At 41.2% G+C, this 57,671-nt stretch carries 51 protein-coding genes and 2 other annotated features (1 of these 53 cut by a window edge); of the genes, 47 read left to right on the top strand and 4 right to left on the bottom strand.

Features of this window, described 5'->3' with window-relative positions; genetic code table 11:
* Positions 1–232: 232 nt before the first annotated feature.
* From JOD03_RS00375 to JOD03_RS00535, 33 genes are all read left to right on the top strand, one after another.
* Positions 233–907, top strand: a complete 675-nt coding sequence (locus JOD03_RS00375; RefSeq protein WP_204588840.1) for a response regulator transcription factor — start codon at positions 233–235, stop codon at positions 905–907.
* Between the two features lie 489 nt (positions 908–1,396).
* A complete protein-coding gene (locus JOD03_RS00380; RefSeq protein WP_338032411.1) occupies positions 1,397–1,990 on the top strand; it encodes a nuclear transport factor 2 family protein in 594 nt (197 codons plus the stop codon).
* Positions 1,991–2,115: 125 nt separating this feature from the next.
* The gene (locus JOD03_RS00385) at positions 2,116–3,441 is read left to right on the top strand and encodes an ATP-dependent helicase ComFA (protein ID WP_204588841.1); all 1,326 of its coding nucleotides are present in this window, start codon (positions 2,116–2,118) and stop codon (positions 3,439–3,441) included.
* Positions 3,442–3,530: 89 nt separating this feature from the next.
* The gene (locus JOD03_RS00390; RefSeq protein ID WP_204588842.1) at positions 3,531–4,049 is read left to right on the top strand and encodes a ComF family protein; all 519 of its coding nucleotides are present in this window, start codon (positions 3,531–3,533) and stop codon (positions 4,047–4,049) included.
* Positions 4,050–4,218: 169 nt separating this feature from the next.
* Entirely contained in the window at positions 4,219–5,886 is a 1,668-nt protein-coding gene (gene ilvD, locus JOD03_RS00395; protein ID WP_204588843.1) for a dihydroxy-acid dehydratase, read from the top strand.
* Positions 5,882–6,099, top strand: a binding site (T-box leader). (Overlaps the previous gene by 5 nt.)
* 61 nt (positions 6,100–6,160) lie before the next feature.
* Positions 6,161–7,870 (top strand): biosynthetic-type acetolactate synthase large subunit, encoded by a 1,710-nt coding sequence (gene ilvB / locus JOD03_RS00400; RefSeq protein ID WP_204588844.1) that lies wholly within the window; start codon positions 6,161–6,163, stop codon positions 7,868–7,870.
* The gene (gene ilvN, locus JOD03_RS00405; RefSeq protein WP_204588845.1) at positions 7,867–8,382 is read left to right on the top strand and encodes an acetolactate synthase small subunit; all 516 of its coding nucleotides are present in this window, start codon (positions 7,867–7,869) and stop codon (positions 8,380–8,382) included. The genes ilvB and ilvN overlap by 4 nt, the downstream gene beginning before the upstream one ends.
* Positions 8,383–8,394: 12 nt before the next feature.
* Positions 8,395–9,426 carry a ketol-acid reductoisomerase gene (ilvC, locus tag JOD03_RS00410; RefSeq protein ID WP_204588846.1) on the top strand — a complete coding sequence of 344 codons (1,032 nt, stop codon included), beginning with the start codon at positions 8,395–8,397 and terminating at the stop codon, positions 9,424–9,426.
* Positions 9,413–10,942, top strand: coding sequence for a 2-isopropylmalate synthase (locus JOD03_RS00415; protein WP_204588847.1), 1,530 nt, complete (start codon positions 9,413–9,415; stop codon positions 10,940–10,942). Before ilvC ends, JOD03_RS00415 begins: the two co-directional genes overlap by 14 nt.
* A gap of 17 nt (positions 10,943–10,959) precedes the next feature.
* Positions 10,960–12,060, top strand: coding sequence for a 3-isopropylmalate dehydrogenase (leuB, locus tag JOD03_RS00420; RefSeq protein WP_204588848.1), 1,101 nt, complete (start codon positions 10,960–10,962; stop codon positions 12,058–12,060).
* A gap of 15 nt (positions 12,061–12,075) precedes the next feature.
* Positions 12,076–13,482 carry a 3-isopropylmalate dehydratase large subunit gene (gene leuC / locus JOD03_RS00425; protein WP_204588849.1) on the top strand — a complete coding sequence of 469 codons (1,407 nt, stop codon included), beginning with the start codon at positions 12,076–12,078 and terminating at the stop codon, positions 13,480–13,482.
* A gap of 14 nt (positions 13,483–13,496) precedes the next feature.
* Positions 13,497–14,087 carry a 3-isopropylmalate dehydratase small subunit gene (gene leuD / locus JOD03_RS00430; protein ID WP_204588850.1) on the top strand — a complete coding sequence of 197 codons (591 nt, stop codon included), beginning with the start codon at positions 13,497–13,499 and terminating at the stop codon, positions 14,085–14,087.
* A 166-nt stretch (positions 14,088–14,253) separates the two neighbouring features.
* Entirely contained in the window at positions 14,254–14,811 is a 558-nt protein-coding gene (hpf, locus tag JOD03_RS00435; protein WP_204588851.1) for a ribosome hibernation-promoting factor, HPF/YfiA family, read from the top strand.
* Between the two features lie 118 nt (positions 14,812–14,929).
* The gene (gene secA / locus JOD03_RS00440; protein ID WP_204588852.1) at positions 14,930–17,440 is read left to right on the top strand and encodes a preprotein translocase subunit SecA; all 2,511 of its coding nucleotides are present in this window, start codon (positions 14,930–14,932) and stop codon (positions 17,438–17,440) included.
* Positions 17,441–17,460: 20 nt separating this feature from the next.
* Positions 17,461–18,562, top strand: a protein-coding gene (gene prfB / locus JOD03_RS00445) for a peptide chain release factor 2 (protein ID WP_204589357.1) whose coding sequence is annotated in 2 segments (ribosomal slippage) — positions 17,461–17,532 and positions 17,534–18,562 — 1,101 coding nt in all. Because the reading frame shifts where the segments join, the coding sequence is not laid out codon by codon here.
* An 89-nt stretch (positions 18,563–18,651) separates the two neighbouring features.
* Complete coding sequence (locus JOD03_RS00450; RefSeq protein WP_204588853.1) at positions 18,652–19,518, top strand: YitT family protein; 867 nt, start codon at positions 18,652–18,654, stop codon at positions 19,516–19,518.
* A 40-nt stretch (positions 19,519–19,558) separates the two neighbouring features.
* On the top strand, positions 19,559–19,888 hold the full coding sequence (gene cccB, locus JOD03_RS00455; RefSeq protein ID WP_204588854.1) for a cytochrome c551: 330 nt from the start codon (positions 19,559–19,561) through the stop codon (positions 19,886–19,888).
* A gap of 513 nt (positions 19,889–20,401) precedes the next feature.
* The gene (gene ftsE, locus JOD03_RS00460; RefSeq protein ID WP_204588855.1) at positions 20,402–21,088 is read left to right on the top strand and encodes a cell division ATP-binding protein FtsE; all 687 of its coding nucleotides are present in this window, start codon (positions 20,402–20,404) and stop codon (positions 21,086–21,088) included.
* Complete coding sequence (ftsX, locus tag JOD03_RS00465; RefSeq protein ID WP_204588856.1) at positions 21,078–21,965, top strand: permease-like cell division protein FtsX; 888 nt, start codon at positions 21,078–21,080, stop codon at positions 21,963–21,965. The genes ftsE and ftsX overlap by 11 nt, the downstream gene beginning before the upstream one ends.
* 38 nt (positions 21,966–22,003) lie before the next feature.
* Positions 22,004–23,347 (top strand): murein hydrolase activator EnvC family protein, encoded by a 1,344-nt coding sequence (locus JOD03_RS00470; protein WP_239584737.1) that lies wholly within the window; start codon positions 22,004–22,006, stop codon positions 23,345–23,347.
* A 66-nt stretch (positions 23,348–23,413) separates the two neighbouring features.
* Positions 23,414–24,019 carry a hypothetical protein gene (locus tag JOD03_RS00475; protein WP_204588857.1) on the top strand — a complete coding sequence of 202 codons (606 nt, stop codon included), beginning with the start codon at positions 23,414–23,416 and terminating at the stop codon, positions 24,017–24,019.
* Positions 24,016–24,582 (top strand): redoxin domain-containing protein, encoded by a 567-nt coding sequence (locus tag JOD03_RS00480; protein WP_204588858.1) that lies wholly within the window; start codon positions 24,016–24,018, stop codon positions 24,580–24,582. The genes JOD03_RS00475 and JOD03_RS00480 overlap by 4 nt, the downstream gene beginning before the upstream one ends.
* 49 nt (positions 24,583–24,631) lie before the next feature.
* The gene (locus tag JOD03_RS00485; protein WP_204588859.1) at positions 24,632–24,799 is read left to right on the top strand and encodes a lipoprotein; all 168 of its coding nucleotides are present in this window, start codon (positions 24,632–24,634) and stop codon (positions 24,797–24,799) included.
* A 115-nt stretch (positions 24,800–24,914) separates the two neighbouring features.
* Positions 24,915–26,090: a PDZ domain-containing protein gene (locus JOD03_RS00490; RefSeq protein WP_204588860.1), complete on the top strand. Its 1,176-nt coding sequence runs from the start codon at positions 24,915–24,917 to the stop codon at positions 26,088–26,090.
* A complete protein-coding gene (locus JOD03_RS00495; RefSeq protein ID WP_204588861.1) occupies positions 26,087–26,353 on the top strand; it encodes a CsbA family protein in 267 nt (88 codons plus the stop codon). Before JOD03_RS00490 ends, JOD03_RS00495 begins: the two co-directional genes overlap by 4 nt.
* Before the next feature lie 75 nt (positions 26,354–26,428).
* Positions 26,429–27,076: a TVP38/TMEM64 family protein gene (locus JOD03_RS00500; protein WP_204588862.1), complete on the top strand. Its 648-nt coding sequence runs from the start codon at positions 26,429–26,431 to the stop codon at positions 27,074–27,076.
* Positions 27,057–27,560 carry a signal peptidase I gene (gene lepB / locus JOD03_RS00505; RefSeq protein WP_204588863.1) on the top strand — a complete coding sequence of 168 codons (504 nt, stop codon included), beginning with the start codon at positions 27,057–27,059 and terminating at the stop codon, positions 27,558–27,560. Before JOD03_RS00500 ends, lepB begins: the two co-directional genes overlap by 20 nt.
* 55 nt (positions 27,561–27,615) lie before the next feature.
* The gene (addB, locus tag JOD03_RS00510; protein WP_204588864.1) at positions 27,616–31,077 is read left to right on the top strand and encodes a helicase-exonuclease AddAB subunit AddB; all 3,462 of its coding nucleotides are present in this window, start codon (positions 27,616–27,618) and stop codon (positions 31,075–31,077) included.
* On the top strand, positions 31,074–34,667 hold the full coding sequence (gene addA, locus JOD03_RS00515; protein ID WP_204588865.1) for a helicase-exonuclease AddAB subunit AddA: 3,594 nt from the start codon (positions 31,074–31,076) through the stop codon (positions 34,665–34,667). Before addB ends, addA begins: the two co-directional genes overlap by 4 nt.
* Before the next feature lie 5 nt (positions 34,668–34,672).
* Positions 34,673–35,839 (top strand): DUF418 domain-containing protein, encoded by a 1,167-nt coding sequence (locus JOD03_RS13870; RefSeq protein ID WP_204588866.1) that lies wholly within the window; start codon positions 34,673–34,675, stop codon positions 35,837–35,839.
* Between the two features lie 56 nt (positions 35,840–35,895).
* The gene (locus JOD03_RS00525; RefSeq protein WP_204588867.1) at positions 35,896–36,792 is read left to right on the top strand and encodes a fumarylacetoacetate hydrolase family protein; all 897 of its coding nucleotides are present in this window, start codon (positions 35,896–35,898) and stop codon (positions 36,790–36,792) included.
* Positions 36,793–36,806: 14 nt separating this feature from the next.
* Positions 36,807–37,181: a YisL family protein gene (locus JOD03_RS00530; RefSeq protein WP_204588868.1), complete on the top strand. Its 375-nt coding sequence runs from the start codon at positions 36,807–36,809 to the stop codon at positions 37,179–37,181.
* Between the two features lie 123 nt (positions 37,182–37,304).
* Positions 37,305–38,612 (top strand): alpha-amylase family glycosyl hydrolase, encoded by a 1,308-nt coding sequence (locus JOD03_RS00535; protein ID WP_204588869.1) that lies wholly within the window; start codon positions 37,305–37,307, stop codon positions 38,610–38,612.
* 34 nt (positions 38,613–38,646) lie between these two features.
* Here the strand turns inward: JOD03_RS00535 and JOD03_RS00540 are convergent, their stop codons facing one another.
* Together JOD03_RS00540 and JOD03_RS00545 are read right to left on the bottom strand one after the other, a co-directional pair.
* Complete coding sequence (locus JOD03_RS00540; protein WP_204588870.1) at positions 38,647–39,498, bottom strand: DegV family protein; 852 nt, start codon at positions 39,496–39,498, stop codon at positions 38,647–38,649.
* 10 nt (positions 39,499–39,508) lie between these two features.
* Positions 39,509–40,327: a Cof-type HAD-IIB family hydrolase gene (locus tag JOD03_RS00545; protein WP_204588871.1), complete on the bottom strand. Its 819-nt coding sequence runs from the start codon at positions 40,325–40,327 to the stop codon at positions 39,509–39,511.
* Between the two features lie 111 nt (positions 40,328–40,438).
* Here JOD03_RS00545 and JOD03_RS00550 point away from each other — a divergent pair, with 111 nt between their 5' ends.
* Both JOD03_RS00550 and JOD03_RS00555 read left to right on the top strand, forming a co-directional pair.
* Positions 40,439–40,747, top strand: coding sequence for a metal-sulfur cluster assembly factor (locus tag JOD03_RS00550; protein WP_204588872.1), 309 nt, complete (start codon positions 40,439–40,441; stop codon positions 40,745–40,747).
* A gap of 120 nt (positions 40,748–40,867) precedes the next feature.
* Complete coding sequence (locus JOD03_RS00555; protein WP_239584738.1) at positions 40,868–42,997, top strand: ATP-dependent Clp protease ATP-binding subunit; 2,130 nt, start codon at positions 40,868–40,870, stop codon at positions 42,995–42,997.
* 250 nt (positions 42,998–43,247) lie between these two features.
* Here JOD03_RS00555 and JOD03_RS00560 read toward each other — a convergent pair whose 3' ends face one another.
* Positions 43,248–43,433 (bottom strand): YjzD family protein, encoded by a 186-nt coding sequence (locus JOD03_RS00560; protein ID WP_204588873.1) that lies wholly within the window; start codon positions 43,431–43,433, stop codon positions 43,248–43,250.
* Between the two features lie 173 nt (positions 43,434–43,606).
* Between JOD03_RS00560 and JOD03_RS00565 the strand changes: the two genes are divergently transcribed.
* The 7 genes from JOD03_RS00565 to JOD03_RS00595 all read left to right on the top strand — a co-directional run bounded on the left by JOD03_RS00565 (position 43,607) and on the right by JOD03_RS00595 (position 51,910).
* Positions 43,607–44,542 (top strand): beta-ketoacyl-ACP synthase III, encoded by a 936-nt coding sequence (locus JOD03_RS00565; protein ID WP_204588874.1) that lies wholly within the window; start codon positions 43,607–43,609, stop codon positions 44,540–44,542.
* Between the two features lie 19 nt (positions 44,543–44,561).
* Complete coding sequence (fabF, locus tag JOD03_RS00570) at positions 44,562–45,794, top strand: beta-ketoacyl-ACP synthase II (protein ID WP_204588875.1); 1,233 nt, start codon at positions 44,562–44,564, stop codon at positions 45,792–45,794.
* Positions 45,795–46,164: 370 nt separating this feature from the next.
* On the top strand, positions 46,165–47,184 hold the full coding sequence (locus JOD03_RS00575) for an ABC transporter ATP-binding protein (protein WP_204588876.1): 1,020 nt from the start codon (positions 46,165–46,167) through the stop codon (positions 47,182–47,184).
* Positions 47,181–48,128: an ABC transporter ATP-binding protein gene (locus tag JOD03_RS00580; protein ID WP_204588877.1), complete on the top strand. Its 948-nt coding sequence runs from the start codon at positions 47,181–47,183 to the stop codon at positions 48,126–48,128. Before JOD03_RS00575 ends, JOD03_RS00580 begins: the two co-directional genes overlap by 4 nt.
* Before the next feature lie 2 nt (positions 48,129–48,130).
* Positions 48,131–49,093, top strand: a complete 963-nt coding sequence (gene opp4B, locus JOD03_RS00585; RefSeq protein WP_204588878.1) for an oligopeptide ABC transporter permease — start codon at positions 48,131–48,133, stop codon at positions 49,091–49,093.
* A gap of 30 nt (positions 49,094–49,123) precedes the next feature.
* Positions 49,124–50,032 (top strand): ABC transporter permease, encoded by a 909-nt coding sequence (locus tag JOD03_RS00590; RefSeq protein WP_204588879.1) that lies wholly within the window; start codon positions 49,124–49,126, stop codon positions 50,030–50,032.
* Between the two features lie 54 nt (positions 50,033–50,086).
* Complete coding sequence (locus JOD03_RS00595; protein ID WP_204588880.1) at positions 50,087–51,910, top strand: oligopeptide ABC transporter substrate-binding protein; 1,824 nt, start codon at positions 50,087–50,089, stop codon at positions 51,908–51,910.
* A gap of 242 nt (positions 51,911–52,152) precedes the next feature.
* Here the strand turns inward: JOD03_RS00595 and trpS are convergent, their stop codons facing one another.
* Positions 52,153–53,142, bottom strand: a complete 990-nt coding sequence (trpS, locus tag JOD03_RS00600; RefSeq protein ID WP_204588881.1) for a tryptophan--tRNA ligase — start codon at positions 53,140–53,142, stop codon at positions 52,153–52,155.
* A 47-nt stretch (positions 53,143–53,189) separates the two neighbouring features.
* Positions 53,190–53,392, bottom strand: a binding site (T-box leader).
* A gap of 107 nt (positions 53,393–53,499) precedes the next feature.
* Between trpS and JOD03_RS00605 the strand changes: the two genes are divergently transcribed.
* The 5 genes from JOD03_RS00605 to pepF form a co-directional block, all read left to right on the top strand.
* Positions 53,500–54,708: a putative glycoside hydrolase gene (locus tag JOD03_RS00605; RefSeq protein ID WP_239584739.1), complete on the top strand. Its 1,209-nt coding sequence runs from the start codon at positions 53,500–53,502 to the stop codon at positions 54,706–54,708.
* A 408-nt stretch (positions 54,709–55,116) separates the two neighbouring features.
* The gene (spxA, locus tag JOD03_RS00610; protein ID WP_133079788.1) at positions 55,117–55,512 is read left to right on the top strand and encodes a transcriptional regulator SpxA; all 396 of its coding nucleotides are present in this window, start codon (positions 55,117–55,119) and stop codon (positions 55,510–55,512) included.
* 143 nt (positions 55,513–55,655) lie between these two features.
* Positions 55,656–56,288 (top strand): adaptor protein MecA, encoded by a 633-nt coding sequence (gene mecA / locus JOD03_RS00615; protein ID WP_204588882.1) that lies wholly within the window; start codon positions 55,656–55,658, stop codon positions 56,286–56,288.
* Between the two features lie 69 nt (positions 56,289–56,357).
* Positions 56,358–57,470 carry a competence protein CoiA gene (locus tag JOD03_RS00620; protein ID WP_204588883.1) on the top strand — a complete coding sequence of 371 codons (1,113 nt, stop codon included), beginning with the start codon at positions 56,358–56,360 and terminating at the stop codon, positions 57,468–57,470.
* A gap of 35 nt (positions 57,471–57,505) precedes the next feature.
* Positions 57,506–57,671 carry the 5' end (the start) of an oligoendopeptidase F gene (gene pepF, locus JOD03_RS00625; RefSeq protein ID WP_204588884.1) on the top strand. Its footprint extends 1,646 nt past the window's final position, so only the first 166 of its 1,812 coding nucleotides appear in the window; the start codon lies at positions 57,506–57,508; its stop codon lies beyond the right edge, outside the window.

Genomic DNA, 57,671 nt, shown 5'->3' on the forward strand with positions numbered 1-57,671 from the left:
AAGTGCACATCCGAACTAGGAGTTGAAAACTAGAAGATAGAAGTGTATATCACGTACCTACAAAACTTCTAACTCGTGCAGGAGTTAGAAATAGGAACATTTTATGCGACAAGATCGTCTTATTATACGTGGTATTGGCTTACTTTGTAAAAGAAGTCGCATGAACGTTTAATGAGGCAATGAATGAGGAATAAGAATGATAAATGTATTGCTGGTATAGGAGGATATTCATATGACGAAAATTGTAATTATAGATGATCACCAATTATTCCGCGAAGGAGTAAAGCGAATTTTAGATTTTGAAGAAACGTTTGAGGTAGTAGCAGAAGGGGACGATGGTACAGATGCAGTGCGTCTATACGAGAACTACCGCCCTGATATTATTTTAATGGATATCAACATGCCGAATAAAAGCGGAATTGAAGCTACAGCTGAATTGATCAGTCACTACCCAGAGGCAAAGGTGATCATGCTGTCGATACATGATGATGAATCATTTGTTTCAACGGCTTTGAAAACGGGCGCTTCTGGCTATATGCTAAAAGAAATGGACGCTAATGCTATCGTTCAAGGGATTAAAGTTGTGGATAAGGGCGGGAATTACTTACACCCGAAAGTTACCAAAAACCTTGTGAATGAGTTTAAACGTTTAAGTGAACGTGAGAATAAAGGGAATTTCCATCAAACAGACATTCGCCGCCCATTCCACTTGTTAACGAAGCGTGAATGTGAAGTATTGCAATTGCTCACAGATGGTCAGAGCAATCGTACAATTGGAGAGACTTTATTTATTTCGGAGAAAACGGTGAAAAACCACGTATCGAGTATTCTCCAAAAAATGAATGTTAATGACCGTACACAAGCGGTTGTTACAGCAATTAAAAACGGCTGGGTAGAAGTACGCTAATTTCCAGGCACCCCTTTTAAAGGGGTGCTTTTTGTTTGTATTTGAACGAAAACACTCGGGCTGTGAGATAATTAGTTTCCATAATATGACTTCGGTAGAATAAATTTCGATTTGGGTAGAATAAATCGGGAGTAGGGTAGAATAAATTCTCTATTCGTCCGATGAACGCTCGCTCAGTTCCTTTAGTGGCGTTTCAAAGGTGAAATAAAGTTACTCTGAGCTGATTATAATTGGAAATCCCTCCACCCAGATCGCCACGCCCTCGAAAAGCAGCCCCGGAATGGAGCTAAACGTGTAATTCAACAAGATTTATATAGGGTTTATTTAAAAATGAGGAGAGAGAGGGAAGGAACCTTCCAAAACGAATCACGTCGTATAAAGTGTGTAGACGTTCCAACAAAAAGCGACAGTTTATTGACAATAGGAGATTCTGTTTGATTCCTAGTCAAAACTATGCCAAAATACGTCTAGCACAGGAGGAATGAACCCGTGAAAAAACTTGTAAAATTTGGTTTTCTCGCTCTCATAAGTTTTCTACTTTTAGCCGCTTGTTCATCACAGGATGAAGAAGTCAATTCAAGTTCAGCTGGCGACTTAGTGCCTCAAGGAGCAGGACAAATTGAAACACATTCTGCCACTGAGAATACTGAATCGACAGAAGGACAACAAACTGAAGTAGGATTTGAAATGTCTGGCGAATCTATAGAAGAAGCAGCAAATGTTCCGCAAGAAGAACAAGCAGCAATCTTAGAGGCATTTAGTACTTATATTGAAGCATTCAATGAAGAAGATATTGATACGTACATGTCTGTAATTTCGAGCGAACCAAAAGGTTTTAGCTATGAAACAGAGCATCAATTCGTGAAAGATACATTCGAACAATATGACACAGAGCGCATTGCAGAAGATGTTACCATCATCAACTATACAGAACAAGAAGCACAAGTTTACGCAAACATCGGAATCAACTTGGCTCAGAGTTCGACAGGTGGTAAAGCTTCTAGTTCAGGTCGACAAGTAACTGTCTTCGCTAAAGAGGACGGGAACTGGTTAGTGACAAGTGTCTATTTTATTCGTGATTAATCCAAACCGTATCCGCTACTTAAGCGGGTGCGGTTTTTGATGTTTTCACAGAATTTGCAAGTGAGTCAGAAGGATTGTTATGATACGAGTGAGAGAAGCCTCCAAGATGGAAAAAGGAGAGCTACATGAACTATCAAGCGTACTTCGAAGGGAAAATTCAAGACCGAAAAACGATTCATCTTCCGGACAACGAGATTCAACAGTTAGTAGAACAAGACCTCATCGTAAGTTATCCAGGTGTAATAGCGATAACCCCCTCTAGATTCTCTATGCTTAAATCCCCAATTTTTCAATGTATGCGTTGTCAATCTACTGATCCAAAAATGTTTGCGATCCACTATTGTTTATACTGCGCAAAAAATTGTACGTATTGTCGTCATTGTCTATCTATGGGCAAAGTCGCCCAGTGTACCCAACTTCTAAAGTGGAAGGGAACACTATCTTCTATCCAAGATACACCTTTGTTTACTTGGCAGGGGTCCTACTCAACTGACCAACGTCGAGCAGTAGACGAATGGATTGTAAGTTGTAATCAAGGGAAAAGTCATCTTGTGAATGCCGTCTGCGGAGCCGGAAAGACGGAAATTATGTTTGGAGCAATTCAGCATCTGCTCACGTTAAACAAACGTATTGCAGTTGCGTGCCCAAGAACAGATGTCATTCTAGAGCTCGAACCGCGATTTCAAGATGCATTTACAAATTGTCGAATCGACAGTTTGTATGGAGGGTCAGAAAAACCTTTAGGCCTGGGAACGATAACACTAGCTACCACACATCAACTTTATCGATTTCATGAAGCTTTCGATGTTGTGATTATCGATGAAGCGGATGCTTTCCCTTATTCAGCAGATCAGACACTTGTGAAAGCAGTAAAAAAATCATTGAAATCTGACGGTGTAATCCATATGATTTCGGCCACTCCAACGAAAAACCTTCTCTTTGATACTGAAACGGTATTGCCGAGACGATTTCACCAACATCCACTACCTGTCCCACGCTATGAGAAATTACTCACCTATGAAAAGAGTTTAAAAAACAAAAAAATCCCTCCAAAGTTAGCAAACTGGATTTCTAAACAAATCGAGTCGAATTGTCCATTTCTTGTATTTTTTCCAAGCGTCCGTATGCTAGAAGAATTTCCAGGAGACTTAAAACGTGTTCACGCTGAACATCCAATGAGAAAAAACTATGTACAACTATTACGTAATGGAAAGATACCTGGACTACTCACAACGACCATTCTGGAAAGAGGCATCACGATTCGGAATTTACAAGTAGCCGTTGTGGGGGCTGAACAAGCTATTTTTACGAAAGAAGCATTGATTCAAATTGCTGGAAGAGTAGGGCGAGCTGCTGATGCACCAACAGGAGATGTCGTATTCTTTCATAGAGGCGTAACGGAAGAAATGCACAGAGCGAAAAAAGAAATTGAAAAGTTGAATGCGCTATGAACTGTTTACTTTGTGGAACCACCTATCATGAAATCAGTTGGTATGCTCTTGTTACGGGAAAACAGCCGCCAACTTGCAAGGATTGCCACTTGAAATTTAATTATATTGAAAGTACACCCAGTCGTACCTACTTTCAAGGTACACCACTTGAAGATTGTTTAGACTCGGTCACCTGTCTCTATGAATACAATGAGTGGATGAAAGACTATTTTCATCAGTACAAGCGTCTTGGAGATCACGCTCTGAGCAGGGTTTTTAGTCATCATTTCACTCGGGGTCCCTATACGCCGATTCCTATTTATCATGCTACATCTCCCTCTAAAACTTTCCCACACGTCGAAGCATTTCTGCCCAAAAAATCAACGCAACATCTTCTAATGAAGGTAGATGCAACTAATCAATCCCAGCGGACATTATCTGAACGACTTGTATCTTCCAATCCATTTCGCTGGATTTCAACGGAACCCCCACCTAAAGAAATTTATTTAGTCGACGACATTTATACAACCGGCACAACACTTCATCAAGCGGCGTATATAGCCAAACAAAATGGTGTACAAATTGTGCGAGGGCTTTGTTTAGCAGAAACTTTTTTAAAAAAAGAATAAAAATAGGACCGCGCACTATGCAACAGTTGTAAGCGATTACACCAATTCAAAACTTTCATAAAAAACTGATAATTCTAGAAAAGGGCGTTGACACTGGCATTTGTGGATTGTATGATAATTGCAATATATTTCATATTGCAGGATATTACATACAAAGATGGTGATGCAGTTGAGAAGTGACATGATAAAAAAAGGAATCGACAGAGCGCCACACCGTAGTCTACTTTATGCGACTGGTGTGAAGACGAAAGATCTTCAAAAACCATTTATTGGAGTTTGTAACTCATACATTGATATTATTCCAGGACATAAACACCTGAACCAATTCGCTGAGATTGTTAAAGAAGCGATTTGGGAAGCAGGTGGCGTACCTTTTGAATTCAATACAATTGGGGTAGATGACGGAATTGCGATGGGACACATTGGGATGCGCTATTCTCTTCCAAGCAGGGAGCTAATTGCTGATTCAGCAGAGACCGTTATCAATGCTCACTGGTTTGATGGAGTATTTTACATCCCAAACTGCGACAAAATTACACCAGGCATGCTGATGGCAGCTGTGCGTACCAACGTTCCTTCAGTATTTGTAACAGGAGGGCCTATGGAGGCTGGGGAATCTGCAGACGGTAAACCTCTTTCATTGACGTCTGTTTTTGAAGGGGTAGGGGCGTATAAGTCAGGGAAGATGTCAGAGCAAGAGTTGCTCGATATTGAACAAAATGCTTGTCCAACATGTGGGTCGTGTTCAGGGATGTTCACAGCAAACTCGATGAATTCCTTAATGGAAATTTTAGGTGTGACACCCCCAGGCAATGCGACAATCGTAGCGACATCAAAAGAACGTCATCGTTTGATAAAAGAAGCCGTTGGACACCTTTTACGGATGATTGAAGACGATGTGAAACCGCGTGACCTTGTCACAAAAGATGCAATTGATGATGCGTTTGCACTTGATATGGCAATGGGTGGTTCGACAAATACTGTGCTGCATACACTTGCCATTGCGCATGAAGCAGAAATCCCATACGAGATGGAACAGATTAACGAGGTAGCAAAACGAATTCCGTATCTTGCAAAGATTATGCCAGCGAGCGATTATTCGATGCACGACGTTCACTTAGCAGGAGGATTATCAGCAATCATTAAAGAGCTTTGTGAAATTCCAGGTGGGATTCATGGAGACCGGTTAACAATCACAGGAAAATCTGTATTTGAAAACGTAAAGGATGCAAAAATCTTAAATCCTGCCGTTATTCGACCAAAAGACAATCCCTATAGTCCTGTAGGAGGCTTGTCTGTTCTATTCGGAAATCTAGCTCCGGATGGAGGAGTAATTAAAGTTGGGGCAGTGGATCCCTCCATTCAAACATTTGAAGGGAAGGCAATCGTCTTTAATTCCCAAGAAGATGCACAGCAAGCAATTGACGATGGACGTGTGCAAGAAGGGCATGTTGTTGTGATTCGGTATGAAGGACCAAAGGGTGGGCCAGGAATGCCAGAGATGCTTGCACCTACTTCGGCGATTCAAGGTCGTGGTTTAGGAACGAAGGTTGCTTTAATTACAGATGGTCGCTTTTCAGGCGCTTCGCGTGGAATCTCAATTGGACACATTTCTCCAGAAGCAGCAGAAGGAGGTCCTATTGCTTTAGTAGAGGATGGCGATACGATTGTGATCGACCTACCTAATCGCACGATACACCATGATGTAGATGAGAAAATTTTAGAAAAGCGCCAGCAACAATTACCAGTATTTGAACCAAAAATCAAAAAAGGTTATTTAGCTCGCTACTCCAAACTTGTAACTTCTGCAAGTACAGGTGGCGTTATGAAAATATAAAGCGTTGAAGAGGTAAAAGATCAAGTGTGGACTATTGCAGAGAGCCGGTGGTGCTGAAAACCGGTATAGCCCCTTGTATCGACATCCCCTCTGAGCGAAGGATGAACGTCATCGACTAGTAAGTCCTTCCGGATCACACCGTTAACTAGTGACACACGAGGCAGCGAAAGCTGTGAAGTAGGGTGGTACCATGAAGTCAAATTCATCCCTATGCGAGGAACATCTCTGTTCATTTGCATAGGGTTTTTTTTATACCTAAAAAGGAGTGATACCAATGGTCATGCAGGCGGATAAACAGCAACTCAAACAACTTTCAGGTGCAGACGTGCTGATTGAACTGCTACACGAACAACAGGTTGAAATGATTTTCGGATACCCAGGAGGAGCTGTACTGCCGATTTATGACGCATTGTATCGCAACCCAATTCCTCATATTTTAGCGCGTCATGAACAAGGTGCTATACACGCAGCAGAAGGATATGCACGCGTAACTGGAAAACCGGGGGTAGTCATTGCTACATCGGGTCCTGGTGCAACAAATCTAGTAACAGGGATTGCAGATGCAATGATGGATTCATTGCCTCTCGTTATCTTTACTGGACAAGTAGCCAGCACGGTAATCGGGACAGACGCTTTTCAAGAAGCAGACATCATTGGCATAACGCAACCGATCACCAAACATAATTATCAATTAAAAGATGCAAAAGATCTCCCACGAATTGTACGAGAAGCATTTCATATCGCTTCGACAGGACGACAGGGACCGGTATTAATTGATATCCCTAAAAATCTGGCAGCGAACGCGGCTCAGCAGCTCAACTGGCAAGTTGAACCGATTCATCTACCTGGATATCAACCGACGACTGAACCGAATTATTTACAAATTCAAAAAGTGGCTGAGGCGATCAATCAAGCGCAACGACCTTTGTTGTTGGTCGGAGCAGGAATTCTCGCTTCAAAAGCAACACAAGAAGTAGCGCAATTTCTCGAGCAAACAAAAATGCCAGTTGTTTCAACTTTACTAGGTTTGGGTGTAGTGGATGCCGACCATCCGCAGTTTCTAGGAATGGCTGGGATGCACGGCACGTACACAGCGAATATGGCGATACAAGAATGTGACTTGCTCATCAATATCGGTGCACGATTTGATGACCGTTTGACTGGCAACCTAGCAGAGTTTGCACCGAAAGCAACTGTAGTTCATGTAGATATCGATCCCGCTGAAATCGGCAAGAATGTACCTACGTCCATCCCAATTGTGGCGGATGCAAAAACGGCTCTATCGGAATTGATGCAATTTACGTACAACCCGACTACAAGCTTTGATTGGCAAGAAGCACAGCAAATCAGTAAGCAGCACTATCCACTTCACTACAGAGAGGATGGATTAAAAGCGCAACATATTTTGCAAATCGCACGAAATGTTACACGTGGGGAAGCAATTGTAGCAACGGATGTCGGGCAGCATCAGATGTGGGCAGCTCAGTATTATGGCTTTTCGGCACCACATAAATGGATCACATCAGGAGGGCTCGGCACGATGGGCTTTGGATTCCCAGCAGCAATCGGTGCACAGCTCGCATTTCCAGATGAGAAAGTACTTGCTGTTGTAGGAGACGCGGGTTTTCAAATGACCTTACAAGAGTTGTCGCTTCTTCAAGAAAAGAGATTGCCGGTCAAAATCCTTATCTTAAACAATCAAAGTCTCGGAATGGTAAGGCAGTGGCAAACGTCCTTTTATGAAGAAAGGTTTTCTCAGAGCTTGATGCCTGTCCAGCCAGACTTTGTGAAGCTCGCAAACGCCTATGACATTCAAGGTGTAAAGCTTGAGACGTTAGAAGAAGCCGAGCGATTGCTTCCAGAACTCTTGCTTTCGAATGAACCCGTATTAATTGATTGTAGAATCGAGCAACTAGAACCGGTGACTCCAATGGTAGCACCTGGAAAAGCATTGCATGAAATGATTGGAGTGAAGCCGTTTTGAGACGAATCATTACTGTCACTGTCCTGAATCAAAGCGGCGTATTGAACCGTGTGACAGGTTTGATGATGAAACGCCAATTCAATATTGAAAGTATGACAGTCGGCCATACTGAACAACCAACTATCTCGAAAATGACGTTTGTTGTCCATGTTGAAGATGCACAAAAACTTGAGCAGTTGTTGAAACAGCTGCAAAAACAAATTGATGTTTTAAAAGTACAGGATTTGACGGACCAAGTGCTGGTAGAACGCGAGCTCGCCTTGATCAAAGTCCAAGCAAGTGCCACCAAGCGACTAGAGCTCGCAACACTAATTGAACCTTTCCGAGCACAGATAATCGATGCTGGAAAACAAGTCGTAACGTATCAACTGACGGGACGCCCTGATAAGATTGATGCTTTTGTTGAACTTGTTAGGCCCTATGGAATTAAAGAATTAACACGAACAGGTGTGACGGCATTTACTCGTGAGCACCAAAAAGTACAGACACCAATTAAATTACTTACCTACTAGGAGGAATGGAAAATGACAAACATGTACTATAACCAAAGTATCAACGAACAGGTATTACAAGGAAAGACAGTGGCAATCATCGGATACGGATCACAAGGGCATGCACATGCGCGCAACCTTCAAGATAGTGGCTTCCAAGTAGTGGTGGGTGTTCGTCCTGGAAAGTCTTTTGATCAAGCAAAAGAAGATGGTCTGCAAGTCACAACAGTTGCACAAGCCGCTGAACAAGCGGATGTCATCATGGTCCTCCTTCCAGATGAGCGACAAAAAGCAGTATACGAGGCAGAAATTCAACCGCACCTAAAAGAAGGAAAAGCACTAGTTTTTGCACATGGGTTCAATGTTCACTTTGATCAAATTGTAGCTCCTGAAGGGGTAGATGTGTTCCTAGTGGCACCGAAAGGACCAGGCCACCTAGTGCGTAGAACCTATGAAGCAGGAGCAGGTGTTCCAGCACTGTTCGCAGTCCATCAAAACGCTACAGGGCAAGCGACAGAACTCGCACTGGCCTATGCAAAAGGAATTGGGAGTGCACGTGCAGGAGTGCTTGAAACGACGTTCAAAGAAGAAACGGAAACAGACCTTTTCGGGGAACAAGCCGTACTATGTGGGGGTCTAACTGCACTTGTAAAAGCTGGATTTGAAACACTTGTGGAAGCTGGGTATCAGCCAGAACTTGCTTATTTCGAAACAATGCATGAGTTAAAACTAATTGTAGACCTAATGTATGAAGGGGGTATGACAGGAATGCGCTACTCGATCTCAGACACGGCTGAGTGGGGAGATTTTGTATCGGGGCCTCGTGTAGTTGATGCAGATACAAAACAGCGTATGAAAGACATTTTGACAGATATCCAGCAAGGGAAATTTGCAAAAGAGTGGATTCAAGAAAATGAACAAAATCGACCGAATTATACACGAATCAAAGAAAGTGAAACTACACATCAGATCGAGGAGGTAGGTGCCAAGCTTCGTGAAATGATGCCGTTTGTGCAAGCAGCTAAACAACCGAAGAAGGAAGTGGTGACCAGTGGGCAAAATTGATATTTTCGACACAACATTACGAGATGGGGAGCAATCTGCTGGTATCAATCTAAACACGGCAGAAAAAGTAGAGATAGCACGTCAATTGGAGCGGTTTGGAGTCGCAGTCATTGAAGCAGGTTTTCCTGCTTCATCCCACGGGGACTTTGAAGCAGTGAAGCAAATTGCTCAAACTGTGAAAAACTCTACTGTTACAGGTTTAGCACGCGCAGTTCAATCCGATATTTTGACATCTTTTGAGGCGTTGAAGTACGGCGAGCAACCTCATCTACACACGTTTATCGCGACTTCACCAATCCATATGGAATACAAGTTGAAAAAAACGCCGGACCAAGTAGTTGAAATTGCAGTCGAGTCCGTAAAGCTTGCGAAAAAATATTTCCCGCTCGTACAGTGGTCAGCAGAAGATGCCACACGTTCGAATAAAGAATTTCTTGCACGCATCATCACCGAGGTTATAAAAGCTGGTGCAACAACGATTAATATACCGGATACAGTTGGCTATGCCACGCCTTCAGAATACGGGGCATTGTTCCACTACCTTCGTGAAACAGTTCCAGGAATCGAAAAGGTGAAACTGTCAGCCCATTGTCACGATGATTTGGGACTTGCAGTAGCGAATTCACTGGCTGCCATCGAGAACGGGGCAACTCAAATCGAAGGGACGATCAACGGAATCGGAGAACGCGCTGGAAATGCAGCACTTGAAGAAATTGCTGTGGCTCTAAAAATTCGCGGAGACTATTATCAAACGGAATCCGGAATTGTATTAAAAGAAACGAAACGCACGAGTCAGCTGGTGAGTCAATTGACAGGTGTAATTATCCAACCGAATAAAGCGGTTGTTGGAAAAAATGCATTTGCGCACGAATCTGGGATTCATCAAGATGGCATGCTGAAAAATCCAGAGACATACGAAATTATCACGCCTGCAATGATTGGGGAAGTATCTACAGAACTGGTTCTTGGCAAACATTCTGGCCGACATGCTTTCATCAGCAGAGCAAAACAAATGGGCTTTGAATTGACGAACGAAAATTATGCAAAAGCATTTGTCGCATTCAAAGATCTTGCAGATCGTAAAAAGGAAATAACTGAAGAGGATTTATTTGTACTCTTAACAGATCAACAAGTACAAGCAGAAGATGTACCTGTCTATGTGTTGGAAAGCGTTCAAGTGCAATACGGTACTTCTAATATTCCGACGGCAACAGCACGTGTAACGAGCCCGACTGGAGAAGTTGTAACGGTTTCTGATACTGGAGCAGGTTCTGTAGAAGCGATTTTCAATACACTTGAAAAAGTGGTTTCTGGGACCGTTCGCGTACTTGACTATCGTGTCACATCGGTGTCAAAAGGGCGAGATGCTCTGGGTGAAGCTGTCGTGAAACTATGTTTTGATGACAGAGACACCATTGGACGAAATGCTTCCCAAGATGTATTAGAAGCAAGTGCTAAAGCGTATTTAAATGCTATCAACCGTCAATTGCAACAAACATTAGTCGCCACAGTTTAACTATAGGAGGAATGAATATGAAGAAACGAATCGCTGTATTACCAGGGGACGGTATTGGTCCAGAAGTCACGCAAGCGGCTGTCGACGTAGTGAAGGCTACAGCCAAACGGTTTCATCATGAATTTGAATTCCACTATGCAGCAATTGGAGGAGCCGCTTATGATGCGGTAGGTGAGTCCCTTCCGGATCAGACGATTGAAGTATGTGCTGCATCAGATGCAGTACTTTTAGGGTCCGTAGGCGGTCCAAAGTGGGATCAGGTAGCTCCTGAAGTTCGACCGGAAAAAGGATTATTAGCCCTTCGTAAACAGTTTAATCTCTATGCAAACTTAAGACCTGTCAAAGCGCATGAAGCGCTTCAAGAAGCTTCTCCTTTAAAACCTGAAATTGTAGAGGGCACAGATTTTGTAATCGTTCGTGAACTGACTGGAGGGCTTTACTTCTCTGAACCTCGTAAAAAGACAAAAGACTCAGCGGTCGATACGCTCGTTTACACAAGAAAAGAGATTGAGAGGATTGTTGAGACAGCGTTTCAATTGGCACGTAGCCGTAACGGAAAATTGACATCTGTTGATAAAGCAAATGTACTCGCTTCAAGTAAGCTTTGGCGAGAAATAGTAGAAGAAATGCGCACAGGTTACCCGGACGTTACGGTCGAGCACATGTTAGTAGACGCCGCAGCGATGCAATTAATCAAAGAACCATCTTCATTTGATGTCATTGTGACTGAAAATCTGTTTGGTGATATTTTAAGTGATGAAGCTTCTATGATTACAGGCTCTCTCGGTATGCTTCCTTCCGCTAGTGTACGTGACGATTCCTTTGGTGTGTATGAGCCGATTCACGGTTCCGCACCAGATATTGCTGGACAAGGAAAAGCAAACCCTGCCGGAGCGATTCTATCTGCAGCGATGCTTTTGAAGCAGTCGTTTGGACTGACAGCAGAAGCTCAGGCGATTGAAGATGCTGTAGAACGTGTGTTGAAAGACGGATACACAACAGCGGATTTAAAAGGAGGAAGAGTTCTTTCAACAGAGCAATGGACAGCAAAAGTGATAGAAGAATTGGACAGTGAATCTGTCTCAGATAGCATTTGTTTTTCGTACATTTCAGGATAACTGGGGGCACTTTATATGGCAAAAACAATTATCGAAAAAATTTGGGACACCCATATCGTAGTCGAAGAGCAAGGAAAACCAGATCTTCTCTATATCGATTTGCACCTGATCCACGAAGTGACATCTCCTCAAGCGTTTGAGGGACTTCGTATGGCCGGAAGATCAGTTCGACGACCAGATCTCTGTTTTGCGACAATGGATCATAATGTGCCGACTATCAATCGTCAACAGATTACTGATGTAGTTGCTAAAAAACAAATGACAACGCTCGAGAAAAATTGCGAGGAATTTGGAATCCAACTGGCAAACATGGATCATCCCGATCAGGGAATTGTGCATATTATTGGTCCTGAACTCGGGTTGACACAACCGGGGAAAACCATTGTCTGTGGTGATTCTCATACATCTACTCATGGTGCGTTCGGCGCTCTTGCCTTTGGAATTGGAACGAGTGAAGTGGAGCACGTTTTATCCACTCAAACACTTTGGCAGGCAAAACCTAAAACGATGGAAGTGCGTGTCACAGGAGAACTTGGATTTGGTGTGACAGCAAAAGATGTGATTTTAGCGATTATCGCAAAGTTTGGTATCGATATGGGAACGGGCCATGTCATTGAATATACAGGTGAAGCAATTCGGAACATGACGATGGAAGAACGTATGACGATTTGCAATATGTCGATTGAAGCAGGAGCAAAAGCTGGTCTAATCTCACCTGATGCTACTACTATCGAATTCCTTCGTGGCAGACGGTATGCACCTCAAGAAAACTTTGAACAATTCGCTGCAGAATGGTTATCACTAGCTAGCGACAAAGAAGCAAGTTATGACACGGTACATGTGATTGACGCGAAAGAAATCTCGCCATTTGTAACGTGGGGAACCAATCCAGCGATGGGGGCGGGCATTCAACACACAATCCCAACACTTGCGGATTGTCCAACAGAAGCGGACAAAGTGGCGTTACAACAAGCTTTAAATTATATGGGCCTTGAACAAGGTCAAGCGCTTCAAGACATTGCCATTCAACATGTTTTCATTGGTTCATGCACCAATGCGCGTCTCAGTGATCTGGTGGAAGCGGCAAAAGTAGTGGAAGGACGACAAGTGGCGAAAGGTGTGAGAGCTCTAATTGTTCCGGGCTCCCAAACAACGAAAAAACAGGCCGAAGAGCTTGGCTTAGACAAGGTTTTCTTAGATGCAGGTTTTGAATGGCGAGAATCAGGATGCTCCATGTGTTTAGCAATGAATGATGACAGTGTACCTGCAGGTGAGCGATGTGCTTCTACAAGTAATCGAAACTTTGAAGGCAGGCAAGGTGCTGGGTCCCGCACACATTTAATGAGTCCAGCAATGGCTGCCGCTGCTGCCATCGAAGGAAAATTAACGGATGTCCGGAAGTATGAAATGGCATTTGTCTAAAAGGAGAGAGATGTATGAAGCCTATTCAATTAATCGCGAGTATCGTCACACCGCTAAATAAAAAGAATGTCGACACGGACCAAATCATCTCGAAAGAATTCTTAAAGCGAATCGAACGAACAGGATTTGGAAAGTACTTGTTTTATCACTGGCGGTATCAAGAAGATGGAGCAGAGAATCCAAGTTTTGTATTGAATGATCCAACATACAGTGATTCTAGAATTCTTGTTGCTCATGAGAATTTTGGTTGTGGGTCTTCACGAGAACATGCGCCATGGGCCATTGGTGATTATGGTTTCCGAGTCGTTATTGCGCCAAGCTTTGCAGATATTTTCTACAACAACTGTATGAAGAATGGTATTTTACCGATTCGTTTACCGGTAGCAGAAGTGGAAGAAATTTTAGCAAAACCGTATTACACTTTGACAGTCGATCTACCCAATCAACAATTGTTAGGGACAGATGGTGTCATGTATAATTTTTCAATCGATCCCTACCAAAAAAAGATGTTACTCAATGGCTGGGATGAGATTTCCCTCACTTTCCAGTACGAGAAGCAAATTAAGGAATACGAAGCGAAACACTTTAAGATGACTGCCATTTGATGGTAGTCATTTTTTCTTGAGTGAAACCTACAGAATTATTGGATAATTAGGCGGATTACGTGTACAATCTTCACAAGTCATCTTTTTTAATTCTTTCAAGAAAAAGAAGGAATTTTGAAGAAGATGTCGAAATAAGTAGTATAGCAATTATAAAGGAGGAGTTTTCATGCTAAACTTTAACATCCGTGGAGAAAATATCGAGGTAACTCCTGCAATTCGAGAATATGTGGAAACAAAAATCGAAAAAATTGATCGCTACTTTAATGAAGAGCTGAATTCTACAGCCAATGTAAACCTAAAAGTTTACAACGACAAACAGACGAAAGTGGAAGTCACAATTCCTATGAAAAATCTAACTCTTCGTGCGGAAGAGCGTCATACAGATATGTATGCAGCGATTGATTTAATTGTAGATAAATTAGAGCGCCAGATTCGCAAACACAAAACAAAAGTAAATCGTAAATTCCGTGAGCGTGAAGGTGTAGGCAGTTATTTTGCTACTACTGAGGGTGCTTTAGCTCCAGAACCTGAAACGGCAGAAGAAGACTACACAATCGTACGTACGAAAACGTTTGACTTAAAGCCGATGGATCAAGAAGAAGCAATCCTTCAAATGAACATGCTTGGTCACAACTTCTTTATCTTTACGGATGCAGAATCAAATGGCACAAATATTGTGTATAAACGTAAAGATGGGAAATACGGATTGATCGAGACAAACTAATTCAGTAAAGCTTCTGCCTCGGCAGGAGCTTTTTTTATGCAAACCGGTAGCTTCGCTTGATGAAGCTTTTCAAAAAGTGGTAAAATGAAAGATAAGTCTGAAATAGGAAGTGACCTTCATGTTAGGTGTATTGAATAAAGTGTTTGATCCAAACAAACGCGAAATTAAAAAACTTGAAAAAATTGCTGATTCTGTTGAAGCGCTAGCTTCTCAAATGGAATCGTTATCCGATGATCAATTAAAAGCCAAGACAACTGAATTTAAAGAGCGTTATACAAACGGCGAAACAATCGATAAATTATTGCCGGAAGCATTTGCAGTAGTTCGTGAAGCTTCTAGACGTGTGTTAAATATGTATCCATTCCGCGTACAAATCATGGGTGCTGCTGCTCTTAATGATGGCAACATTTCCGAAATGAAGACAGGGGAAGGGAAAACATTAACGTCTACAATGTCTGTTTACTTAAATGCTTTGACAGGCAAAGGTGTGCACGTTGTAACGGTCAATGAATATTTAGCAAGTCGTGATGCAGAAGAAATGGGTAAACTGTATAATTTCTTAGGGTTAACAGTTGGTTTAAATACAAATGCATTAACAAAAGCAGAAAAGCGTGAGGCTTATTTAGCAGACATCACGTACTCAACAAATAATGAATTAGGGTTCGACTACTTACGCGACAATATGGTCCTTTATAAAGAAGAGAAAGTACAGCGTCCGCTTCACTATGCTGTAATCGATGAAGTCGATTCTATTTTGATCGATGAAGCGCGTACACCACTTATCATTTCAGGACAAGCATCGAAAGCGGCCTTGCTGTACAAACAAGCCAATGCAGTCGTCCGCCTTCTTCGCAATGAAGAAGATTATAGTTATGATGAATCGACAAAGGGTGTAGTATTAACCGATACAGGTGTTGAAAAGGTCGAAAAATCTTTCGGGATCGACAATCTATTTGATTTGACGCATGTACGATTAAACCACGCTGTGAACCAGTCTCTAAAAGCGCATGTCTCTATGCATAAAGATGTGGATTACGTTGTTCAAGAAGACGAGGTTGTTATTGTTGACTCCTTCACCGGACGTTTGATGAAAGGTCGTCGTTACTCAGATGGTCTTCACCAAGCAATCGAAGCTAAAGAAGGCTTAGATATTCAAAATGAATCGATGACGATGGCAACAATCACGTTCCAGAACTTCTTCCGTATGTATGAGAAGCTATCAGGAATGACAGGTACAGCGAAAACAGAAGAAGAAGAGTTCCGTAACATTTACAATATGGACGTTGTTGTTATTCCTACAAATAAACCGATTATTCGTGACGATCGAGCGGATTTGATCTATGCGTCTACAAAAGGGAAGTTTGAAGCAGCTGCAGCAGATATTGCTGAAAAACACAAAAATGGCCAACCAGTTTTGATTGGTACAGTTGCAATTGAAACGTCAGAGATCATCTCTGCTCTTTTAACAAAACATAAAATTCCGCATAATATCTTGAATGCTAAAAACCATGAAAGTGAAGCGCAAATTATTGCCGATGCCGGTAAAAAAGGTGCAGTAACGATTGCTACGAACATGGCAGGTCGTGGTACGGATATTAAATTAGGTGAAGGTGTATTAGAAACTGGCGGTCTTGCAGTAATCGGAACGGAGCGTCATGAATCACGACGTATTGATAACCAATTACGTGGACGATCTGGTCGTCAAGGTGACCCTGGAGTTACACAATTCTACTTGTCATTAGAAGATGAATTGATGCGACGATTCGGTTCGGACAATATGAAATCAATGATGACTCGCTTAGGACTAGATGATACGCAACCTATTCAGTCAAAAATGGTATCGCGTGCAGTAGAATCCGCTCAAAAGCGTGTGGAAGGAAATAACTTCGATGCACGTAAGCGATTGTTACAATACGACGATGTCCTTCGTCAACAACGTGAAATCATTTACAAAGAGCGAAATGAAGTGCTCGAAACAGATAACATGCGTGCACTCGTTGAGAAAATGATTGAAGAAGTCATCGATCGTACTGTGGATGTGCACACGACTGCAGAACAGCCTGCAGAGTGGAACTTAAAAGCCATGACAGATTATATTAAAGCGACTTTATTACCTGAAGAATCTGAAGCAGAATTGAATTTTGAAGGAAAAGATCGCGAACAGATTCGTGAAGAGCTAAAACAGCTGATTACAGCAGAATACAATGGAAAAGAAGAACGCTTTACGGAAGAACGTATGCGTGAGTTCGAGAAAGTTATTTTACTTCGTTCGATTGATACAAAATGGATTGATCATATCGATGCGATGGATCAGTTGCGACAAGGGATTCATTTACGTGCTTATGGACAAACGGATCCGCTTCGTGAATACCAAAATGAAGGATTTGCCATGTTTGAAACGATGGTTGCCTCAGTTTCAGAAGATGTTGCGAAGTACGCAATGAAAGCAGAAATCCAACAAAATCTTGAGCGTGAAGAAGTAGCAAAAGGGCAAGCTGTTAATCCCAAAGATGATGGCAAGCCAGTCAAAAAACAACCCATCAAAAAAGACGCAGAAGTCGGACGTAACGAACCATGTCCATGTGGAAGCGGAAAAAAATATAAAAACTGTCACGGTGCAGTTAGCTAATTAGCGGAGGAATTACCATGATTGAATTATCAGCAGCACGCGCAGAGCTCGAACGCTCAACGCAAAAAATCCAAGACTTTAGGGGGTCTCTTTGACTTAGAAAACAAAGAGGCACGCATTCAAGAGCTGGATGAACTTATGACGTTCCCAGACTTCTGGGATGACGCACAAAATGCGCAAAAAACAATCAATGAATTGAATGGATTAAAAGCAATTGTTGACCAATACAATACGTTAGTAGACGATCAAGAAAATCTTGAAATGACAGTGGAACTGTTAAAAGAAGAACCGGACGAGGACTTGCATGCAGATCTTGAGAGTAGTTTAAAAGAGCATCAAACAGCACTTGCAAACTTTGAGCTCCAAATGCTACTTAGCGAAGAACATGATAAAAATAATGCGATTTTAGAACTTCACCCAGGAGCAGGTGGAACGGAGTCACAAGACTGGGGTTCTATGCTATTGCGCATGTATCAACGGTGGGCAGACAAACGAGGATTCAAAGTGGAGACACTTGATTATTTACCTGGAGACGAAGCGGGAATCAAGTCCGTAACTCTTCTCATTAAAGGACATAATGCTTATGGCTATTTAAAAGCGGAAAAAGGTGTACATCGTCTCGTGCGTATTTCACCCTTTGATTCTTCAGGTCGCCGTCATACCTCATTCGTTTCCGTAGATGTGATGCCAGAATTCAATGAAGAAATTGAAATCGACATTCGAACGGAAGATTTAAAAATTGATACGTACCGTGCAAGTGGAGCAGGTGGACAGCATATCAATACGACAGACTCGGCTGTTCGTATCACGCACTTACCAACAAACACAGTCGTTACATGCCAAACGGAGCGCTCCCAGATTAAAAACCGTGAACATGCAATGAAGATGTTGAAGTCGAAATTGTATCAATTGCGGATTGAAGAACAAGAAGCAGAACTTGCTGCTATCCGTGGTGAACAAAAAGAAATTGGATGGGGTTCTCAGATTCGCTCGTACGTATTCCATCCGTATTCAATGGTCAAAGATCACCGAACAAATGAAGAAAGTGGAAATGTTCATGCCGTTATAGATGGAGAACTGGACAACTTTATTCACGCATATCTTCGATCAAAAATCCAATAACGCATTCTCATCCACTATGGTATACTCTACCGTAGTGGATTTTTACGAGTTGAGAAGGATTAGCTGAGTGTGAAAGGCGAAGTGCTTATATGAAGGAAAGAAAACCTAGAAAAGAAGAAACGCCAATCGTCCGAGAAATCCGGGATTATATTTTTATTATTATTGGAGCAGCCATTGTAGCGGTTGGATTCAATGTATTTCTCTTACCAAACCAGATTGCATCGGGTGGGGTAAGTGGTATCAGTACGATTCTCTACTCTTTATTTGGATGGCAGCCAGGGATTGTACAATACGCATTCAACATTCCATTGTTTATTGCGGGTGTAATCATTCTTGGTAGAAACTTTGGAGTGAAATCATTTGTCGGGACTATCACTTTGCCAGCAGTGGTACTTGCTACTTCAAGTTGGGATGCTTGGACTATGAATCCTCTCCTTGGTGCCTTATTTGGTGGAATTGCTGTCGGTACAGGACTCGGCCTTGTCTTTAGAGGAAATGCTTCGACTGGTGGGACGGATTTGGCAGCTCAGATTATCACGAAATACACAGGCCTGTCGTTAGGTACCAGTGTCCTTCTCATTGATGGATTGATTGTTATTTCAGCAGCAGTGGTATTTGATATTGAACGGGCTCTTTATGCTCTGATTGGTCTTTTCACAACTACCAAAACAATTGATATTATACAACTCGGGTTCAGCCAATCGAAAATGGTGCATATCATAACGTCTGAAGAACAAGCTATGAAGGAAGCCATTTATCAACAAGTCAATCGTGGTGTCACAAAGATGACGGGGATTGGTGGTTATACGGAAGAACCACGTCCCATCTTAATGGTGGTTGTGTATCAAACAGAATTTACAAAGCTGAAACAAGTCGTAAGAACTGTAGATCCGAAAGCGTTTGTGATTGTTTCGGATGCATATGAAGTTCTTGGTGAGGGTTTTAAACGGTATTAACTTTGGTATACTATAGGAAAAGAGAAAAGGAGTGTTTTGGATGAAAAAATTGCTTCTTAGTTTAACAATTACTTCTGCATTTTTACTTGCTGCTTGTGGAGGAGATTCAACAGAAGAATCTGCACCTACGGATTCTGGGAATGTAGCAGATGTAGATGCTGAGGCTGTAGTGAATCAGCGTTGTATTAGTTGTCACGGTAACAATCTTGAAGGACAAGGAAACTCCCCAGCTCTTAATGATGTTGGATCACGATTAAGTGAAGCTGAAATTTTAACAGTTATTCTTGAAGGTAAAGGCGCGATGCCAGGTGGAATTATTGAAGGTGCTGAAGCGGAAGCAGTAGCAGCTTGGTTAGCGGAAATGAAATAGTATTAGATGTGGAGAACGCCACTCTAGAAACTCCGAGGAAATCAGACGTGCCCGTGAAGGCGTTTTTCAGCCTTTGCGGGTGCGGCTGATTCCGGAGCGTGTTTCTGGCGTTCGCAACTCGATTCCATTCGGAGGCGCAACTCGATTACTCTAGATGTGGAGAACGCCACGCTTGAAAAGTTGGGTTCCATTCCGGGGCTGCTTTCCGAAGGCGCGGCGTGAGCCTCCTCGTCGCAGGCTCCTGTGGGGTCTCACGTTCCGACTTGAATCCCACTGGAGTCAGCCCCTGCACTACACTCAACTTAATAGTAGATGCAGAAATTTTTGCAAAGCAATCTAAAAAATCTACTGAAGAGCTGAACTAAATCAGCTCTTTTTTTTCATGGTAAAAGATAAACCTCTTTCATCGCTTTTTTAGCAAAATGAAATATACCTGTAACATTAAAACTTTTTTTCGATGTTATAATGAACCTGTTGCGCTTAACGAAGTATACAAAATAGGTGGTTAGAAATATGATCCAAATGAAAGATGTCTATAAGAAGTATCCAAATGGTATCGTGGCAGCGAACGGGATTACAGTAGACATTAAACAAGGAGAGTTTGTATATGTAGTTGGACCAAGTGGCGCGGGAAAATCTACATTTATCAAAATGATGTACCGAGAGGAAAAGCCTACAAGTGGTGACATAATTATCAATGGCATCAACTTAGCAAAAATAAAGTCGAAGAAAGTGCCTCTTTTAAGGCGTCAGATTGGCGTCGTCTTCCAAGACTTTAAATTACTCCCTCGTATGAATGTGTATGAAAATGTTGCATTTGCATTAGAAGTAATAGAAGAAAGTCCAAAGGTGATTCGCAAACGAGTTATGGAAGTATTAGACCTCGTTGGACTTAAGCATAAAGCTAGAATGTTTCCTACTGAATTGTCAGGTGGAGAACAGCAACGGATTTCAATTGCGCGCTCCATCGTCAACAGGCCAAAGCTTGTCATTGCCGATGAGCCTACCGGAAACTTAGATCCGGATACATCCTGGGAGATTATGAATATCTTCAAAGAAATTAATTCTCGGGGAACGACCATTATTATGGCTACCCACAACAAAGAAATTGTAAACACACTCAAACACCGTGTCATTGCAGTTGAAGGCGGAATGATTGCCCGAGATGAAGCAGAAGGAGACTACGGGTATGAAATTTAGAACATTCGGCCGTCACGTGAAAGAAAGTTTTCGAAGCATTGCACGAAACGGATGGATGACATTTGCTTCTGTAAGCGCTGTAACCGTTACACTACTCCTAGTAGGTGTGTTCGTCGTTATCATGATGAACTTAAACAAACTAGCAGACGATCTAGAAAATGATGTTGAAATGAAAGTGTTTGTAGAACTTACAGCAGAAGATCAACAGATTACGGAACTAGAACAACAGATAGCTGATACATTAGGTGTTAAAGAAGTGGTTTACTCCACGAAAGAAGACGAGCTTGTAAAGCTTGCACAAGATTTCGGGAATGATCTTCAGTTGTTTGAACAAGACAATCCATTACATGATGTATTTTATGTGAAAGCAGCAACGCCAACCGAAACAGCAGCAGTAGCTACTCGAATTGAACGATTGGATCAAGTCTCACGAGTTGAGTTCGGTAAAGGAAAAATTGAACGATTATTTGCGGTACTAGACGTTAGTCGAAATGTTGGACTTGTATTAATTTTAGGGTTGCTATTTACAGCAATGTTCTTAATCTCGAATACGATCCGCATCACAATTGTTGCACGACGCCGTGATATTGAAATCATGAAATTAGTTGGAGCAACCAACTGGTTCATTCGCATTCCTTTTGTGTTCGAAGGGATGTGGCTAGGAATTATGGGAGCTTTGTTGCCGATGACACTTGTAACAACAGCCTACTACGCAATTTACAATGAGCTTCAACCAAGACTTGCGCAAAGTGAACTGATTACACTCCTTCCACCAATGCCATTTTTACTGCAAGTGAATGGCTTGATTCTTGTCATGGGAATTATGATTGGTATTTGGGGAAGCTTTATGTCTGTTCGTAAGTTTTTAAAAGTATAGAGAAAACGTACCAGTGAAAGAAAGGGGAAAATGAACGCATGTCGACAACGTCACGGAAAGTGAAAATGGCAACATGGCTTACAGCTGCCACCTTACTATTTACAAGTGGAACGGTTTCCGCTGCAAATTTAGATGAACTAAAAGAGCAACAACAAGAATTAGAGCAACAGAAAAATGAATTGAACTCTTCAATTGAACAGAAAAAGGGAGAGATTCAAGAAAAAGCGAGCGAAATTTCAACAATTGAGGACAAAGTCCAAAAGCTAAGTGATGAAATTGTAGAAACAGAAAAAAAGATTGAGGAAGTTCTCGCTGAAATTGAAGTGACACAAAACGAAATTGCAGACCTGCGAGCTTCTATCGTTGAACTTGAAAAGAAAATCGAAGAGCGTGATGCACTTCTGCGCGATCGAATTCGTGCGGTTCAATTGAGTGGGGGATCCGTAAATTACGTGGACGTTCTGCTTGGAGCAAATTCATTTATTGATTTCATCGACCGCTTCTCAGCAGTTAATACATTGATGGAAGCTGACCGACAAATCATTCGTGATCAAGCAGCTGATAAAAAACAACTAGAAGAAGAAAAAGCTTTGGTTGAACAAAAACTACAGCAGCAAGAAGATCAAAAAGCGGAATTGTTAAAACTGAAAGAATCTCTAGACGGTCAAAAAGCGCAAATGAACGATTTGTTAGACCAGCTTGAAGAAGAGCAAAACAAGCTAAAAAATGAGCAACAAGCTATGGAAACAGATTATGAAGAAATTGCGAATTTAAGTGAAGAAACAAAAAATAAAATTGTAGCCGAGCAGCAACGTATTGCAGAAATTGCTCGCCAACAAGCTGAAGAACAACGCCGTAAAGAAGCAGCTGAACGTAAAGCACGCGAAGAAGCTGCAGCACGTAATGCAAATTCAGGTGGTGGATCTAGTAACACAGCACCAGCAGTATCAGCGCCAGCAGTGTCAGCTGGAGCTTGGACGAAACCAGTAAATGGACGCCTTACATCTGGTTATGGATACCGAGTACATCCTATTTATGGCACTGGACGCATGCATTATGGTGTAGACTTTGCCAACAGCATCGGTACACCAGTTGTTTCAGCAGCTGCTGGAGTAGTCAGCTATGCAGCTCCATTTAGCACGTACGGAAATGTTGTAATGGTTACGCATAATATTGATGGCCAAACATTTACATCTTTATACGCTCACTTAGACTCTATTGGTGCATCCGTTGGACAATCTGTAGGAAAAGGTCAACAGATTGGTACTTTAGGGAACACTGGCAACTCAACGGGACCTCACTTGCACTTCGAAATTCATGTTGGTGGCTGGAATGGTATGGCTGCAAACTCAGTGAATCCACTTCGCTATATTCCAATGTGATGAAAAGCAGTTCACTTTACGTGAGCTGCTTTTTTCTTTACGATAAGTGTAGGTAGGAGGAATAGTGTGACTATTACAGATTGGTACATTATCTATTCATTGACGATGCCATCTTCATGGCTTGCTTTTTTCATCTCGATTGTCGCTGTGGCAATAACTCTTTATTTACGTTTTGATAAACAACTGACTAGTATTTTTATAGATGCGTCACTTGCTTTTATACTTGTATGGAAGCTGAGCGTTATTGTTACTGATTTCCAAACAGTACTCAATCAGCCACTAAGCATACTCTACTTTAATGGCGGATACGTAGGAGTGGGGATGGGGACTATCGCCGGATTATATGTACTTTTTAAAACGAACTATTTAGAACCAAAAAACTATCGTACATTTCCTTTACTGATGAGTAGTTATTATCTGTTCTTTATGGTGCTACTTAACGAAAATAATCCAGCACTTGAGATTTTTATACTTGCAACTGCACTTAGTGCACTGGTTCTCACATGGATAGGAAATCAAAGATTACTGCTAGGAGTAGCCGTCCTTCTTTTTTTTAGTACATTTTTCCAACCCCTAGGGGTATTTCAGCCGTATACATTTCTGTTAATTGGCGTAGGTATAGGAATAGAAGTCTTTATCCGATTTTCAACTAAAAAGGTGGTAGCAACGTGAAAAAAATCATTGCATTACTAGGGCTTGCTGTTTTGATTGGAATTGCAACTTATTCATTTGCACAAGAAAACGCAGATACAGTAGACTCATTAAATAATGAACAACTCGGGACGGATATGGCTACTAGTCCAAACTCTACATTACAAAAAGGGGATATACCTCCTCAGTTTACGCTACAGACACTTGACGAAAAACAAATCACATTAAGTGAGTTGAAGGGGAAAAAGGTAATTTTAAACTTCTGGGCGACATGGTGCCCACCTTGTAAGGCAGAGATGCCGCACATGCAAAAATTTCATGAACAGTATGGGGATGAAGTCGAAATAGTTGCGGTAAATCTTACTAGTAAAGACAGTGGTATTGATAAAATCGAGCAGTTTGTAAGAGATTACGAATTAACATTTTCTATACCACTAGATGAAACAGGTGATGTTGGCGATGCTTATGAAGCGATTACGATTCCGACCAGTTATATTATTGGAACAGATGGCCGGATACAACATAAAATTGTTGGGCCAATGGATGAAGCAATGATGGAACAGTTGATTAGTTCTACGCCATAAACGAATAATCAGAATCCTCCTCTCGTATAGTACGATGAGGAGGCTTTTTTTGAAACGGTTTCTACTAGTAATCAGTAGTGTAATCCTACTTACTGCTTGTGATGTAACCAATGACCAATCTGCCGTTCGCGATTCACCAACTCTCCTACAAGATGTTCGTGAGCTAATTAAACGTCACAGCCTTTATGATGTTTCAGATAATACAGCTACTTGCTGAAAACAATGATGAAGCAATTCGATTAGCACTTGATTACTTTTCTCAATCTCAATAAAAGTATACTTTTCTTATGGTTGCTTTGCTAAAATAGAAAGTAACCGCTGGGAGGGATACGATGGATCAACAATTAGTCATTGAAATACTGTGGAATATCGGACAATTCTTTGTTCATCCTGTTTTCTACTTAGCACTAGCAGCAGCCGTTGCCGCTGGATACTTCCGTGTGAAACGAGAGAGACGAGATTATCGAACACGATTAAGCCCAGGTTGGACAGAACTGAAAGGGATTTTCTCAGGCGCATGGCTTGGTATTTTAGCATCAGCACTATTATTTGCTGTCGGCGTTCTCTATTATCCTGAGTTTTTACTTCTACTTGCAGTTGTCGCACTTGTTGCACTGGTAAGTTTTCAATTTCAAGTGCTCTCTGCAGCTTACATAATTCCTGTAGCTGTTGTTATTTGGTTTATCATTTATCAACTATCTTATACATTATATGCGGGGCCATTTACGTTTTCTGCCTCAAACTTTTCCGTCGAGCAACTTTGGTCAATTGGTGTATTAGTCGGATTACTTCTAGTGATAGAAGGCATTGTGTTGAAGAAGCAAGGCTTAAAAATCATCTCACCACAAGCGGTACGTACAAAACGTGGTGGTTCAGCTGTGCAATACAAAACAAAACAAATCTGGTTAGTGCCTATGATTTTTTTAATTCCCGGTGACTGGTTTGGGACTTATCAAACATTTTGGCCGTTAGTCGAATTCGGTGAAACTTCATTTGCACTTGTGGCGTTCCCACTAGTGATTGGCTTTCAACAACTCACAAAATCTAGTTATGTTGCTGAATCTATTCCAAAACGAGCAAAAGAAATTCTGTATCTAGGAATCGGAATAGTCATCCTATCCATTTCGGGAATATTTGTAGCTTGGATTGGTGTGGTTGCACTGGTACTTGCTTTTGTTCTTCGTATGTATTTGGATAGTCGGAGCTATCATGCACAAAACACAGGGTACTACAAGGTAGCTCCAGTAGCTGAAGGCATTCAAATCGCAGGAGTTTTACAAGGGTCTCCAGCTGACAAGATGGGCCTCGAGATTGGAGAACGAATTATGAAAGTGAACGGACAACGTGTATTCAATGAACAACAACTTTATGAAGCAATACAAATTAATGCAGCACATTGCCGTCTTGAAGTTCTCGATCACAATAATGAACTTCGCTTGAAACAACATGTTTTGTTCAGGCATGATCATCATCGACTAGGTTTGATGATAGCAAGGCCGACATCATGAATGATTTAAGCCAAGGCACCCAGTTGTTGTTAGCACTGTTCGTACCTGGACTGTTGGTTGTTTTATTTACGCGCATAACTTTCAATAAGTGGGTAGCACTTGTAATTACGATTGCACTATTCACAGCATCTGTTATTGCAGGTTATACAAGAGAATGGATTCATTACATCGTGGATGCGGCATCTATGACAATCGGATTTTGGTACGCAACTCGTATGATGAAAAAACAAAATTCACAAGACGAAACGACTCTGTCTAAGTGACAGAGTCGTTTTTGTGAACAATGTTTTAGCAGTATCTGAAACGGCAATACTAGTCAAAAGAAGGTGATGCGGTTTATGAACGAATGGGCGAATTTAGAGACATTAGAAGAAATCATGAATACATATAAAACATTTGGACCGCTAATAGGGATTTTGTTACCGATGTTAGAAGCATTTTTGCCTTTCTTGCCATTGGTCGTATTCATAGTAGCAAATGTCACGGCATATGGTTTATTACTTGGTTTTATTTTATCTTGGGTGGGATCTGTTCTTGGTGCCTATATTGTATTTTTGTTTGTGCGTAGGTTCGGTAGAGCTCGTATTTTAAAATTTATTACGCGCCACAAACGGATTTCTCGTTTAATTCACTGGGTAGAACGCAACGGGTTTGGACCCCTGTTTTTATTGCTGTGCTTCCCATTTACTCCTTCAGCTCTCGTCAATGTCGTGGCAGGTCTATCTAATATTAGAAAATCCACATACTTGACGGCTGTTATTTTAGGGAAATTCATTATGATTTTCATTGTAAGTTTTATTGGCTCAGATATTCGTGCATTAGTTACTGAGCCCGTACGAACTGCAATTGTTGCTGTAGTCATCGTACTTCTATGGGGCGTGGGCAAGTATTTTGAAAAGCGTCTTGATAAAAAAGTGGAAGAGGACTTTCGTGAGATTGCCAAACAGAGAGCAGGTGAACGGGTTCATGAGAACGTGGAAAGATGAGCTCAAAGAGTGGGGTCTTGCACTTATCATAGGTGTGGCGCTCATTGTATTTATACGTTCGTTTGTCGTCACGACGTACCATATCGAAGGGGATTCCATGCTTCCGACACTTCACTCTAAAGATCAAGTGGTGGTCAGTCTTGTAACTCCCATCAATCGAGGAGATCTGGTAATTTTGAAAAATAGGGACGACCAAGAAATCGTTAAGCGAGTTGTGGGTATACCTACTGATACGATTGAATTTAAAAACAACCAACTTCTGATAAATGGAGAGAGACTAGTGGAGTCTTATATTTATGAGCAAGACTATGAAGTTGATGATTTTCAAGTGGAGCTCGACGACCAATCTTATTTTGTACTTGGAGATAACCGGAAGAGGAGCCTTGACAGTCGTGTATTAGGAGTATTTACAAAAGATGATATTGTAGGCGAAGTAAAACTTGTTTACTATCCAGTTTCACATTTATCATGGCTACATTATTAGAACCTTTGTTTCTTTGCTACAATAGAAACAAAGGTTCTTTTTAGGAGGTGCTTGTATGGGACTACGCTTTATTACAGGACGAACAGGTAGTGGCAAGACAACGACAATTATGAATGAGCTTGTTGCTAAGACAAAAACACAATCACTAGGAGACCCACTCTTTTACCTCGTGCCGGATCAGATGTCATTTACTGCAGAATGGCATTTAGCACGACATCTAGGGCAACGAGGATTGATTAGAAGCCAAGTTACAACCTTTAAACGACTGGCATGGCGTGTTTTGCAAGAAACAGGTGGAATCACCCGTGAGGAAGTAAATGGTGTTGGCTACCGCATGCTCATTAGGAGTTTGCTGCGAACACACAAAGACAAGTTCTTGCTTTTTTCACGCGCTGCAAGTAAGCGCGGGTTTACTGATCAAATGGAGACAATGCTAAAAGAAATCAGTAGATATACCATTACGCCTGAAACGTTAAATGCGAGTCTGAAAAGGTTGCAGGAACAAGGTGCGCCCGTTCCACTGCAACAAAAAGCACAAGACTTGATGACAATTACACAAGAGCTTGAAGCGCGTCTGGGAACTGAATACATCGATGGCGAAGGACACCTGCGCCTATTGATTGAACAAATTCCGAAATCATCTTTGATTGCAGAAAGTGAATTTTATATTGATTCATTTACTGCGTTTACACCAATTGAGCTTTCCATAGTAGAGAAGCTCATGTGCCATGCTAAAGAAGTACATATTGCTCTACCTCTGCATGCACGTCACGAAGCGCTAGACGAAGATAGTCTTTTTCATGCACCGGCGACTACCCTTGCGAAGATAGAGAAACTGGCTTTTGAACAAGATGTACCAGTGCATCCAGATCTTCATCTTATTAATCAGCACAGGCTACAAACGAATGGCCTTCGTCATGCAGAAGCGCAGTTTGATCAATTGCGACCTGCTACTAGTTCAGATACAGAAGGAATCACAGTAATTGAAGCTACCAACCCTCGAGTAGAGGTACACGCGGTAGCAGCAAAAATTCGTCATTTAGTATTTGAAAAAGGCTATCGCTACAAAGATATTGCCATCGTTCATAGAGATGCACAAACATACGAGCAACTGCTGAAGACCAGTTTGTCTCAAGTAGATATTCCACACTTTAGCAATGAAAAAAGACCGATGCTAGACCATCCGTTGATTGAACTTAGTAAAGCGTTATTTGCAATCCATCAGACCAATTTCTCGTATGAAGCGATGTTCCGCGCCATCAAAACGGGTCTTATAGTACCTAATGATGACACCTGGAGAACGCGTGTTTATCGTTTGGAAAACTTTGTTTTAGAAAGAGGCATCAGAGGAGACAGATGGTGGACGGATAGCTGGTGGCATGTCAAACGTATACGAGGAATGGAGTATTTTAAGTCGCCACAAACTGATGAAGAACGCGCAAGTGAACAAGAATTGAAAGCAACTCGAGACCGGATTCTTGCTGTCGTTCGTCCATTTGCAGAGACTTTAAATTCTTGTACATCTGCACTTGAGTTTGCGAATGCCTTAGTCACCGCCATTCAAACTGCTGCGGTCCCTCAAAAGCTGTCAGTTCTGCAACAACAAGCGGAGCAACAATCTTTGCAAGATGAAGCTGTAGAACACCGACAAGTATGGAAAGAATGGACGCATGTTCTCGAACAATTTGAATTGATGTTCCGCAATCAATCCATTACACCAGAAGATGCATCTGCGATTTTAGAGGAAGGCTTTGATCAATTATGCTTTTCTAAAATCCCACCGAGTATCGATCAAGTCATTATTGGTCAAGCAGACACAGCGAGATTTTTAGGAATCAAAGCACTGTTTGTATTAGGGATGAATGATGGAACGTTTCCTAAGAGAATCGATAACGAAGGCTTACTGACTGATGAGGACCGAAACTTTTTAGCATCAACAGGACTCGAACTTGCACCTACTACTAAAGAACAGTTATTAGAAGAAAATTATGTTCTTTATAAAGTACTTACAACAGCCAGCCATCACGTTTCAATCAGCTATGTGCTAGCGGATTCAGAAGGAAAAGCGTTGTTACCTTCTATCTATGTGAAGCGCTTAGCAAGCTTGTTCTCTGAATCACTAACACAAACAATAGCTTTAAAAGATTTTGATGGTGACACGCCTCATCTCATCAACCATCCACGTAGTGCATTAATAGGGTTCGGTTTAAAAAAATATGAACAGCACCAAGGTTTTCCACTTCCAATTTACTGGCAGGGTGTTGAACGTTTTTTGCTTGATGACCCTTATTGGCAATCGGTTGTCGAGCATATTGAAAAACCGCTCGAGCGAAATCCAGGAACAGAAAAAATTTCACGACAAGCAGCTACTAATTTGTATACTTCAACAATCAAGGGCAGTGTATCACGTGTTGAAACGTATTACAGTTGCCCATTCAAGCAATTTGCAGCGTATGGCCTAGAACTGAAGGGGCGAGATGTATTTAAATTAGAAGCCCCTGCCATGGGAGACCTTTTCCATGCAACGTTAAAATGGATATCCGATTATACAACCGAGCACTCGATTGCTTGGAGTGATTTAACACAAAAACAGTCTACAGAACTTGCTAGTAAAGCTATTGCTCATATCGTCCCTTTATTTTTCAATCAATTGCTACTCAGTACGAACCGGTATCAATACATCACGCGTAAGTTGACTCGAATCGTATCTTCTACATTAAATGCAATGCGTCAGCATGCTACGCGGTCGAAGTTTCATCCGGTTGCTATCGAGGTCGGTTTTGGACTTGGAGAACAGTTACCGCCATTGAAATTGCAACTCGCCAACAACTCAACAATGGAATTGCGAGGGCGAATTGATCGGATTGATGCAGCGACGATTCATGACCAAAACTACATTCGTGTCATTGATTACAAATCATCCAAAAAAGGACTTGATTTAAATGAAGTGTATCACGGTCTTTCTTTGCAGCTGCTCACGTATTTAGATGTCGCCACTCATTTTTCGTCCGAATGGTTAGACAGCCCTGCACAACCCGGGGGCGTCTTATATTTGCACTTGCATGAACCTACACACCAAACAAAAGAAGAGCTCCCTGAACAAAAAATTGAGGATTTGAAATTAAAATCCTACAAAATGGATGGCCTGTTGACGACAGAATGGGACGTACTCGAAGCGATGGATGATGAACTGAAAGGGCATTCCGATATTGTTCCAGTTCATGTGAAACGAGACGGCTCGTATGGCGTGACATCAAAAGTTGTGCCGCCTGAGGAGTTGAAAAAGACAGGCGAATTTATCCGAAAACGTCATCGGCAAGCAGGAGGAGGAATGCTTGCTGGGGATGCACGCGTACTGCCATATAAATTAAGAGACAAAATGCCATGTCAGTTTTGTGCATATCGCAGCGTCTGCCAAATCGATACTCAAAATCCACAGCAACCTATTCGTAAATTGGTCGTTGAAAAACCAGAGATACTACTCGATAAAATCAAGACAGAGGTGGAACCGACATGATACCTGAAAAACCACAGACGGAAACGTGGACAGATGCCCAGTGGCAAGCCATTTGGCAATACGGTTCCGATACACTCGTCTCTGCTGCTGCAGGATCCGGGAAAACAGCAGTACTTATTCGCCGTTTAATTGAAAAAATCATTCGAAAAAATGACCCAGTGAATGTCGATGAGCTGCTTGTTGTGACATTCACAAATGCAGCAGCTGCAGAAATGCGTCACCGATTAGGAGATGCCCTTGAAAAAGCATTATTAGAAGACCCGGATTCTAAACATTTGCGCAAACAACTGCATTTACTGAATAAAGCATCCATTTCGACACTGCATTCGTTTTGTTTACAAGTGATTCGTCAGCATGGGTACCTCCTCGATATCGATCCAGGATTTCGCTTAGCAAATGAAAATGAAGCAGCACTCCTTCAAGAAGATGCATTAGAAGAAATCATTGAAGAAGCATATGAAATGGACCAAGAGCGAATGTACCGCCTTGCGGATTCATTTTCATCAGACCGCTCAGATCTCGCGCTAGAGCATTTAATTCGACAACTCTATAAATACGCACGTGTTCACCCAAATCCAGATGACTGGTTAAGTCGAGTAACTGCTCAATATGCATTAACAAAAACAACGGCAGTAGATGACCTTCCGTATACGGAACAAGTAAAGAAATCGATTTTGTATCGGGTGCAAACTGCGCTTTCTCAAGTTCAATTAATGGAATCTCTCGCGCGTTCAGGTAGTGGTCTTGATGCACTCGAGCAGACTGCAGCACTCGACCGTCAGCTTCTCTCTGCAGCCGAAGAGTGTGTGACGAGTGGCACTTGGCAAGACTTATATGATTTCTTTTCACACTTCAAATGGCCAACAGCTAAAGCTGTTAGAGGGGACCATGATGAAGACGTCAAACAACAAGCACAAGCCATTCGTAATCAGTACAAGACGCAACTAGTGGACATTAAAGAAGATTATTTTATGCGGCGACCGGAAAGATTACTTGACGAGATTCGCTTCATGCATCCAATTATTGAAACATTGGTCTCACGTGTCAACGAGTTTTCCGCTCGGTACGAAGAGAAAAAAGCAGAGCGTAGCCTATTAGATTTCTCTGACCTCGAGCATAAAGCCTTTGCAATTCTGTCGGACGAGAGGGCACCTTCTGACATTGCACTGAGCTATCGCCGAAAGTTTAAAGAAGTACTTGTAGACGAGTATCAAGATATAAACCTCTTGCAAGAAAGTATCATTCAGCGCGTAAAAAGTGGGGATGATGCAACAGGAAACTTATTTATGGTGGGAGATGTGAAGCAATCTATTTATCGCTTCCGTCTAGCGGAACCTATGCTGTTCCTCGGAAAGTACCAAGACTATAAAACGACAACTCAAAGTGGAGAGGCAATCGATTTAAATGCTAACTTCCGCAGCCGCAAACAAGTACTGAGCGGAATCAACTATATCTTTGAACAAATCATGGGAGAAGATGTTGGAGAAATTGCTTATGATGAAGATGCTTCCCTAAAGCCTGGAGCTCCTTACCCTGACTCTGATGTAGCGATTGACGTCCACATTTTGCAAAAAGATGTAGAAGGTGAGGACCTGTCAAAAGCGCGAGCTGAGGCCGAATGGGTGGCCACGAAAATTCAGACACTTCTCGCATCAGGAGCTGAAGTGACCGACCCTTGGACAGGTAAAACAAGACTTGCCGAATACCGGGATTTTGTTGTATTGATGCGCTCGATGACGTGGACCGGTGACTTTAGTGACGTATTTAAGAAACACCACATTCCTCTTTACGTAGAGATGAAAACAGGGTTTTATGATGCCCTTGAGGTCATCTGGCTGATGGAACTGTTAAAAGTGATTGATAATCCTATGCAAGATATCCCCCTTGTTGCCGTACTCCGTTCTCCTATGATTGGGTTGAACGATGAGGAACTAGCAACACTTCGGACTTTTGATAAAAAATGTTCCTATTATGACTTGATTATGAATCGTCACGCTCTTCAAGGACTGCCACAAGCAACGCGAGAAAAAGTACAGCATTTCGTAGTGCTGCTGAATGCATGGCAAAAGAAAAGCCAATCAGGTCCACTAAGTGATTTGATCTGGTCGATTTATCAAGATGTTTATTTGCTTGAACAAGTGGCAACAATGCCAAACGGAAGTCAGCGTGTATCTAACCTCCATCTGTTCCTTGACCAAGCAGAGCAATTTGAAAAGACATCATACCGCGGTGTTTTTCGATTCCTTCGCTTTATCGAACGAATTCGAAGTCGTGGAGATGATGTGGGAGAGGCAAAGGCGATTAGTGATCGGGAGAATGTAGTTCGAATTATGACAATCCATGCCTCTAAAGGGTTAGAATTCCCATACGTGTTCTTACCTGGAATGGCACGTGGTTTCAACCGAATGGATTTCAATGAAAACTACTTATTCGATCAACACTATGGAATTGCTGTGAAAGCCATCGATCCTGATTTACGAATTGCCTACCATTCCTTGCCGTATAACGCATTAAAAGAAACGAAAGAATTACAGGCAAATGCGGAAGAAATGCGGATTTTGTATGTAGCAATGACACGTGCACGCGAGAAGCTTTTCATGGTATTGACTGTTCCAGATGTTGATGCAGCGGTTGAGAAGTGGGGCACTGCAAGTTACGTCCCTGCCACTGCACCTATCCCTCCATTCATGCGGAGTAATGCCAAGAGTTATTGGGACTGGTTAGGACCAGCTTGGATGCGACTTCCCGAGTTTCAACAGCTCCTCGGTCTCTTACCGAGTGCAATCAAGCCGTTGCCTGGAGTATTTCACTTCGAGCTCGAAATAATGGAAGAAAAAGAAGTTGCGGAATTTGAACAAGTGAAGCAATTTGATCAAATGAGTGTGCAAAATGCGTCTCTACCAAACTTCTATCTGGAACCTTATCCGTTTGAAGTAGCTACAAAAAAAGCGGCAAAACAGACAGTTAGTGAGTTAAAACGAGTGCAGCTCTATGAAGCAAGTAATGAAGACTTTTTTGCAAGTCCACCAAGTGCATTCCAAGAAGAAGAGTGGGAAGTTCCATCGTTTATGGAACGAGGATCTAGTATTTCTGCTACCTCTCGTGGAACGATTTATCATAGTGTTTTTCAACATATTCCGATTTCTCAGAGCGTAAACATTCCAAACTTCTTGAATGAACTTGTACAACGAGAAATCTTGACGGAAGAAGAAAAACAACTTGTACGAGTGAAAGATATTGATGCATTCTTGCAGAGTGAGTTGATGCAAGAGTTGCTGGCTGCCAAACAGTACTACCGAGAGCAACCGTTTACTTATGCCTACCAAGATGACGCGGGAAATCATCAAATCATCCAAGGGGTCATTGACCTGTTCTTCCAAGATAAAAATGACAACTGGCACTTGATTGATTTTAAAACGGATGCGCTAGTTGAACTGAGAAATCAACCAGACAATATCGCACAAGAACTTCGGAATCGTTACTCTGTGCAGATGACGATTTACGGCAATGCTTTAGAAGATATATTAGCAATCAAGCTAGCTTCTAAACGTATATACAGCGTCACATATAGAGAGATAGTCGACATTTAGGAGGAATGAGAATCGTGCAATTTCAACCGGTTACATCTAAAGAAAGATTTCGAGAAATCGATCAGTTACGGGGGTTTTCTTTATTGGGAATCCTCATCGTGAACATGTTATTCTTCCATTCACCCTATATCTATTTCGATCCATTTAACTGGTACACTGTGCCCCAAGATAAAGTGATGTATCAGTGGATTGATATATGGGTACAAGGCAGTTTTTATCCACTCTTTGCGATGTTGTTTGGGTTCGGTCTGGCTCTACAATTTGAGCGAATGCAAGACAAGTTTGTTTCATTCGGTTTAAAACGAATGGGCGTGCTCCTGTTATTTGGAATTCTTCATGTCCTCTTGTTATGGGCTGGGGATATATTAATTACGTATGCAGCAAGTGGTTTTGTTTTGTTATTTATGTTACGGCTGTCTGCAAAATGGTTGTTTGGATTAGCTCTATTGTTTTATATGATTCCGAACATCGCAATCACAGGTCTTTTGTTCTTAGTGACACGTCTTGATGCGAATGCACTAGCAATGTATAACTCGGTGCAAGGGATTGAGGCGTCCATTCTGGCTTATGGTTCAGGAAACTATGCAGAAGCTTTCTCGCAGCGCTTAGCGGACTGGATGTTTATGAATCAAGGTGGATTGTTCTTATTGTGGATGCTCTTTACGATTCTTCCGTTGATGATGCTTGGGGCTGCAGCAGCTAAAGGGAATCTGATAGGCTTTATTCGTGTCAATCCGGTGAGAAGTATCCTAATTGGGGTGAGTATTGCCACAGTAGGTACCGTTACGAAATGGGTGCCGTATTTTACAGAAGGCAATATCTTGACAGCAATGATTCAAGATTCATTTGGAGGACCCATACAAGCGATTGGATACGCATTTCTGTTTTTGGCACTGGCTGCTAAGTTCACATCATTTATAGCTTTCCGACCGTTTGAAACGGCGGGACGCATGTCTCTATCTATCTATATTTTAATGTCAATTCTTGCCACAACATTCTTCTATTCGTATGGGCTTGGTTTCTATGGACAGGTAGACGTAGTAGCAGGTACGTGGATTGCTCTTGGTATCTATGCACTCTGTGTGATTTTTGCAGAACTTTGGTTGTCACGTGCAAAACAAGGGCCGCTGGAGAAAATTTGGCGGACTTTGACGTACCCACGCAACAAATAGATGAAATTTTAGTCGAACTATAATAGACTGTAGTTAAAGGGAAAAGGAGCTGTCTTATGAAACTATTATCCTATCGCTATCAACAGCATGAGAAGTTTGGACCGAAAGTGAAAAAGCAAGAAGCCGTATGGGATGTTCAAAAGATCAATGAGCACTTTGGTAAATTTACAGATTTTCCTGCTACTCTTGCAGAGGGAACGGCAACGGGCATGGACTTCGTCGAGCAAATCAATAAGTTAGTAAAACTAGCTGAGATAAGTGACGAAGCAGGTACATTCAAGCATGAGTTTACGGATATTGAATGGTTGTCGCCGATTCCACGAACACCTAAAAACATTTTTGCTATCGGTAAAAACTATGCAGATCATGCAAAAGAAATGGGTGGAGAGGCGATTGATTTTGTAGTTTTCACAAAATCTCCAACAGCTATTGTCGGAGATGAGGCAACAATTTCTCTACACACTGACGTGACGAGTCAGTTAGATTATGAAGGGGAACTTGCCATTGTCATCGGAAAAGGTGGGAAGTCCATTCCAGAACGTATGGCCTTTGATGCAATCTTTGGTTATACAATCGGCAACGATATTACCGCACGTGACCTTCAAAAGAATCACCAACAATATTTCTTAGGGAAAAGTCTTGCAGGAAGCTGTCCACTGGGTCCTTACGTAGTGACAAAAGATGAACTTCCAAACCCACATGAACTGACAATTGTGACGAAAGTAAACGATGAAATTCGTCAAAATGGAAAAACATCGACTATGGTCTACTCGATTGAACAAATTGTTTCAAAATTGAGCGCGGTTGTGGAGCTCGAACCTGGAGATATTATTTTAACAGGAACTCCTGCAGGTGTTGGAAAAGGATTCGATCCACCAAAGTTTTTAGCGTCTGGTGATATGGTTAAAGTTTCCGTAGAAGGTATCGGTACGCTCGTCACACATATTGAATAATTAGGAGGAACGACATGGACTTTTTAGCATCAATTCATTTACACATCACGACTTGGGTGTTGGCAATTGCTCTTTTCTTCATCGCTTACCTCATGCCAGCAGCTGCAAAGAACACGAAAATCGTACATATGATTTTACGTGTAGATTATATTTTAGTAATTCTTACAGGACTTGCTCTTTTCATTGAGGGTATGGGCTTTGGAATGGGCATGCTGTACGGGTTTAAATTTTTAGCAGGCGTGTTGGTCATCGGTATGATGGAGATGGCGCTTGTGAAAAAGAAAAAGGGCCAGCCATCTACATTATTTGTTGTATTGATGCTTGTGTTCTTATTCGTAGCTCTATTCTTAGGATTCAAGCTTCCAATGGGATTCAATTTCTTAGCGTAATCCATTTCACCACTCGACTTCGGTCGGGTGGTTTTTTGTTGGTCACATAATCTTCAGATTGTAGCAGGTGAATTTCTCTTTTGCTCTGGTACAATAAAGAAAGATGAAGGAGGAAGTAGCCGAATGAAACGCATACCATTACTAGTAGTAGCCGTCTTACTGCTAAGCATACCTACACCTGCATTTGCTTCATTGCAACAGGAAAGTATCTATGACTTACTCGTTGACCGCTACTTTAACCAAACGTCTAACAACGACATAGACGTCAATACACAAGACCCGCAAGCGTTTGCGGGGGGAGATTTTCTCGGAATTCGTGATCGTCTCGCACACATTCAAGACATGGGATTTACCTACATATCTATAGGTCCCATCTTTGAAACCGAAAAGTATGATGGCTCTGAGATTAGTAGCTATTCTTCAATCGAGTCTCGATACGGAACAGAAGAAGAATTTGTAGATTTACTAGACGAATTACACGCAAAAGATATGAAGCTTATGATCGACTTACCCATTGGTGATGCAACGCCTGAAAACCTTCAAGAGATGCAAGCGTTTGTTGAAAGGTTCCCTATTGACGGGGTGAAACTGACAAACATCCCTGCAACCATCACACCGGAAGTTGAACAATTTGTCGCTGCAATCAATACAGATGAACGTGATGTCATCAGTTTAGAAGAAACTGATCTCGAACTCGATGCAAACTATTCATCTGATACGACTACTGCATTTCAACAAGCGTTCAAAACAGTCGACCAACCGATGAGTGGCCTGATCAATTTTACTGAATCAGACATACTAACATTGGATACTTTAGTAACGGAACGCTTTACTTACTTCAGTACTGAAGAAAACATGTTCCCCCCTACACGTATTATGGTAGCTATGGGATCGCTTCTTACATTGCCAGGAGTACCTGTAATGACATATGGAACAGAAATTGCCATGAACGGTGATTCACAAGAATCTAGTCACCAAATCATGAACTTCCGTGTTGATGAAGATATCATGCTATTTATCGAGGACTTACAAACCATTCGCAACCAATCGGAAGCCCTTCAGCGTGGTGATTTCGAATTGTTGCAAGAAGAGGATGGATACTTAGTTTTTAAGCGCTCTACAGAGAATGAGGCTTTTATCGTAGTCATCAATAATACGAGTGGCACGAAAACATTTGCTGCTTCAGAAGAAATTGTGGGAGTCGATAAGGAGTTGCGTGGTCTATTTGGGCGTGACGTGGTGCGTCAAGCAGATAATGGAGAGTATCGCTTGACGATTGACCGTGAATTAGTTGAACTCTACCATGTGAAAGAAAATTCAGGGTTAAATACGGCTTATATTATTGCTATGGCAATTGCTTATGCTTTGTTCTTAGGTTTTATTTACCTTGTTTGGAGAAAAGGGAAGCAAAAACGTGCACAACAGAACTAAAAAACCGGAGAGCCACTTTGGCCCTCCGGTTTTTTTACGTCAATTTATTGTAGAAGAATACAGATAAAGCACCCGGTCCAACATGGGCACCGATAGCGGAGCCAATCATCTGAATCTCAAAATCTTTTACTCCGTATGTTTCTTCAAGCAGTGATTTTAATTCATTGGCAGCAGTTTCATCGTCACCGTGTGAGATATGCACGGTTTGCTTTGCTAACTCACTTCCGTTTTCACCGACTAACTCCCCGAGTCGTTTGATTACTTTTTTGCGACCGCGAATCTTCTCAATCGGAATCAACTTTCCATCTTCGACATGTAGGACAGGCTTGATGTTTAATAGCCCCCCTACAAATGCGCTCGTCTTAGAAACGCGTCCTCCACGTGCCATATAATCTAAATCTTCTACTGTAAAGAAGTGCTCGATTGTTGAAATTGTGTCAAGAAGTTGCTGTTCGATTTCTGAAACAGAAAGCCCTCTTTCACGAAGAGTGACAGCTTTTTTAACAAGCATTCCATAGCCAAGTGAAGCACATTTTGAATCGACAACAGCAAATTGGAAGTCAGGATAACTCTCTTGCACTTGATCACGCATCATTACCGCAGTATTATACGTTCCAGATAGTTCAGATGAGAATGCAACATAGACTCCTTGTTCTCCACGCTTTGCTAACGATTCAAACTCTTGTAAAAACGTTTCAGGGGACACTTGAGAGGTTTTAGGTTGGTGGCCCTCACGAATTTTGTCATACACTTCTTTTGCTTGGATTCCTAGGATATCTTCATAATCGTTTCCTTCGATATGTACACGGAGTGGGAACAAGTCCACGTCCGCTTGTTGGAAGTAGGCTAAAGGAAGATCAGTAGCACTATCCGCGTAAATTTTCATTGTATTCCTCCTATACATGTAGTTTTAAACTCAAACGCTCTTCTAAATAAATCCCGATACCATCTTCATTGTTTGTGCCGATGATTTCATTTGCAATTGATTTTAAAGGATTGATGGCATTGCCCATTGCAACACCAGTTCCAGCGTACTCAATCATTTCCAAATCATTGTCTTCATCTCCAAAAGCAATAATACGGCTCTTTGGAATATTTAAGTGTTCAGCCACAGGTTGAATGCCTACAGCCTTATTCAACCCACTTTTGACGATTTCAATAACATGCCAAGGTGCGCCCCAGCGTCTGTGGTCGATCACTTCTGCATGAACGTCACGAAGGTGTTTTCGAATCGATTCAACATGTTGCTCATCTGCATGAATCAGCATACTTGTTGGATCTTGCGTCAGGTATTTACGTAGGTCACCCGTCGTAAACTTCGGGTCTCCCCATGCAAATGCATTCATGATTTTTTCATCATGTTGATGCAAATACACATCATCTAATACTTCTGCTAGCAAGTTTTTCACTTCGTAATCCTCAACCGCATCAACGACCTCTTTGACAACTTTTAAATTGATTGGTTCGTGTCGTGTTTGCCAGCTAGAAGATAGTGGGTGATGGACATACGCTCCGTTGAAGTTTACAACCGGTGTAGTCAAACCAAGCTCTTTATAATACATACCTGTTGCACGGAATGGGCGCCCCGTCGCAATCATAATTTCGTGCCCAGCTTCTTTTGCTTTTCTAAGTGTTTCTTTTGTGCGTGGTGAAATCACTTTCTCATCTGTTAATAGTGTTCCATCCAGATCTAGTACGATCAAATGTTTTTCCATACTTTCACCTCTCCCTACACACTAGTGTACTCTTCTCACGAAACAGCGTCAAAGGTGGCAATTGTAAAGTTCATTTGATACACTACAAGTAACGGAAAGGTGGGAATTAAAATGGATCAAGATATGAAAGATAGTATGATGAGTGCTCTTGAAGAAGTCATCGATCCGGAGCTTGGAATTGATATCGTCAACCTTGGTTTAGTATACGATGTTGACTTGTCTGAAGAAGGATTGGCTGTAGTAACGATGACGTTGACGTCAATTGGCTGTCCGATGGGGCCGATGATTGTTGATCAGGTTAAAACTGCTCTTGGTCAGTTACCTGAGGTAAAAGAAACAGATGTAAATATTACGTTCAATCCACCCTGGTCACGTGATCACATGTCACGCTACGCTAAAATTGCATTAGGCATTCGCTAAATTACTCAAAACTCGACAGTTGTCGAGTTTTTTTGTTTACAGCATTTTACTTTACAAGGTGTCGAATCAGTTTGTATAATCAAATTAGTCAAAGAAGGTCAAAGTCAGGAGGAACTTACGATGCAAATGAATCAAATGCCGTCAGATGACAAAACACCTTTAGAGCAGTTTGGAAGAAACTTGGTCAGCTACGCCAAGGAAGGAAAAATGGATCCAGTGATTGGCCGCGATCAAGAAATTCGGAACGTGATTCGAATTCTTTCTCGGAAAACAAAAAACAATCCAGTTCTCATAGGGGAACCAGGAGTAGGGAAAACAGCGATTGTAGAAGGACTTGCCCAACGAATTGTTAAAAAAGATGTACCTGAAGGATTGAAGGACAAAGAAATCTATGAACTCGACATGTCTGCATTAATTGCTGGTGCAAAGTACCGAGGTGAATTTGAAGAACGCTTAAAGTCTGTCTTAAAACAAGTTAAAGATAGCGAAGGCTCTATTTTACTTTTTATCGACGAACTCCATACGATAGTCGGGGCTGGCAAGACAGACGGTGCGATGGATGCAGGGAACATGTTAAAGCCCATGCTTGCTAGAGGGGAGCTTCACTGTATAGGAGCAACAACGCTAGATGAGTACAGACTTTACATTGAAAAAGATCCTGCATTAGAGCGTAGATTCCAGCAAGTTCTAGTGAAAGAGCCAACTGTGGAAGATGCCATCTCTATTCTTCGTGGGTTAAAAGAACGTTTTGAACTGCATCATGGTGTGCGCATTCATGATCGTGCGATTGTAGCAGCTGCAGAGTTATCGAATCGTTATATTACGGATCGCTTCATGCCAGATAAAGCGATTGATTTAATTGACGAAGCCTGTGCAATGATTCGAACAGAAATTGATTCAATGCCACAAGAACTCGATGAAGTGACGCGTAAAATCATGCAACTTCAAATTGAAGAACAAGCATTGATGAAAGAAAAAGATGTCGCTAGCCAAAAGAGACTACAGAATTTACGCCAAGAATTAAATGCACTTGAATCCTCTTCATCGGAAATGAGAAATCAGTGGGAAAGCGAAAAGGCAGAATTAAAAGCAGTTCAAGGCAAAAGAGAGGCATTGGACCGCTTGCGTAGGGAGCTTGAGGAGGCAGAATCGGCATACGATCTAACAAAGGCCGCGGAACTGCGTCATGGGAAAATTCCAGAAGCTGAAAAAGAAGTAGCGGCACTTGAACAAGCTACTCCAGTTGAAGGACGCATACTACGTGAAGAAGTAACCGAAGAAGAAATTGCTTCAATTGTAGCAAGATGGACAGGAATCCCCGTCACAAAACTTGTCGAAGGAGAACGCGAGAAGTTATTACGGTTAGAAGAAATCTTAGCTGAACGCGTTGTAGGGCAGGAACAAGCCATTCAGTACGTTTCAGAATCTGTTCTCCGTGCGCGTGCAGGAATTAAAGATGCGCACAAACCAATTGGATCTTTCTTGTTCTTAGGGCCAACTGGCGTTGGAAAGACAGAGTTAGCCAAAACGCTCGCTGCACAATTATTTGATTCGGAACAACATTTCATTCGAATTGACATGTCAGAGTATATGGAGAAGCATAGCGTATCAAGATTAGTGGGAGCGCCTCCTGGCTATATCGGATACGAAGAAGGGGGGCAGTTAACAGAAGCTGTTCGAAGAAATCCTTATTCCGTCGTGTTACTTGACGAAATAGAAAAAGCTCATCCTGATGTAGCGAATATTCTACTCCAGATTTTAGACGATGGCCGTATCACCGATAGCCAAGGACGTCTCGTCGATTTTTCGAACACAATTGTTATCTTGACGTCGAACATTGGTTCCTCTTATTTAATTGAAACAAAAACCGATGTGGATCAACATCATCACGATTTGGTCATGCAAGCACTTCGCCAACACTTTAAACCGGAACTGTTAAATCGGATGGATGATATTGTGATGTTCCATGCTCTTGGCAATGAGCACTTTGAGAAAATTGCAGCTAAATATATGAAAGAACTCGCTGTAAAACTCCATCAACAAGAAATTGAGCTGGAAGTCGATGATTCTGTTTATAAGTGGATTGTTGAACAAGGGGTAGATGCTGCGTACGGGGCAAGACCACTGAAACGATTTATACAGCGCAATATAGAGACTCAAGTAGCCAAACAGCTCATCCGTGCAGAAGTAGTACCAGGCCAAACAATCAAACTGTCAATTGAAGATGGTCAGCTTCAACTTTCTGTTTAAAATTGTGAATGAAGAACTGATTTTCAGATTTAGTGTAAGTCTACAATTCAACTAAAGAGTGTAGGGGTGACTCCAGCGGGATTAAAAGCGGAAGCTGAGACCTTGGCTCAGCCCGCGCCCGCGGAACGCTCCCCCTGCACGCTCATTGAACGATCATTCTAAGCTCTAATATAAGAGATAAAAAAACAGTATCTTCTCCTGATTAAAACCAAGAGAAAATACTGTTTTTATTTTCTAACCACATCACCAATTAATGATGAGCATTTTTAGGCATCTTCGGAAGCAAAGCATCAATTAAAATGATAGCTACTGCCATGACAACACCCATAATAAGACCATTCGACAAAACGAAGTCTACATTAATTACAGCGCTTACTACATAATTTAACATTGTCACTAAAATTAGTGACCAAAAGAGAACTGTTACGTATTGCATAGTCGTCACCTCAGTCAATTTTCTTCTTGAATCATACCACAAATTATTTCCCGAATGTATGAAAAACCTAAAAAACATCCTAAACATCAGCAGAGTGTTGATAAATGTTCACGATTTCGATATGATTATGACCAGGTGCTAATAATAGATAGTAAAGAAAAGAGGATGACAAAATGGGTGTAGGCATATGGGGAATTGGATCCCACGTTCCAGAAAACCGAGTCACAAATGATGACTTGGCCGAACGAATGGAAACGTCAGACGAATGGATCAAATCACGGACAGGAATAGAGGCACGACATCTGGCAGATGAGTCACAAGATACTTCGGATATTGCATATGAAGCAGCACGGAAAGCATTACAGAACGCCCAAGTCGAAGCTACAGACATTGATTTAATTTTAGTGGCTACAGTAACTCCTGATCAGCCATTTCCAACGGTTGCAAACATGTTACAACACCGACTAGGTGCTACAAAGGCTGCTTCCATGGATGTGTCAGCTGCTTGTGCTGGATTTATGTATGCATTAATTACAGGTTCTCAGTTCATTCAAACAAATGTCTATAAACATGTTTTGATTGTAGGCGTTGAAAAGCTATCTAAGATTATAAATTGGGAAGATCGCACGACAGCAGTTCTGTTTGGAGATGGGGCTGGAGCGGTCGTCCTTGGGCCAGTTACAGAAGGGAACGGAGTTTTATCATTCGAACTTGGTTCGGATGGAAGTGGAGGCAAACATTTATCTCAACAAGGTGACCATATTCAAATGAACGGACGTGAAGTATTTAAATTTGCAGTTCGTCAAATGGGTGAGTCAGCAGTCAATGTGATTGAGAAAGCAGGACTCACAAAAGAGGATGTTGATTTCTTGATTCCACACCAAGCAAACATTCGTATTATGGAAGCTGCTCGAGAACGATTAGATTTACCGGAAGAGAAGATGTCCAAAACTATTCATTTGTATGGAAACACTTCTGCGGCTTCCATACCTCTATCGCTTGACTATGAACTAAAACAAGGCAAAATCAAAGATGGAGATGTCGTCGTCATGGTAGGTTTTGGTGGCGGTTTAACTTGGGGCGCCATTGCATTGCGTTGGGGAAAATAACTTGAAATGAGGGATTGAATTGGGTAGACGAGTAGTAATTACAGGAATAGGTGCCGTGACGCCTCTTGGAAATACAGCAGTTGAAACGTGGGAAGGGATTAAGGCTGGTAGATCTGGAGTCGGACCACTTACACGACTAGATGCAGATCAATTTCCTGCAAAAGTAGCTGCAGAGGTAAAAGGCTTCTCTATAGAAGACTTTATTGAAAAGAAAGAAGCTCGCAAGATGGACCGCTTCACACATTATGCACTTGCCGCTTCTATAGAAGCAATGAGAGATGCAAATTTGGAGCTAGATGAAAGTACTGGGCTACGAACAGGTGTCTGGATCGGCTCTGGAATCGGTGGGATGGAAACATATGAAAGTCAATTCCGGACGTTTTTAGACAAAGGTGTTCGACGTGTAAGTCCGTTTTTCGTACCGATGATGATCCCGGATATGGCTTCAGGTCAAGTGTCAATTTATTTTGGTGCAAAAGGAATCAATTCCTGTTCTGTGACAGCTTGTGCGTCTGGAACAAACTCTATAGGAGATGCGTTTAAAGTTATCCAGCGTGGAGATGCGGACATTATGATTACAGGTGGAGCAGAGGCACCTATCACCAATATGGCAGTGGCAGGATTCTGTGCAAATACCGCTCTGACTACGAATCCAGACCCTTCTACAGCTTCACGTCCATTTGATTCGAACCGTGACGGTTTTGTTATCGGAGAAGGTGCAGGAATAGTCATTTTAGAAGAATTAGAGCATGCACTTGCACGTGGAGCAAAGATTTATGCTGAAGTTGCTGGGTACGGCTCAACTGGAGATGCACATCACATTACAGCTCCAGCACCTGAAGGCGAGGGTGCCGCTAGAGCAATGAAACAAGCGATAAATGATGCGCAGGTGTCTCTTGATGAAGTAGGGTACATTAATGCACATGGTACAAGCACGCCTTACAATGACTTATTTGAAACACAAGCTATCAAATCTGTATTTGGTCACCATGCGCATAAGCTAGCAATAAGCTCTACAAAATCAATGACTGGTCATTTATTAGGTGCAGCAGGAGGGGTGGAAGCGATTTTTACGGCGTTAGCTCTCAAAGAAGGAATTCTTCCTCCTACAATAAATTTACAATCTCCAGATCCTGAATTAGATTTGGATTATATCCCAAATGAAGCACGTGAGAAAACAGTTTATGCAGCCATTTCAAATTCACTTGGATTTGGTGGTCACAATGCAAGTTTAGTTTTGAAAAAATATTAATTATATTGCGAAATAATAAAAGCTGCTGATAATTTATCAGCAGCTTTGTTTAATTCTACAATACTTTAGTGAGTTGTAGCGCTAAATCATTACACTATGCCATAAGGCGCATATGGAATGAATCATTACTCATTTCTTAAAAAAATTTTCCCAATATTGTATTTTGCGCAAACCCTTGTCTCTCTAAGGTTTACAAAGTTTTCTAAATAACTAGAATGCTCGAAATTATGAAATGAGCCAAAAAACTTATTGTCACTGTAATAATTCTGTAATAGAATTTACATCTAGGTGAACAATTAACTGAAAAATAGAAACTTTGAAATATCAACTTAGTAAAAACATCTTAGTGAAACTTGAGAGGAGCAGTAGGTTGAATAACGCATCAGAACTATTAACCATCTCAGATTTACATACGGGCTTCAGCATCAAGGATAAATATTACAACGCAGTGGATGGAGTTTCCCTAACACTTCGTAAAAATGAAATTCTTGCAATTGTAGGAGAGTCAGGATGTGGGAAAAGCACACTTGCCACTTCAATCATTGGACTACATAACTCCAACAAGACCCGTGTAATCGGTGAAATTAAATTTAAAGACTTAAACTTAGCCGCTCTTTCAGATGAAAAAATGAACAAAGTTCGTGGAAATGATATCGGCATGATTTTCCAAGATCCGCTTTCAGCATTGAATCCGTTAATGCGAATCGGGGATCAAATCGAAGAAAGCTTGATTTACCACACGGATTTAACGCAAGAACAACGCAAAGCACGCGTACTTGAATTGCTTGCACAAGTTGGAATTCCAAATCCTACTCGTACTGCTCGTCAATTCCCACACCAGTTGTCTGGTGGTATGCGTCAACGTGTTATTATCGCAATCGCAATCGCATGTAAGCCATCTATTATTATTGCGGATGAGCCTACAACTGCATTAGACGTAACGATACAAGCACAGATTCTAGATCTTTTGATTGAATTACAGAAAGAAACTGGCGCTGGTATTATCTTGATCACACATGACCTTGGTGTAGTAGCTGAAGTCGCTCACCGTGTAGCGGTTATGTATGCAGGTCAAGTAATTGAAGAAGCACCAGTAAATGAATTGTTCAATAATCCAAAGCATCCATATACACGTTCTTTATTAAACTCAATACCACAAGCGCACAGTACAGAAGATAGACTGCAAGTCATTCAAGGACTTGTCCCTTCTCTAATTAACTTACCGCGTGAAGGCTGTCGTTTTGCTCCACGTATCCCGTGGATTCCAGCCGAAGCACACGAAGCAGATCCAAAGCTTCATGAGATTGCACCAGGACACTTTGTGAGATGTACCTGCTGGCAACATTTTTACTTCCAGAGTGAAGAGGAAATGGGAGGTATCATCGAATGAGTTTCATGCAGATACAAGACCTTCGTGTACACTATCCGATTCGCGGAGGATTCTTTAACACCATTCAAGATCACGTTCTTGCTGTTGACGGCATTAACATGGAATTTGAACAAGGCAAGACATATGGTCTAGTAGGCGAATCGGGCTGTGGGAAATCCACAACTGGAAAGTCTATTATCGGATTAGAAAAAATTACTTCTGGAAAAATCATCTATGAAGGTAAAGATGTAACGAACTCTCGCAGACAACGTAATTCTGCCTACAATCGTGACATTCAAATGATTTTCCAAGATGCACATTCTAGCTTAAATCCACGTAAACGTGTATCAGAAATTTTAGCTGAACCAATTCGTAACTTCTTAAAATTATCGCCTGATGAGGAACGTCGTCGTATTAACGAACTGCTTGCTATCGTCGGGATGCCTGAAGATGTGAAGTTGAAGTACCCACATGAATTCTCAGGTGGTCAGAAGCAACGTATCGGAATTGCCCGTGCAATTGCGACAAACCCTAAATTAATTATTGCAGATGAGCCAGTATCAGCACTTGACCTCTCTGTTCAAGCGCAAGTACTGAACTTCATGAAAGATATCCAACAAGAACTAGGTCTTACTTATTTGTTTATCTCTCACGACCTTGGTGTCGTTAAACATATGTGTGACGAAATCAACATCATGTATAAAGGTCGATTCGTAGAAACAGGAACTCGTGATGAAATATACGGGGACCCACAACACATCTATACGAAACGTTTATTATCTGCAATTCCAAACATTGATCCTTCTACACGCGATGAGCGTAAAATTGAGCGCCAACGTGTGGAAGCGAACTATCATACAGAAAACAAAAAATATTTCGATGAAAATGGTCGAGTATTTGATTTACGCCCAATCTCTGACACGCACCAAGTGGCGATGACAGCAGCAGAACAGGGGGGCAACTAACTATGTGGAAAACGGTAGTACGACGATTTCTCGTCATGATTCCTCAGTTGTTTGTACTAAGTTTATTAATCTTCATCATGGCAAAATTCATGCCTGGTGATCCCTTTACTGGTTTGATCACACCTGAAACAGATCCGGCTCGTGTTGAGCAACTGCGCCAAGCGGCTGGTTTTTATGATCCGTGGTACATCCAATATATTAATTGGATGGGGAATGCCTTCCAAGGAGACTTTGGGCGTTCTTATACGTTTAACCAACCAGTTTCAACACTGATTGGTGCACGAGCACTTAATACGTTCTGGTTATCGTTAGTGAGTGTTGGCCTATTGTATCTATTAGCTATTCCTCTAGGGGTACTGGCGGGGCGCTATCAAGATACTATTCTTGATAAATCAATCGTATTCTACAGCTTTATCGTTTATGCGATTCCAACATTTGTACTCGGTTTAATCTCAGTATTCTTCTTCGGATACGAACTAGGTTGGTTCCCGACAAGTGGTACAGTTAGTATAGGTGCTGACCCTGGAACCTTTGGATATGTACTAAGTAAGATTTATCACTTACTGTTACCAGCGATGGTCTTCGCAGTATTAGGAACAACGGGTGTCATTCAGTATCTACGTACGGAAATCATTGACTCCAAAACAATGGATTATGTTCGCACTGCGCGAGCAAAAGGTATTCCAAATAATAAAGTTTATTCACGACACATCTTCCGTAACTCATTGTTACCAATCGCAGCATTCCTTGGATTTACAATAACAAACCTTTTAGGTGGATCGATCTTCATTGAAACGATTTTCGGTTACCAAGGAATGGGCCAATTGTTTGTACAGGCAATCAACGGTCGTGACTATAGTGTAATTACAACACTGGTATTGCTTTTCGGATTCTTAACATTATTGGGAAGTCTACTATCCGATATCATCATGAGTATTGTTGACCCACGTATCCGGATTGATTGACAAACATAATGGAAAAGGAGGATTCGAACGATGGCTGAAAAACAGACTATTGATGTAGAGAAAAAAACACCTGCAGCCGCGCCACCTACTGGATTTCAAGTAATCTGGCGTGAGTTTTCTAAAGATAAACTAGCAATGACATCATTGATTTTCTTAATTGTTTTGATTACTACAATTTATATTTGGTCATTTATGATTGATCAAACGCAGTTGATGCGAATCAGTTTACGAGATCAAATGGCACCACCAGGTAGTGACTTTTGGCTAGGCGCAGATAAAGGAGGCCGAGATATATTAGGCCAACTCATTATTGGAGCGCGTAATTCGATTACAATTGCCATCTCAGTAACTTTGATTACTGGTATTGTTGGTATAGCAATTGGTTTAATCACAGGGTATTTCGGTGGATGGATTGATAACATCTTCATGCGAATCATTGATTTCTTCATTACGATTCCATCATTGATGATCATTATTGTATTCATTTCTATCGTTCCAAAATATACAGTAGTAACTTTCGTTCTAATCATGAGTGTCTTCTTGTGGGTAGGAACTGCACGTCTCGTACGTAGTAAAGCTTTAACAGAAAGTCGCCGCGATTATATCAACGCCTCTAAAACAATGGGAACAAGTGACTCTGTCATTATTTTTAAAGAAATGATGCCGAACTTATCGTCCATTCTAATTGTTGAAATGACGTTAAACTTTGCTGGAAATGTTGGTCTTGAGACAGGATTATCGTATCTAGGATTTGGGTTGCCACCATCAACACCATCTCTTGGGACGCTCGTTGCGTATGCTAATGATCCATTTATTTTAGAAAATGCATGGTGGAACTGGTTGCCAGCTTCATTATTAATTTTATTACTAATGTTGGCAATTAACTATGTTGGACAGGCAATACGCCGTTCGGCAGATGCGCGTCAGCGCTTAGGGTGATATTAAACGTACATCGTTTGATATAAAAAGAGAGTATAAAAAGGAGGAAAACGAATGAATAAGAAGCTTTTAGCTATACTTGCGTTGCTAGTTGCATTCATGTTGTTCTTAGCAGCATGTAACAACGAAGAAGAAGCAACTCCAAGCGAAGAGCCAGGTACTTCTGAAGAAGGTACTGAAGAAGGCACTGAAGAGGGCGCAGAATCTACTGAAGATTTATTCCCAACTGTACTTGAAAACGAAGGTGACGCAATTGAAGGTGGAACTTTAAAGGTTGCATTAGTAAATGATTCACCATTCCAAGGAATCTTCTCTTATACATTATATGAAGATGCATATGATGCAGATATTCTTTCTTGGTCAAGTAACTCACTTTTCAAAACTGATGGTGACTTCTTATTGACAAACGATGGAATTGCTTCTATCGAAGTTGATGGAGACAACAACAAAGCAACAATCACAATCAATCAAGATACATTATGGTCTGATGGCGAACCGTTAAAAGCTGAAGACATCGTGCAACCATACTTGATCATCGGTCACCCAGATTATGCTGGTGTACGTTACGATGCTGATTTCCAAAATATCGTAGGTGCTGTTGAGTACAATGCTGGTGAAGCTGATACAATCTCTGGTATTACAATCGTTGACGAGAAAACTGTAGAAATTCAATTCAACAAAGTATCTCCAGCTATCTACTCAGGTGGAGATGGTCTTTGGACATACGCAGAGCCAAGCCACATCGTTGGTGATATTCCTGTAGCAGAGCTTTTAGAGTCTGAAGCAGTTCGCGTAAACCCAGTTACACTTGGTGCATTCAAATTTGATCGCATCGTACCTGGTGAGTCTGTATCATTCGTCCGTAACGAAAATTACTGGGCTGGCGAAGCGAAGTTAGATGGCGTTGTCATCCAAACTGTACCATCAGCATCTGCTGCAAAAGCAATGGAGACTGGTGAGTATGACTTAGCTATGTCATTCCCAACAAGTGCTTATGAAAATGTAAAAGACCTTGAAAACATTACTCTTCTTGGTCGTGAAGAACTTTACTACTCGTACCTTGGTTTCAAGCTTGGGAAATTCAACTACGATACAAACTTAGTTGAAACTGATATTGAAGGTTCAAAAATGGGTGACATAGAGCTTCGTAAAGCTATGGGTTACGCATTAGATATCGAACAAGTATCTGAAGTATTCTACTTCGGTCTTCGTGAGCGTGCGAATTCTCTAATTCCACCAGTATTTGCTTCATTCCACGATCCATCACTTGAAGGATACGTGTATGACCCAGAAATGGCGAACCAAATTCTTGATGACGCTGGTTACGAAGACGTAGACGGCGACGGACTACGTGAAGATCCAAACGGTGAAAAACTTGAAATCATGTTAGCAGCTATGTCTGGTGACGAGACTCAAGAACAAGTAATCAACTACTACCTACAAAACTGGCAAGAAGTTGGTCTTGATGTGCAACTTGCAACTGGTCGTCTAATCGAGTTCAACACATTCTACGACAAAGTACAAGCTGACGATCCAGAAATCGATATCTTCATGGGTGCATGGGGTACTGGTACAAACCCATCTCCATCAGGATTATATTCTGAAACTGCAGTTTACAACTTCAGCCGTTATACGTCTGAAGAGCTAGAAGGCTTACTACAAGCTATCGACTCTGTAGAAGCTCTTGATGCTGATTTCCGTGCAAGTAAATTCCGTGAGTGGCAAGAATACATGCATGAAGTTTCTGCTGTAATCCCAATGCAGTTCCGATATGAGTTACTTCCAATTAACGATCGCGTTAAAAACTATGACTTCAGCTATGAAACAGATTTCGATTTAATCGACATCGAACTTACTGCTGATGCTCCAGTGAAATAATTCACGCCAAGGCCCTTTACAGATTCTTCTGTAAAGGGTCTTTTTTTCATATAGTGAAAGGAAAGGGGAATACTATGTGGTTTTTTCTGTTTTGTAGTTGTTATTTCATAGGGGTATTTCTTCTTGCACAGCTTCTTCTAATGACAAATTACATAACGATAGGATTAAAAAAACAGCTTGTTCTCGAAATGATTTTTTATCACTTGAGTTCAAGCTGCTTATCGGTTGTCTTCTATTTATACTTATACTCTCATTCGCCCTAAGCCCATCGCATTCTCCATCTCCCGAAGAGTAGCGATAGCAATACGATTAGCCTTTTCAGCACCTTTATCTAAAATTTCATCAAGTTCAGTTGACTCAATAAGTGCGTGGTAGCGCTCTTGAATCGGTGCAAGATGATCTATGACTACTTTCGCAACACCTGCTTTAAATTCTCCGTACTGGCTGTCTTGATACTTTTCTACGACCTGGTCAATTGATGTACCAGAGAGAGATGCCTCAATTGCTAGTAAGTTTGACACTCCTGGTTTGTTTTCTACGTCATAATATACTTTGCCTTCAGAATCTGTTACAGCACTCTTAATCTTTTTCTCAATTTGCTTAGGTGTATCCAGTAACCGCATAGTAGCTTTCTGATTTTCATCCGATTTACTCATCTTCCGAGTGGGTTCTTGTAGTGATTTAATTCGTGCACCATGTTTAGGTAACTGAATTTCAGGTAATTTTAGCACTTTTTTATACCGTTTATTGAATCTCTCTGCAAGATCCCGTGTCAACTCGATGTGTTGTTTTTGGTCATCACCAACGGGAACTATATCTGTCTTATACAATAAGATATCTGCTGCCATCAGTGGTGGGTATGTTAACAAAGATGCAGAGACAGCTTCTTTACCTGCTGACTTGTCTTTAAATTGTGTCATGCGCTCAAGTTCACCGATGCTTGAGATGCATTGCATGATCCAACCAGCTTGCGCGTGCGCTGGTACCTCTGATTGAATAAATAAAGTCACTTTGTCTGGGTCAAGTCCAACAGCCAAATAAAGGGCAGCTAGTGAGCGTATATTGTCTCTTAATTCTTTAGGATCTTGTTGTACGGTTATGGCATGTTGGTCAACGACGCAAAAGATACAGTCATATTCATTTTGCAAGTCAATAAACTGTCGGAACGCGCCGATGTAATTCCCTAATGTTACAGTTCCGGTTGGTTGTACTCCTGAAAAAATTCGTTTCATACTGATTCGCTCCTTTTTTTCCATAAATAAAAGCACCATTCTCCCTAAATAGGGACGAATGATGCTTAAATCCGCGGTACCACCCAAATTACCATAGAGATTCTATGGTCGCTTTGTCACTGCTAACGGGGTGAACCGGATTATACATCAGCTCTGAAGCCCATTCGTTTAGTCTAAACAGCTGCTCACACCACCCACAGCCTCTCTGAAGTTTAGGATCTAAAGTACTCTTCTTCATCATCGCATAGTTATTTGACAAAAGTATAGCTTACTTCGAACAGTCATGCAATGTCTATATTCAGTCTTTTCACACAGTAAAACAATTGGTACACTTAACATAGAAAGGAAGATGTATACATGAGATCGTATCGAATGATAGCTCTTGCGACCAGTGTTCTATTAACAACTAGCCTTTTAGCACCGTCATCCACGTTTGCTGAGGATGAAAGAGAACCTTTCATGGGAAAACAATTTACATATTCAACGATTGATGAAGAAGTTTTAGAAGCTTCTGCGTTATTTCGATTTTCATCAGGTTTAACTTTTGACTATCCAGATGCTGTTCGAGGAATTTATGTCACAGGCCACTCAGCAGGTGGAGAACGCTTTTCACGTCTTGTTGACCTTCTTGACTCAACAGACCTTAACGCGATGGTGATTGATGTCAAAGATGATTTTGGCAATTTAACGTACATACCAGAAGAAGATAGCCCACTCGCTGCCTACGACATTGGAAAACCGTTTGTGAAGGATATGAGAGGCGTTCTTGAAATTATGGAAGAGAAGCAAATCTATCCGATTGCACGAGTAGTAGTATTCAAAGATACGGAACTTGCAGAACGTAAACCGGAATGGTCATTCCAAGAAGGTTCGTCTGTATGGAAGAATCGCCGTGGGGAAGCGTTTGTAAACCCATTCTTACAAGAAGTATGGGATTATAATGTGGAAATAGCGATTGAAGCTGCTGAGATGGGGTATAAAGAAATTCAATTTGATTATGTTCGTTTTCCAGAGGGGTTTGAGAATCGTTGGGAAAGTTTGAACTATTCTCAAGGAGATTATGCTACATCTGGTTTAGATGACGTTCAGAGCAGGGTACAAGCAGTAACCGACTTTGTTGCATATGCACGGGAGAAACTGAAGCCTTATGATGTAGAAGTTTCAGTAGATATATTTGGTTATTCTGCAACATTACCGGAAGCACCTGGAATCGGTCAAAATTTCTCTAAAATCTCCGATAACGTGGATGTTATTTCATCTATGATTTATCCAAGCCACTGGACATCGTATTTTGGGATTGCGAAACCAGATTTAGAGCCTTACCGTTTAGTGCAAGAGTATGCGAAAGTTGAAAATGCAAAACTTGCGGAATTAGAAAATCCTCCGACTTCAAGGCCATGGATCCAAGATTTCACCGCTTCGTATTTAGGTGCGGGGAATTATAAAGTGTATGGCAAACAGGAAGTGGAAGATCAAATTCGTGCATTGAACGAGGCAGGAATTGATGAATTTCTATTATGGAACGCAGGTAACTCGTATACACCTAATGTAGATTACACTCCATAGTAATGCGAAAAGAGTAAACAAATGCCAGTAGTGCTCTAGACTATCTAGAGTAACTGCTGGTTTTTCAAATTTATCAATCAATTATTTTATATTTTATGCAACCTTTTGTGTTAGTTATGCGTACTACTATATATAGAACAGCAATTTTCAATGGATCAGCTCTAAATGAGAATGATTTTTTCTATTTAGTAAGACGAATTATGTTTATAATTAGCTTATGCTGGGTAAACTGGTATTACACCTTGTAACTATGTATAGTCACAATTAGTACATAAAATTATTTTAAATTTAGGGTTTAAAATCAAAGAAAATTGATGTATACTAAAACTACAAGTTGTTATTTAGAGTTATTCTAATTTAAAGAATGTAACACACTTATAAATTTCTGAAAGGGCGTGTAATCAGATGATGGTGACCCTCTATACTTCTCCAAGCTGTACGTCTTGCCGCAAAGCAAAGGCATGGTTGGAGGAACATGAAATTCCGTATACAGAGCGCAATATTTTCTCCGAACCTTTAACGATAGCTGAGATTAAGGAGATTCTTCGAATGACTGAGGATGGAACAGACGAAATTATTTCGACACGTTCGAAAATCTTCCAAAAATTAAATGTTGATTTGGACAGTTTACCACTTCAACGCCTTTATGAGTTGATCAAAGATCATCCTGGACTTTTACGTCGTCCAATTATTATCGATGAGAAACGCTTACAGGTTGGCTATAATGAAGATGAAATCAGACGATTTTTACCACGCAAAGTGCGTGCTTATCAGTTGCTAGAAGCACAGCGCATGGTAAACTAATCAAAGATGGAAGGAGTTGATTGCTAGTCGATCAACTCCTTCTTTGTACCTTTTTCATCAAGCGGAACACTTTCAATTCAAAGCTATTCGTCATACAATAGAAATAAGCAGGACGCGGTTGAACCAGAGAGGAGATGTGTAGAATGAATTACGAACGTATTAATGACACTACTTTGAAAATTTACATTTCATACATCGACATTGAAGAACGTGGATTCAACCCAGATGAGATTTGGTTTAGCAGAGAGAAAAGTGAACAACTTTTCTGGGAAATGATGGATGAAGTTGAAGAAATCAATCCTTTTGATTTTGAAGGTCCATTATGGATTCAAGTACATGCTGTAGATAAAGGTATTGAAGTCGTCGTTACAAAACCAGATATTGCACAAGACGGTAAACCGGCAGATTATCCAGCACCCCTTGCAAAATTGATGGGTGAGTCAGAAAACCTATTTGATCAGGATTTACTTTCTGATGAAGAGCTTTATGATAAGGGACAATCCGTACTCTATCGATTCGCAGAATTTGATGATCTACTCCCACTAGCAAGACGCTTACAAGATGAACTATTGTCTTCAAAGTTATTTTTCTATGAAGGGCACTACTATTTGGCATTAACTTTCAATGAAGATGATGTGGATGAATACAAATTAAATCTTGAAAGCATTGTAGTCGAATATGCTTCAGTTGCATCTGTAACAATTCATGTTCTAGAAGAATATGCTAAAACGATTTTAGAAGAAGACGTATTCAAGCAACTATCCAAACACTTTTAACCTCCTTTTTAGGAGGTTTTTTCTTTTGGATGTGCTATAGTGTGAGCAGTACATGAAAGGAGAGGATTTATGTTTACTGCAATCACTTCAGAAGGCTCAATTATATGCCTTTATGAAATGTCGCAACAAGCTATTCATCAGCTACCAAGGAGAGAGTATTATTGCCCGGAGTGTGAGCAGCGCCTAACATTAAAAAGAGGATCGGTAAAAGTCGCACACTTTGCACATGATGTATCATGCACGAACAGTGCTGCTTCACAACGTGAAACTCAAAATCACCTCACAGGTAAGTCCCTTATTTATTCTGCATTACGCACCCATTTTCATGACGTCCACCTTGAATTCTACATCCCTACAATTGTTCAACGAGCAGATGTCTGTCTACAATCTCCAATCCCCATGATCTTTGAATTCCAGTGTAGTAAAATCTCAGCTGAACAATTACAATTGCGCACAGCAGGGTATCTTTCGCTTGGCTATCAGTGCCGATGGATTTTACACGCAGATTTTCTTCCCAAAAACCTCACAGATTTCTCCTACGTTAAACTCTCAAAATTTCTTCAAGCCGGCATTTTTACACACATGAATGGAAGTAAATCGATAACGTTTCTTTGTGTAAAAACCGCCACACTTCATCAACTAATTTTGTATGAATTCTATACAGGAGACTATGCTGTTTGTGAACGGATAGAACTCCAAGGGAATTCCCCGCTTTCTTATATTAGTCAACCAAAGGTGATACAACCAAAACCTCAAAAAGTACTCTATTTGTTAAAAAAGAATTATGAAAAGATGAGAAGGGAGGCATTCTTATTTTCGTTTTCAAAAGATAAACGTTTTCATTTCTTGATCACCAAATGGAGAAAAACAGAAGCAACTTTCCCTACTTATATTGGTCTCCCATGTATGCTTCCTCATTCACTTGGACCAGATATCTACTGGCAGTTTGCGTATGTCAATTTCTTAGTGACATGTAGAGAGGGAACAGCTGATGATTTTTTATTTAGTTTATCTGATCACACGTTGCACACGACAAGGAATCTTCAATTAATAGAAACCTATTCATCCTTTCTAAAAGCAAATCATTTGCCACACCGGCCATTTTCTAAATCATCCAGTAAAACCTGCTATATTTCGCAATGGTATAGTTTTCAGATAGTTGCAAAACGTTCAAAAGATTGAGAAAATAGGAAAGTATGCTAAGGAGGGAACAGCAAATGTCAGAATCAAACGTTTTACTTAGAAAAGATGTCCCTGTTGAAAAAACATGGAAACTTGAAGATATTTTTGCAACAAACGAAGAGTGGGAAGCCGAATATAAAGCAGTATCTACTTTGGCTGAAAAAGCTACGTCTTTCCAAGGGACGCTTAGTGATGGAGCAG

Source organism: Chryseomicrobium aureum, from assembly GCF_016909155.1.
Taxonomy (GTDB): Bacteria; Bacillota; Bacilli; order Bacillales_A; family Planococcaceae; genus Chryseomicrobium; species Chryseomicrobium aureum.

Coding starts and splice junctions, on each gene's coding strand:
- trpS (WP_204588881.1), bottom strand. CDS start 53,142: ATGAAACGAATTTTTTCAGGAGTACAACCAACCGGAACTGTAACATTA.
- JOD03_RS00580 (WP_204588877.1), top strand. CDS start 47,181: ATGAGTTTCATGCAGATACAAGACCTTCGTGTACACTATCCGATTCGC.
- spxA (WP_133079788.1), top strand. CDS start 55,117: ATGGTGACCCTCTATACTTCTCCAAGCTGTACGTCTTGCCGCAAAGCA.
- JOD03_RS00525 (WP_204588867.1), top strand. CDS start 35,896: ATGAAACTATTATCCTATCGCTATCAACAGCATGAGAAGTTTGGACCG.
- leuB (WP_204588848.1), top strand. CDS start 10,960: ATGAAGAAACGAATCGCTGTATTACCAGGGGACGGTATTGGTCCAGAA.
- JOD03_RS00500 (WP_204588862.1), top strand. CDS start 26,429: ATGAACGAATGGGCGAATTTAGAGACATTAGAAGAAATCATGAATACA.
- JOD03_RS13870 (WP_204588866.1), top strand. CDS start 34,673: ATGAGAATCGTGCAATTTCAACCGGTTACATCTAAAGAAAGATTTCGA.
- JOD03_RS00565 (WP_204588874.1), top strand. CDS start 43,607: ATGGGTGTAGGCATATGGGGAATTGGATCCCACGTTCCAGAAAACCGA.
- JOD03_RS00535 (WP_204588869.1), top strand. CDS start 37,305: ATGAAACGCATACCATTACTAGTAGTAGCCGTCTTACTGCTAAGCATA.
- hpf (WP_204588851.1), top strand. CDS start 14,254: ATGCTAAACTTTAACATCCGTGGAGAAAATATCGAGGTAACTCCTGCA.
- ftsE (WP_204588855.1), top strand. CDS start 20,402: ATGATCCAAATGAAAGATGTCTATAAGAAGTATCCAAATGGTATCGTG.
- JOD03_RS00550 (WP_204588872.1), top strand. CDS start 40,439: ATGGATCAAGATATGAAAGATAGTATGATGAGTGCTCTTGAAGAAGTC.
- lepB (WP_204588863.1), top strand. CDS start 27,057: ATGAGAACGTGGAAAGATGAGCTCAAAGAGTGGGGTCTTGCACTTATC.
- leuD (WP_204588850.1), top strand. CDS start 13,497: ATGAAGCCTATTCAATTAATCGCGAGTATCGTCACACCGCTAAATAAA.
- opp4B (WP_204588878.1), top strand. CDS start 48,131: ATGTGGAAAACGGTAGTACGACGATTTCTCGTCATGATTCCTCAGTTG.
- JOD03_RS00385 (WP_204588841.1), top strand. CDS start 2,116: ATGAACTATCAAGCGTACTTCGAAGGGAAAATTCAAGACCGAAAAACG.
- secA (WP_204588852.1), top strand. CDS start 14,930: ATGTTAGGTGTATTGAATAAAGTGTTTGATCCAAACAAACGCGAAATT.
- JOD03_RS00470 (WP_239584737.1), top strand. CDS start 22,004: ATGTCGACAACGTCACGGAAAGTGAAAATGGCAACATGGCTTACAGCT.
- JOD03_RS00620 (WP_204588883.1), top strand. CDS start 56,358: ATGTTTACTGCAATCACTTCAGAAGGCTCAATTATATGCCTTTATGAA.
- JOD03_RS00450 (WP_204588853.1), top strand. CDS start 18,652: ATGAAGGAAAGAAAACCTAGAAAAGAAGAAACGCCAATCGTCCGAGAA.
- JOD03_RS00375 (WP_204588840.1), top strand. CDS start 233: ATGACGAAAATTGTAATTATAGATGATCACCAATTATTCCGCGAAGGA.
- JOD03_RS00605 (WP_239584739.1), top strand. CDS start 53,500: ATGAGATCGTATCGAATGATAGCTCTTGCGACCAGTGTTCTATTAACA.
- addA (WP_204588865.1), top strand. CDS start 31,074: ATGATACCTGAAAAACCACAGACGGAAACGTGGACAGATGCCCAGTGG.
- ilvC (WP_204588846.1), top strand. CDS start 8,395: ATGACAAACATGTACTATAACCAAAGTATCAACGAACAGGTATTACAA.
- JOD03_RS00490 (WP_204588860.1), top strand. CDS start 24,915: ATGGATCAACAATTAGTCATTGAAATACTGTGGAATATCGGACAATTC.
- JOD03_RS00595 (WP_204588880.1), top strand. CDS start 50,087: ATGAATAAGAAGCTTTTAGCTATACTTGCGTTGCTAGTTGCATTCATG.
- JOD03_RS00560 (WP_204588873.1), bottom strand. CDS start 43,433: ATGCAATACGTAACAGTTCTCTTTTGGTCACTAATTTTAGTGACAATG.
- JOD03_RS00590 (WP_204588879.1), top strand. CDS start 49,124: ATGGCTGAAAAACAGACTATTGATGTAGAGAAAAAAACACCTGCAGCC.
- JOD03_RS00530 (WP_204588868.1), top strand. CDS start 36,807: ATGGACTTTTTAGCATCAATTCATTTACACATCACGACTTGGGTGTTG.
- mecA (WP_204588882.1), top strand. CDS start 55,656: ATGAATTACGAACGTATTAATGACACTACTTTGAAAATTTACATTTCA.
- JOD03_RS00495 (WP_204588861.1), top strand. CDS start 26,087: ATGAATGATTTAAGCCAAGGCACCCAGTTGTTGTTAGCACTGTTCGTA.
- JOD03_RS00555 (WP_239584738.1), top strand. CDS start 40,868: ATGCAAATGAATCAAATGCCGTCAGATGACAAAACACCTTTAGAGCAG.
- addB (WP_204588864.1), top strand. CDS start 27,616: ATGGGACTACGCTTTATTACAGGACGAACAGGTAGTGGCAAGACAACG.
- ilvB (WP_204588844.1), top strand. CDS start 6,161: ATGGTCATGCAGGCGGATAAACAGCAACTCAAACAACTTTCAGGTGCA.
- leuC (WP_204588849.1), top strand. CDS start 12,076: ATGGCAAAAACAATTATCGAAAAAATTTGGGACACCCATATCGTAGTC.
- cccB (WP_204588854.1), top strand. CDS start 19,559: ATGAAAAAATTGCTTCTTAGTTTAACAATTACTTCTGCATTTTTACTT.
- ftsX (WP_204588856.1), top strand. CDS start 21,078: ATGAAATTTAGAACATTCGGCCGTCACGTGAAAGAAAGTTTTCGAAGC.
- JOD03_RS00540 (WP_204588870.1), bottom strand. CDS start 39,498: ATGAAAATTTACGCGGATAGTGCTACTGATCTTCCTTTAGCCTACTTC.
- JOD03_RS00545 (WP_204588871.1), bottom strand. CDS start 40,327: ATGGAAAAACATTTGATCGTACTAGATCTGGATGGAACACTATTAACA.